Source organism: Pantoea sp. X-Soil-OKNW-713, assembly GCF_059730685.1.
In genome coordinates this window covers 633374-691044 of record NZ_AP035995.1, presented here as the reverse complement: position 1 = coordinate 691044, position 57671 = coordinate 633374, and the positions used below count along the sequence as shown (strand labels likewise).

Here is a 57671-nt window from a genome sequence, read left to right as displayed (position 1 = left end):
TCACATTTCCACTCGTAGCGGCGGTAGCCAAGTTGTTCGAAGGCATAGCGCATCAGGAGATAATGGGCCTCGGTTGCCATACGCGTTTGCTTTAAAAGCGGAGAAAACGCCACATGCCCAATCTCCATCACGCCATGCGTAGGTTCGATGCGCATCAACGCCAGCGTTCCGACAGCACGCCGACTTTCTTTATCAATCACCGCGAAATGCATGGGATCTGGCCCATTCTCAATCTGACGCGCATACGCCAGATAGGCCGCTTCATCCTTGAAGGGTTGCGCAAACATATAGGTCCAGTCCCGGCCATCTTCCGCCAGCGCATAGGCAGCATAGAGTTCGCGACCATGACGTTCCGCACTGAGCGGTTCGAGGAAGCAATAGTCGCCGGTAAAGGGGATAAATTCCGGTCGTGGACGCGGTTGCCAGTCAGGTAATGCAAACCCCACGGGTTGCCCCCAGGCATTGGTGTTCTGAGACATCGTGTTTCCCTGTCGTTGGATTGGGTAGAGGTAATTTGCCACTTTGCTGGCTCTGTAAAAAGCGCCACAATCATGCTTATTGTTAGATCCACGCGAGCACGGCATGAACGACTTCGACCTCAGCACCCTGCTAACGGCACCGCTGGCAAGCCATCACCCTTTGACGCTACAGCAGCAGCTGTTCCAGCGTATCCGGCAGGCGATTCTGGCTGGCAAACTCCCCGCAGGCACCCGACTGCCCGCCACGCGCCAGTTGGCACTTGAACTTCAGGTTTCACGTAATACGGTGATCGCCGTCTGGACACAGCTACAGGCTGAAGGTTTTCTGGTGAGCGATCGCCAGGGTAGCCGCGTCACGCCGGTTGCACAGCTCCCCGCCCCTGCTGCTATGGCAGGACATGACAGCGAGCCACGGCTGGCAACTCGCGTGGCCCAGTTAAATTCATCACACCGTCCGTTCAGTCAGGAAATGGCGCTGAGGCCAGGCGTGCCGGCGCTGTCGCATTTCCCACTCGCCCAGTGGCGACGCGTATTTAATCGCGTGATGCAACATCAGCCTCACCAGTTGCTGGGCTATGGCGATCCGCTTGGGGAAAGTGCATTACGTGAAGCGTTGGCCCAACATCTTGCTCTGGCACGCGGAGTACGCTGCACCCCGGAGCAAATTGTCATCACCGAAGGCGCACAACAGGCGCTGTCATTATGTGTGTTGCTCCTCAGCAATCCGGGTGACATCGGTTGGGTGGAAGAACCGGGCTATCGCGGGGCGAAAGCCGCGATGCGCACGGGAGATCTGCACATCGAGCCTGTCGCTGTAGACACTCACGGGCTGGCACCGCAGCCGCAAGACTGGCAACAACGTCCACCAAGGTTGATTTACACCACACCGACCCATCAGTATCCCACTGGCGTGGTGATGAGTGCGCCACGCCGTCTGGCGTTACTGGCGGCGGCGCGGGAGCATCAGGCGTGGATTATTGAAGATGACTACGACAGTGATTTTCGTTACAGCGGCGAACCCATCGCGGCAATGCAGGGGATGGCGCAGCACGCCCCGGTGATTTACGTGGGTTCATTCAGCAAAACCCTGTTTCCTGCATTGCGTCTGGGTTTTATGGTGCTGCCGCCCCAGTTGTTACCGCGTCTGCGCCCGGCGCTGCATGAAGTGCTGCGCGGCGGTAATCGCCTGGAGCAGCAGGCGCTGGCGGCTTTTCTCCGCAATGGCGATTTCAGTCGTCATCTGAGCAAAATGCGTCGCCTGTACCGACAACGTCAGACCGCATTGCGCAACGCACTCATCCAACAATTGGGTGAAAAGGTTTCATTGCTCGGTGGGGAATGTGGCATGCATTTGGTATTACAGCTCCCACCCGCAATACAGGATATCGCGTTGGCAGACCAACTGATCCAGTCCGGTTGCGCGCCCGGCGCACTGTCAGGGTTTTATCTGGGAGAGCACAAACAGCAAGGACTGGTGCTGGGATACGGTAATACCAGCACCAGTCAAATCAGCAATGCGGTGGCGCAGTTGGCGCGCCTGATTAATCGCTAGCCTTTAAAGAAGATGTCACCGGATTTCGCCATCACGATTTTACCGGTGTCATTGGTGATCAGGATGTAGTTAGCGTTGATATATGCCCAATGGGTATCTTCCTGCGGTGCTGGCAGGTGACGCGGCTGCCATTCGCTAATGATGTAGGATTTACCGCGATACTCATCCGGCACCACATCGCCGACTTTATATTCTTTGTAATCAATCACGATAGTGGTGAGATCGTAGTTATTCGGTGCGACAGGCTGTGCGGCGTTATCCTGCGGTTGCGCCGGGGTTGCCACTACCGGTGCCTGGGCCTGTGCGTCTGGCGCGGTTTGCTCAACCTGCGGCGGCGGTGGCACGTTATCAGTTTGCTCGCCTTCGGCCAGCGCGGCGGGCGTCAGGGTTAACGAGCCCAGAAAAAGTCCTGCAGAAAGAAGTACGGCGTGAGTCCTGCGCATGGTGATGTCCACTCTGGTTAATTATTCAATGTTCAATTTACTGACAATTGCGGCACGCAGAAGGTTCCCCGGTGCGCTTTGCACCGTGTCCTGCGCGTCAAATTTCGCCGGACAGCATACAACAGCCGCCACGCAATTCTGCAAGGCTTAATTGCAAGCAACCGTGTTACTGCCGCACCAAATCCCTCAATAACGCAATGCCAAGGTAATTACTCCAGTTAAACGCGTTTTGCAGCACCACGATGGCATTGCCGTTGGCCTGATCAAACCCGATAAAGCTGGAGTAACCGCCAATATAGCCTACCTGCCAGGTAATGCGCTGATCGCCGTAGCTGTCGGTAACCCAGGCAATATTTTGTGACTGATTACCGTGCTGCTGATAGCCCTGCCCGACCTGGGCAAAAGCCTGATTAATGGCCTCATCAGGCGTGGCGCTGAGATGCGCACCGAGATAGCGGATGAGATCCCGCGCGTTGCTGTACAGGCTCGCCGCGGCCACCATATTGTGACGAAATTGCCAGTCAGGTGTCAGTTGACCTCGCGGAATCAACTTTGGCTGATCGCCAGCATGGCCCAACGCACGGTAAGGGAAATTGTGTAGATGAGAGGCAGCAAAGCTGGTGCTGGTCATGCCCAGCGGAATAAATACATTATGTTGGGCCAGGACTTCGATGCTCTGATGAAAGTGATATTGCAGGATATAGCCAAGCAGGGCGTAACCCAGGTTGGAATATTGTGCCTGTGGATTGCCTGGTGCACGGAAATCCGCCAGATAGTCCAGCACCTCATCGCTATCTAAATTGCCGTAAAAATTCTCGCCGCTGGAGAGGTAGCGCATGAATTTGATAAACATCGACAAATCCATGTCCTGACGTGGCAGGCCCGAGGTGTGCGTCACCAGTTGTAGCAAGGTTATGCGCCTGGCATCAGCGCTGAGTGGCACAGCCGTGGGCAGCAACGTCGCCAGGGTATCCGTCCAGTGCAGCTCGCCACGATTGACTAACTGGATAATCACCTCTGCGGTGATCCCTTTGCTCAGCGATCCCAGCGCAAACAAGGTATCCGGTGTGATGGGATAACGATGCACAGCATCAGTGACGCCATAGCTGTAAAACTGGGGTTCACCACGCTGATGGATAATGGCGATGCTGATGCCGGAGACCTGCTTTTGCTGCATGTAATGCCGCACCATGTCATCGACATTATCCTCGAATGACGCATGCGAAAGGTAAATATTGTCACTGACCGGGGCCGATGTCTGCGAGAGCGTGCCACAGCTACTGAGCAAAAAAACCGCCGTTGCCACCGTTAACAGACGCAAGCAACAGGTGACGATGCCATGTTGCATCACAAAACCCCGGATGTCAGAAAGGAACCACAGTTGATTTAAGTTAAATCAATAAATTAGAACAAAACAGACCGTGAAATATCCGGCGAAATATAACACAGATGGAGGGGAACACCACCCGCCAGATACGGGTGGTGGCAGGAATTATTGGTGCACCGGGATCACCGAACCTTTGTACTGCTGGTTAATAAATTCAGCAGTTTGCTTTGACTCAAGATCTTTCGCCAGTTCCAGAATACGTGGGTCGTGTGCCAGCTTCGGTGTTGTAACCAACACATTGGCATACGGGTTGTCTTTCGCCTGCTCCAGTCCCAGCGCATCCTTTGACGGTACCAGACCTGCCTGCAACGCATAGTTACCGTTAATAATCGCCAGCGTGGCATCATCCAGCGCGCGAGGCAGTTGCGGTGCTTCGATTTCAATAATTTTCAACTGATGCGGGTTATCGCTGATATCCGCGGTGGTGACCAACGAACCGGCACTGCCACTTTTTAGTTTGATTAACCCGTTAGCCTGCAACAGATACAACGCACGACTCAAATTGGTCACGTTGTTGGGTACCGCTACCTGCGCCCCCTGAGGCACATCTTTCAAGGATTTGATTTTGTGCGAATAAATCCCCAATGGCTCGATATGGACCGTTGCCACCACGGCGAACTTCTCGCCCAGCGCCTTTTCCTGGTCACGCAGGTACGGCACATGTTGGAAATAGTTAGCATCAACATCCCCCCGCGCCAGCAGCTCGTTGGCATTCAGGTTGCCGTTCAGTTCAATTACCTGCAAATCGAGCTTTTTATCGGTTTGCTTGATTTGATTGAGAATTTCGCTGTGCGGTACCGGATCGGCAGCCACACGCAGTGCGGCCGCGGAAGCGTAACTGCTCGCCAGAGAAAATAAAGCCAGTGCTGCTATCACTTTTTTGTCCATGAGTTTCCCTTTTCTTATGATTTAACGGTATTGAGTGCATCGGTGTAGTAACGCAGAGCCACGTCACGATGGGATCGCAAACGTCCTTTCAGGTAATTCCAGCCAACGTCACGAATCAGTGGATTTGCCGGATCGCTGGTTGGCCCCGTCGCCTCGGCCGCCAGCGATGCCGGCAATTGATAGAGCGGCACCTGTGCGTCCAGTTGCGCGCCAAGAAAAAAAGCGATGGAAATGCGTTCTTTACGTGCCGGAGGCGAAACCACACGATGCACGGTGGCACGCAAATAGCCATTGGTCGCCAGCTCCAACAGTTCGCCAATATTCACCACGAAAGCGCCAGGTTTCGGTAACGCATCAACCCAATTGCCCGGCGTGACCTCTACCTGCAATCCCCGCTGTTCGTCCTGCAACAAAAAGGTGAGAAAGCCGGAATCCTTATGCGCCCCGACACCCTGCTGGCTCTCATGTGCCGCCTGCCCAGGGTAGCGAATCAGCTTCACATGTTCGTTTGGATGGGTGCCGTAGAGGGCATCAAAGGCATTAGCAGGCAGAGACAGCGAGCGGGCAAATGCACGCAGCAGGCGCAGCGCCACACCGGTCATCTCCTGCTGCCATGCATGGATCACCGGACGCAACTGCGGCAATGCCTCCGGCCACAGATTGGGTCCCTGCAATCGCTTCCATGCCGGATCGCCAGGTTGTAGCGTTAACGCGACACGCTCAGCACCGATATCAAACTGTTCACGCTGATCACGTTGCTCGCGGGTATATTCCACCCCGGCACGGTTGTAACCGCGAAAATGGGGTGAATGGATCATCGACACCCGCTGTTTTTCCGCCTCTGGCAGGGCGAAGAAAGCGCGGGTGATACTCTGAACATTTTGCAGCAGCTGCGCATTGACGCCGTGATTCACCAGGTAAAAGAAACCGACATCGCGTGCCGTTTCGCGTAACTCAGTGAGATGTTCTGCCTGCGCAGCGCCGGGTAACTCCAGCAGCCCTAAGTCCAGTACCGGCAAAGTGCCAACACTCATGATATTTGCGTCCTTAATGCAGCAAGTTCAGTGTTTACGCTGACATTGGTCGCGAATCAGAGCCAATAATGTTGCGAAATATGTTATGGGAAATGATTTTTAGGAAAGGTTCAGCAATGGATAGCTGAAAAGTGGCAATTGATGGCTGAATCCCTCCGCTTCCCGCTATAATCGCGCGTTATCGACGTCGGGCAACGTGCCCGTCAATGAGCACCGATCGCAGGAGATACCGTATGAACCACGGCCCGTTAACCGAAAAAGAGCTGAACTGGCTTGAAGAGATGCTGGAGAAATACGGCACTGAGCACTCCGTGGTGGATGTTGCTGAACTGGATGGCATGCTGACTGCGCTGCTTTCCGGCCCCAATGATATCGAACCAAGCGAGTGGCTGGTGGCGATGTGGGGCGGCCAGAAATACATCCCGAAATGGTCGAGCGAACGTGAAATGGATCGCTTTATGACCCTGACCTTCCAGCATATGAACGATATCGCCGAGCGCCTGAGCGAGTTCCCGGACCAGTTTGATCCGCTGTTCGGCACTCGTGAGATGGAAGGTCAGGAGTTTACCGTGGTGGAAGAGTGGTGTTTTGGCTATATGCGCGGCGTGGCACAGGATGACTGGTCAGCCCTGCCGGAAGCCCAGCAACCGGCACTCGACGCCATTGCCTTACACGGCAGCGAAGAAAATTTTGCCCAACTGGACGGCTTCACCCCGGAAGAGTTTGAAGCCAGTATCGCAGCGATTCGCCCGGCGGCCTTGCAGCTACATGATTACTGGCAGGAGCAGCGCCTGTCACAGCCTGAGCCAGCCCCCCAGGTGCCCTATTTTGCCGGTGAGAAGATTGGACGTAACGATCCCTGTCCGTGCGGCAGCGGCAAAAAATATAAGCAGTGCTGCATGAAATAATACCTGGCGTAGCTACCGTCTTGAACGTCAAGCGGTAGCTGCGTAATTTTCATCCCACTTCATCCGCGTTTTCAGCACCCCGAAGCACTGATGAACCAGCTTGCGCATCACCGCTCCAAGCGCAGCCTTGCTGGCTTTGCCCTTCGCGATTAGCCTCTGGTACAGCGCCTTCGCCGGGGCATTCCACCTGATCGCTACAATCGCCGCCATATACAGTTTCGCCCTTACGTCTGCCGGGCCTGTTTTTGACATCCGTGCACGCCCCCTGACTGAGCTACCGGACGTTTTTTCCACCGGTACCACACCCAGCCACGCAGCGACCTGTGAAGCACTCCGGAACGGACACGAGCGCAGCACCGACAGCATTGTCGTGCCCACCACGCTGCCTATTCCTTTTATCGATTCCAGCAGCTCACGGTCTTCCTTCAGACCCGGATGATTATCTGTGTGGTCTGAGATGAGCGCTTCAATACGCTTCAGCTCGTCCCTGTGGGCTTTCAGGGTTCTCTCCAGCGAGTCAATGATTTCAGGCGCTGTGCGGGTTGAATGGGCCTTTTCCAGTCGGTTCTCCGCCCGCTGGACATCAGCCTGAAGTGAGTCCCGCAGACGCACCAGCTCCCGAAGTTTACGGACCTCCGGGGAGGGGGGCACCCAGGCATCAGGCTGTTTCAGCTCGCCATAACGGGCCAGGATGTAAGCATCAACGGAGTCGTTTTTAGTCAGGATAGCCATTCCACGGGCGAACTCCCTGACCCGCTGAGGATTGCTGATGCAGACTGTGACGGGGGTATTTTCATGAAGACCAAAGGCGACGTTTTCGTGATAAATGCCGGTCGCTTCGAGCACCACCATCACCTGTTCAGGATGGCATTTTTGCCTGATTAACCAGTCATTTATCTCCCGGTCGGCGTCGGGATGATTTTTGAGGGTTTTGGTTTTCTTTTTCCCGTTGCCGGGCAACAGGCAGAGGTCGAGTTTGTTTTTACTGACATCAATACCGAGATAAATCATAAGACAGCTCCCTTTCACATGAACCATCACGCCATCTTGCCTTGTACATACGAAGTCAGAGCTTCTGGTTACCGTTCAGAGTAGATGCTGGCGTGAAAGGAGAAACGGAGGGCTTTAAGCTACGACACAAGATCGAGTCTTAAGCGGCGCGACAAGCTGCCTCCGTTTCGTGTAACGGGTAGCTAACCAGTTACAACTTCAAGATACAAGCGGCGCGATTTATCGCGCATCAGGCAAAACCATCTCATTGCGCTGGCTTCACATTGGTCACCAGCGTGGGCAATTGCCAAGGGCCACCCGCCCGGATAGCACGACACATGCCCGTGGTGGCCTCGCTGGTTTGCTGGAAGTCTTTGCCATCCCACACCCAGGCGGCAGTACTCCAGCAATCACCGATGCCCCGCCCCTTCTGCGCCAGCGAAATCACGCCGTCGTGGTAGTCAGAGGCGGAATCGGTAATCAGTTCGGGTTTTTGCTGTAATCGCTTGTCCATCAACCAAAAGCCATAGCCTTCGTTGTAGGCACCGCGCCAGCACAGTGCGGAGATCAGCACATGCGTTTTATCCACGGGCGTCAGGGTGATTGGCTCAGCCCCCTCTTCTGGCTGGTCATCGGACGGTTGCAAATTATCGCAGCTGTCATCATCGGTCAGCGAGTCAATCAATTGCGGTTTAACCGATGACAACTCCTGGGCAGTGAGCGCGCGCGGCTGGGCTTGCATCACTTTAACCTGCTGAATCACCGGCGCAGCAACCGCGACCAACACGCTACTTTCCGGCTTATCGCCTTTTCTGACCAGCGCTCCTGGCGTGCCGGGACGTCCCTGCGCATCATCCATTTTTAGCAAGGTCGCAAAGGCGCCATTATCCGACAGTTCAAACGGTTCTTCTCCACCACGAAACTCGACCGTGCCGTTGCCTTTCACTGCGCGGATCACCGCCTGTGTCTGGGCCTCCGTTAAACGCCATTCGTCGTTATCGGCTTTCTGCAACTCACCCAGTGAGTTGTCATCGATCCATAACGACAGCATCGCCACGGGTTTCGGCTCATCCTCCATTGCATCTGCCAGCACTACCTCGCCACTTACCGGGGTATTTGCCCCGGCCTGGCGTGTCAGCAGTACCGAACCGCCCGCCCCCTCTTCGGTGCTGTAGCCTGCCGCCCGACAGGTCAGGGTGTTATCACACGCCAGCTCCCAGTCTTTATGGCTGAAGGAAATACCGCTGTCATCAGCCCACAGCGGCGCGGCCATGCTGGCAAACAGCGCGATCGCCAGCAGGTTTCGGGATGTCATACCATCTCTCCATAATGATAAAGGTGGATAGTGTGCGCAGTTTTTCAGGCCGGGAGAAGTGAATTTTTAGCAATATAAGATGGGTCCAATCATAGCCATGAGAACGTCTTCGAATTTCCGACTAAATCCGCAGAAAATTAAGCAACGTTGCTAATCATTGAACAAGTATCATTCAACGCAGTAGTATGTCCAAAACTGCGTACTTTTCCATAAGGACTGCAACTTAACATGGACAGCCATAACTCAAATTCCGCAACGCACCAGGCCATTCATATTCTCGAGTATTGGCACAAAATTGAATTCTTCGAATCGACAGATATTAAAGATCTTGAAGATAATGCCGATGGCGTGTTGCAAATTGAGATGGAAGCCCTGCAATCGCTGACTATCCTCCCGTGGATCAATCCTGAGCAAGTGAGGCGGGCTGGCCACCGCTACTCTCCCACTAAAAAATATCGCTATGAGCTTTTTTTCGGTATTTTTGATCGTCAGGAAATATTCCAACAAGCACAGCAATCCTTTCCGACAATCAGCGATATTGATGTTGAAAAGATTGGCGATGACGGGCGTACTTGCTCGATAAAATGTGTGGTTGATCCGCATGGCGTTATAGACAGCGATAGCTTTGAATTTTCCACCGTGACCTGGGCATTAGGACAATTAAAAAAAGGCAGACTGGATAATCTGCGGTTTGAAAACTATGAACTGAGCACGAAAAAACTTCACGACCGCTTTAAAAGTATTATTACCGTTGCGAATAATATTAAGCAGCAACACAACTTACCTAAAGTTCTGACGACCTTTGAGATTATCGAGTTTTTGCAGGCAATGGCCGAGTGGACATCTTTCCAGCCGCAGATCCAGGTTCCTGCATTATTTATTAAATTAAGAGAAGTGAGGAATCAGCAACAACCTGGGGAAACAATCGATCCCCAACGCCTGCCGGAACTGAGCCAAATAACGCAACAAGCCCTGATAACCGGCAGTCATCATGCCTTATCCGCAGAGGATCGCTCAGGTGACATCAGCATTCTGAACAGTTTTTATCTGCGTGATATTGAGCAGGCGATGACATATATCCGCCAGCATGGGCTGAATGCGGCCTCACCTTTGGGTCGCTATCTGACGGGTGATCGCCAGCGAAAAGCGGATTTGCTGTTACCGGAAGGGCGAGCGCTGCTGGTTGATCATCTGCGGTTAAATAAACTGCCTCCCGGACGCTGGCTGTCCGATGCTCAGCACAATATGAGTCTGATGCAGCAATTTGCCATTAATACGCTTGCAGATGAACTGACGGAAACCGGGCTTTTTTCCGTTAATGGGCCGCCGGGCACCGGGAAAACCACTTTATTACGTGATGTGATTGCCAATAATCTGGTGAAACGCGCTGGCATGCTGGTGAATCTCCACCAGGTTGAAGATGCCTTTTCCTCTAGCATCCCGTTAAGGGTAAATAATGAAACCCGCATGATTCCCTGCCTGCGTGATGAACTTACCGGCTTCGAGATGGTAGTGGTTTCAAGTAACAATACCGCGGTAGAAAATATCTCACGCGAGCTGCCACAAATTAAAAGTCTCGGCGATGACTGGAAAGAGGTTGATTATTTAAAACCCTCAGCACGTAAAGTTGCAGCAACCTCGCGCCATCTCACCCCAGGCGAAAAGCAACAAGGCAAAACATTTGCCATTGATCCGCTGTCAGCGGAAGAAGATTGCTGGGGACTTATCGCGGTCGCGTTGGGGAAACAGAAAAATCGCGAACAATTTAAGGAGCGGGCTTTTACGCAGAGCCATAAATCCGCCATTGCCCCGGCGCCAGCAGATGAATATCGCAATCTTTTCTCTGCCATCAATGGTGCCAATATAACAACCTTCGCAGAAGCGAAGCTCGCCTTTAAGCATGCCGAAAAGCACTATCAGGATATTTTGCGCGATCTTCAGTTGCTTGAAACACAAAATGATCGGCGCAACGCCCACCAGCAACAGCTGCGCAAGCGGGAAAAATTAAACCTGCGTCTTTACCAACTTCAGGCCGTCATCGCTAAACGCGCTTTACGTATTCCTGGCTGGTGGACATTACGTATTGAAAAAATTTGTCGGGAAAAAGCCATTTGTGCGGGATTACATCGTCGCCTGGTCGCCACGCAGGCAACGCTAAATCTTGAAGAACAACGGGCAAAACAGCTGCTTGCAGAACTGGAAGCCGCGCAGCAGCATTGCGACGAGCTACAGCGGCAGTACCCGGATGTGATGTTTGCTGGCGCGGATACCGATATCGAAGCGGAACAGGTGCAGCGCAGCGCGTTTGGTCAGGGTGCAGCGTTAAATGCCGCGCGCAGTCAGTTGATGGCATGCGCACTGGACCTGCATCAGGCCTGGCTGAAAGCGTCTTACCGTAAGTGCAATTTAAAAGAGGTTTTGTTCTCGTTAAGTGATGCAATCAATGGCAGCATCACCGATCGACGAGCAAGCCTGGCGCTCTGGCAGCTGTTATTTATGATTGTGCCGGTGGTGTCATCCACCTTTGCTTCGGTCCATCGACAGTTTAAACATTTCAGCTTCGCAGAGATTGGCTGGCTATTTATTGATGAAGCAGGACAGGCAACGCCACAACAGGCCGCTGGTGCGCTGTGGCGAGCCAGACGGGCCGTGGTGGTTGGCGATCCACTGCAAATCGAGCCCGTGTTTACTATCCCGCCGGCATTTGTCGAAACCCTCGCCGAACGCGCCTTTGGCGCTGAGTGGCTTGAATGGTCGCCAACCACCCAATCGGTGCAAAATCTGGCTGACCGCGTCAACCCTTATGGTACTGCGCAAATCGCGAAGAATAACTGGCTTGGCAGCCCGTTACGTGTCCATCGACGTTGCGATGAACCGATGTTTAGCATTGCGAATGCCATTGCGTATAACAACAAAATGCTGCATGGCCGCGATCAACGCTGGCCCAGGGACAGTAGCGTTTGGGGAGCCAGTCGCTGGCTGGACATTGGCGGCGAGGTTCAGGGAAAACACTATGTGCCTGCCCAGGGACAGCGGGTGCTGCAAATGGTGACATCATGGTTAGACGCTCATGACAATCTGCCGGATGTGTATGTCATTTCGCCCTTCCGCCAGGTTAAAAACCAATTGAAATCGTTGCTCCGTGCCGAACTTGGTCACGTAGAAGGGATTAAACGCTGGTTAGATGACCGGGTGGGAACGGTACATACCTTCCAGGGGAAAGAAGAGAAAAATGTGATTATCGTGCTCGGACTGGATGCCCGTACCCGGGGAGCCGCTAAATGGGCTTCCGCCAAACCTAACCTGCTTAATGTCGCGGTGACCCGCGCACAAAAACGCGTCTATATCATTGGCAGCAAAAACATTTGGGCGAGCTGTCCCGGATTTCAGGTTGCCGACGAGAAATTAGGCGCAATGGCAGCCAAAAATCCGCCAGAGTACGAGGTTACACTGCGGCCATAATCTGTTGCCTTAACCACTGATGGGCCGGATCGCGCTGCATACGTTCGTGCCACATCATTAAAATATCAAAGCCCGGCACATCAAGCGGCGGCTCGATAACCTGCAATTGCGTTGAGCGGCGTACCAGCCGCTCCGGCAGCACCGCGACCATGTCGCTGCTCGCCAACACTTCCAGCATAAAAAGAAAATGTGGCACCGATAACACCACGCGCCGCGCGCGTCCGATCCTGGCCAGCGCGCTGTCGGTGGCGGCGCTGAATCCGCCACCGTCCGGCGAGACGATGAGATGTTCCAGCTGACAGAACGTATCCAGCGTCAGGCCCGGATGTAAATGCGGATGACCAATACGTCCGGCCAGCATGTAACGCTCACTGAACAATTTGCGCTGATGCAACGTATCAGGGGCGCGATCGCCAGTATGGAAAATCAAATCCAGTTCGGCTTTCTCCAGTTGCTGCGCCACCAGCGGCGGATTAAGACCAAACACCGCCACACGGCAATCCGGTGCTGCGACCCGCAACGTCCCGATCACCGGCAGCATGATCGCCGAGGACATGTAATCGGTGGCGGCGATACGCCAGGTCAGGTTTGCCTTATCAGGTTCAAAAGCCTGCGGAGGGGCAATCGCCCGTTGCAGCGACTCCAATGCCAGCCGTAGCGGCTCGCGCAGCGCTTCCGCCCGTGACGTCGGCAACATACCACGCGGTCCAGGCAGCAACAGCGGATCGTTAAAGATGCTGCGCAGCCGCGCCAGTTGCGCACTCACCGAGGGTTGCGACAGATTGAGGCGCTGTGCCGCTCGCGTCACATTCAGTTCGGCCAGCAGCACATCGAGTGTGAGGAGTAGATTTAAATCCAGCGCTCCGATATTCACCGTGTCTATACCTTAGATATCAGCAATTGATTTCTACTATATCCAGCCATGACGTAGCCTGCATCCACTTTGTTCTCACAGGATTACACCATGAATGTATTGATTGTCTTCGCTCACCCGGAAGCCCATTCACTGAACGGATCGTTAAAAGATTTCAGTGTACAGCAGCTAAAAAACGCCGGGCATCAGGTGCAGGTGTCAGATCTCTATGCCATGAACTGGAAAGCGCAACTGGATGCTGCGGATACGCAGGCTCCGCTGGTGGGGGAGTATTTTCATGCTTCGCTGGATTCCCGGTTCGCCTATGAACATCAGCAACAGGCGGCGGATATCACCGCAGAACAGGAAAAATTGCGCTGGGCCGATGCGGTGATTTTCCAGTTCCCACTGTGGTGGTTCTCCATGCCCGCCATCATGAAAGGCTGGTTTGACCGCGTCTATGCCTGTGGCTTCGCTTATGGCGTGGGTGAACATAACGAAAGCCGCTGGGGAGAACGCTACGGTGAAGGTAACCTGGCGGGTAAACGGGCGATGCTGGTGGTCACCACTGGCGGCTGGGAATCACATTACAGCCCGCGTGGCATCAATGGTCCCATCGACGATCTGTTGTTCCCCATCCAGCATGGCATGTTGTTCTATCCGGGCTTTAGCGTGCTGCCACCGGTGGTGTTGTATCAGGTGCAGAAAGCGGCGGATGCGCGTTTCGCCAGCTGGTGCGATACGCTGGCTACCCGACTGGATACCTTAGCGACCTGCGAACCGATTGCGTTTCGGCGGCAAAATGGTGGCGATTATGTCATCCCGGCGCTGACGCTCAGGGAGGACATTGCGCCAGGGGAAAGCGGGTTTGGCGTGCATCAGAAACGCTAATTATTCATACAACCAGCGCCTGGCCTTAGCCGATTCAATCAACATACCCAACGTGAAATCCGGCACCACCGGCACCTGGCGTTTATTAAAAGGATTAAGGATTTCGCCCAGCGATGGTTCAGGTGGGTAGTAGGTTTCGATAGTAAAGGTGCCACGCGCCACATTGAACTCGGAGAAAAACTCCTCCATCAGCGCGGCCGCCTCATCGGCGTCAAAATTGAGATCGCTATCGATATCAATCTGCGGCGACAGCGTTTTTTGCTTAAACAGATAAACGCCATCATAACGACGGACAAGTTCATAGATGCGCTGCTCGATATCATCTGACATATCGTCTCTCTCTTGCACGATTCTGATGGGTCGGGCGGCTATTCTGCCACGATATGGGCGCGCTGTGTCGAGAAACTCCCGCCAGCAAACGCTGTCGGGAGTTTCTGCTATTTCAATGGCAGATAGATGTCAGTGATCAGTTGGTGTTCCGGCACATCGTGAATAAAGTTCTGATAATGAAAGAACAGTGGAAAATCTCGCAGCTCCTCACCGTTGGCTGGCAGCCAGTCGCTATAAAGCCTGCGCGCGCTTGCGGCAATGGCATCATGCGAACCATGATGACGCAGCAGCGCACAGCGACCGGCGGGGATAAGCGCATTGACCACACCAAACGCATTGTCTTCCGGGATCGGGGCTGTTATCGAGCCGCAGATATCAAAGCGGAATATCTCTGCGGGGGTGCTGGCCGGGTCATGGTGGGCAATGCCAAATGTCTGACTGCTGACAATCGGTGATAACCCGGTAGTTTTGCGCCAGCTGATAAAACGCGCCGCCGTCTCCATAATGCGTTCGGGCTGGCCATAATGTGACAACATCGCCACCTGGGTGGCGGGAAAATTGATGATAGTGACCGGCATCGTTTCTCTCCGTTTGGTCTGTAACTGCGGCATACGCTGGTGCCAACTGACCCAGGCGGGCTGCTGACGAAATTCGCTCGGCGTCATCGCAAACATCTGCTTGAACGCACGACTGAACGACTCCGCATGCTGAAAGCCTGCATCCAGCGCAATATCGATAATCTTCTCGGACGGATTGAATGCCAGCCGGTATGACGCACGTTTCAGACGCATCAACTGAATGTAGCGCCCCGGCGCGACACCGCAGTAACCGGTAAATTGCCGGTGGAAATGGTAGGGCGAAAAATGGGCGACTTCGCTCAGTTGTTCCAGCAACAGCGGATCATCAAGGTGTTGATCGATATAATCAAACACCTTGTTAAAGCGCTGGTGGTAAACCTCAGTTTTGTTGACGGGCATGGCATTCTCCTTGCCATTAACTATGCCTGAGCGGTGGCGCGTTTGGCCTGACGGATCTTGCTGAGTTTGGTTAGCACCCGGCGGCGATATAATCCCCGTTGGCGCTGACCGGGATAACGGTGAGGAACAGCACGGTGGCAAAAAGGATGATAATCACACCGCCCGCGATCCGTACCGCCGGAATCAACCAGCGATAGTTTTCGTTGTCACGACTGAAGAAGGTCACGGTACGATGGCGCGCATAACGCACCGCCAGCGACAACCCCAGGATGGACAGTGCCGTCCCCAATGACATCGTCATCACAGCGGCGATCCCCCAACTGACAATCCCCAGCGTATTGGAAAACAGCAGAATCATAATCGCACCGCTGCATGGCCGCGCGCCAATTGCCAGTACCACGCCGAGGCGGGTTTTCCAGTCTGCGTGGGTTAAATCCGCGCCAACACCGTGATGCCCACAGCCGCATTGTTCCGGGTGCTGATGCAGCGGTTTGATCGTGCTGATGGCTATTTTTCGTGGTCGCTGCTGGTACAACGTCTGCCAGATAACAAACGCACCCAACGCGCCAATCAGCAGCGCGCTGACTTTTTCCACATACCAACGGCTGGTACTGAGATCGCCAGCCGCCAGGTTAAAACCGACAGCCAGGATATAGACAAACAAAATGGCACAGATGCCCTGCATCAGGCTGCCAAGAAACGGCACCACGCGCGCCGCAAGCTGGCTTTCTTTGTTGGTGCTGAGATAGGTGGTGACGATAAATTTGCCATGCCCCGGCCCGATAGCGTGCAGCACACCGTAAATAAATGCGCCGCCTAACAACCATATCCCACCGGTGTAATCGTGGCTGTTGAGTTGCAGCAGGTACGTCACCAGCCTACGGTGCAACGAGATTTGCGTGGCGAGACTCCATTGCAGGAATGCGGGCCAGTGGGTGTAGAGCGTGGTGGCGACGAGCAGCAAGGACAGGGTGAGGAGTGCTGCGATGGGGATGCGCCAGTCACGGGTGAGGGAGCGAGTTAACATGCGGTGGCCTGGGTGGTGGGTGTAGGGGATATGGTGGGAATGCTAGTGGGTGTTGGGGGGGAATGCTACGACATTCGGTTGAATGGATTTCAGACACAAAAAAAGCCGCCCTTGAGCGACTTAATTTCTTCATCAATCATTGGTACCGAAGGCATGACTCTCAAGATAAATCAGTTATTTCACCCCCGCTTCGAGTTAACACCTCTTATTGTTTTTCATTTAACACTTTCCGAAACGGGGTGTGTTGAAAAAGTCATATAGGATTTTAATCCAGAAAGACGTTTCACGCCGCGCGGATCAGACAGGAAAGGAATGCGCAAATGAGGTGACTTAGAAATTTTTACGGTCCATCTGACATCATCGATAAACTGAAAATGAACACTCTCTTCATCTGTGGAGGCATTTTCAAATGCGCCCGAAGCGTATTCTCCGCCAAGATGGGCAATCTCAATAACGCCCTGCTCACGGCTTATCAGGGTAATTGTCAGCGACTCTTCAAACAGAACGTCATCGGTGGTAAAGATCAAATAGCGATCCTCATCCACCCGAAAAGCCGCTTCCAGTACCTTTCCGGGTACCACTATGCCAGATGGATTACCGTCAAAATAAATCTCTGAACATGCCTGCGAGAACTCGGTTTGCCCGGTATGTTCGACCAGGGATAATGTGCTGAGCTGTTGCATGATTACCTCCAAAAATATCCCATTTCCCATGCGGCAAGCGCACCACCGATAAATCCACCGATGAGAACACAAACAGGTGCTCCCGGACCACACACCGGCCATTCCATCCTGAACTCTCGTTATGCCAATGGAGCTGCTCAGGATCAACCGCAGTTGCATCCATATCAATAAGTTGATGTAGATTGAATCAAGCTAAAAAACGAGGAAATTTTTGCAGATATCGAATTTCAGATACAAAAAAAGCCGCCCTTGAGCGACTTGATTGCATCGTATGGTGCGAAGGCCGGACTCGAAAATAAAAACAAGCACTTGAATTTAAAGAATTAAATAAATCATAAAACATAAGATGCCCCCTTTTGTGCCCCCATATTACTTTGCACCCATCTGTTAAAAACCTCACATAATTGGATAAATTTCAATCTATTCTGTTCCGGTTCCGAATAGCGGATCCTAACTGGGTGTTTGCATTCACTTGACTACCCATTTGCATTTCTCTTGATCATATCCAACTAAAAATGCAGACAAAACCTTACTAAGTTGACAGGTAGGTTTGAGCGAGGAGCGGAAGTTCATAGTTCTTTAGACAATCCTCCAGGGCGGTTATGCTAGAAATAAACAGATGCAAAGGAAGTGGACATGACATTGTTTGAAGAATGTAAGGAGTTGCTCAAGGCAGATTTTGATGTTGTGGAAGGAGATGACTTGAGCATGGTAATGGATATGTTTCATCAATATCCATGGCATAGCGGTAAAATCATGTGGTCCGAAATGGATTTCAGCGATCATGAAATCACTCATGAGGTGTTTAATGGGAGCGGCTTAGGTAATGAATCTGTATTTGTCATAGCAGATGATGCTAATGTGCCCGTGTTCAGAACCCATCTACAACTCATTGTTGATAATATCTACGATGTCATCGCCATATCACCTAACCTATATATATTTAATGATAACTTGATGATACAACCATTATTTCCTCATGATTTTATACGGTTAAGTTTGCGAAAGTGATTAGCAGAAGTTCTGACTTGTTCCCCGTTGACTAAGGCAGGCTGCTGTAGAAACTTCCGCTCTTGGCACACAGCAGACGCTCAGACGAAACCCTTTCACCGTCAAATCTGTACGGCCAGATTTTGTCGTCGGTGATCAAGTAATTTTCAAAGGGTCGTCAAGTCAGGTGCAATTACGCACCTAACCAAAGAAGCATTGGTGTAAAAAAAGATTTTACGAAAAATCCTTCACACTGTTCACCTTTCGATTTTATTAATATTAAACAGTACCTTAGGCGGTGACGAATGGGTGATGAATGACGGATATCCTTCACCGGTGGTGAAGAATGGCCGTAAAAAAACCGGCTTTCGCCGGTTCTGTTTGGTCAGGCTGCTGCCGGTTCGTCACACTTCGGGAGCCAGTCGGCGCTGCTGTCGTCCGTCAGGTCGAGGTTGGTCTGAATGCCTGACTTCGTGCGCCGCTTCAGGTAGTTCAGCCCGTACTCGCGCAGAATGCTCTCCAGCGCCTGGCTGAATGACTTCATGCTGAGCGGATTGCGGTAGCCGTTTGCCTCCATGTAGGCCAGATAGGCGTGATAGAGGTAGCGCCGGGGTTGCAGAGGCCGGATGCTGGCGTTACCCATGTGCAGGCCGTTTGGCTCAGCCGTCGCAAACAGGTAGCCGCAGAAGTCCACCATCGGGTCGGCGTCGCGCTTGATGCGCATAGCCTCCCCGGAGTTCTGCTGCGACTGGAGCAACGTGCGGGCGTCCTGCGGCTGGCTGAAGCGCTGCATCAGCTGGCGCACGATAACGGCCAGCTCTGACTGTATCTTTTCCTTCAGCTGCGGGTCGCGCTCGTTCGCCGGGATGATTTCCGGGAAGTGCAGGATAACCCGGCGACGGGACACGCCGCCGCTGCGGTCGGTGAAGCGCATCGGGTTGTTGTTCACCGCCAGAATCACCGCCGGGATGTGCGTCGAGTAGGCGTCCTTATACTTCGGGTCCACCGACACCGCATCGCCGCCGGTAATCGCCTTGATGCCTGCACCGTCGCCGCTCCACTTCTCCTGGTCAGGCAGGCGGATGAGCGAATAGCCGATAACGGACGCACGTTCGCGTGACGATTCCAGCGTCTCGATGGTGGCCGACACGGCGTTATCCGGCCCGGCCAGCATGGTGGCGATTTCCGCCATGATGCTTTTTCCACTACCACCGGGGCCGGTGACCTCCAGAAACAGCTGCCAGTCGTAGCGGTTCGCCAGCACCATGAACAGCGCGGCCAGAATGATGTCGCGCTTCTCCGCGCTGCGTCCGGCGGCCCGGTCCAGCCACTGCCAGAAGTGTGGCGCGTGGCTCTCCAGCGTTTCGCCGGTCACCGGGCGGGTGTAATCCACGTCGCTAACGGTGCGGAGCCAGTTTTCCCGGCGGTGAGGGCTGAATGCGCCGGTGCGGGTGTCGAGCACGCCGTTACGGAAGCCGATAAGCTGGCGCTGCGGCGCATCCTGCTGTGGCAGCATGAGTTTAAGCGTGTCCACCACGCCCGCCACCTTGCCTGCCGAGAACGGCGCGCGCAGGCGCTGAAACAGTTTCGCCACGTCACGTTCGAAACGGTTGCCGGAAATCACCTTCCACGCCCCGGCCTCATAGCGGCAGAGAATTTCGCCGCTGGCGTCCACGGCCAGATTGCTGCGGTAGTGCTCCGCCACGCGCTCCGCCTTTTCGCTGGCGCTCATGGCCGAAAATTCCGCCTCGCTCATGGTGTCGAACGGGCTGGCAGCAGGCGGTGCGGCGGCCTCCGTCAGCGACTGTTTTACGGTGGCCTCACCGTGCTGAATGAACGCATCATTCCAGTCACCAAACACCGGCGGCAGCGCCACCGTACCGTTGCAGGCAGCCGCGGCCTGCTGCGCCTTGCGCTGGCCGTCGCCGTTCAGGTCTCGGTCAGCGGCAATCACCAGCGGCAGTGACGGGTGTTTTTCACGGACGAGGCCAGCCAGGGAAAGGAGGTTGGCAGACGACAGGGCAATCCACACCTCATCCCCGGTCAGGTTGTGCACCGTCAGGCCGGTGGCGTACCCCTCTGCAAGCCAGATGCGCTTCGGTGTTTTGCCAGTGCCGAGTGCGTGACACGCGCCCTTTACCTGCCCGCCCTTCAGGGTGCGCTTTTCACCGGCGGCGTTAATCAGCTGTACGTTGACCAGCTCGCCGCTCATGTCGTGCAGCGGCACAACCAAATCGCCGGAACAGTAACGGGTTATCGCCACCTTCTGCGGCTGTGTCAGCATCAGGGAAACGTGTCCGGGCCAGCCCTTGCGGGACAGATAGGCGTTACCGGCGGCCTCCTGCGCGCTGCTGACCAGCTGCCGGGCAAGTAAGGCAGCGGCGGTGCGGGCAGCCGCATCGTCTGCGCCTTCTGTGACCGGTATGGCGTCAGGTGTAGGCAGGTTACCTGTCAGGTCATTCACGCGCGCGGCGGCTTCGGTCAGGTCAATACTGAACGCCTTTTTCACCAGGTCCATGCCGTCACCGGCACCGCACTGGTTACAGTACCAGGTGCCGCGCCCTTCCTTATCGTCAAAGCGGAAGCGGTCAGAGCCACCGCACACCGGACAGGGCATATGGCGGTTTTTCACCACCTTCAGGCCCAGAGCGGGCAGGATGCGGGGCCAGTGACCCCGCGCGGCGGCTGCCGCGTCGGATACGGTTCTTTTCATCGTGTCGTCCCTCAGTGCAGCGGGCGGGCGTCGTGAATGCGCCCGCTCAGTTCGTCCATCACCACCTGGCCGAGGAAGCTCAGGCACGGGGCCGACTTCAGCGGCCCGGCGGCCAGCAGGTCATCCAGCAGCGCACAGGCAATCTCCTGACCGCGTGCGCGACCGTGCTGGCGCAGGTAGAAGCCCTCCAGCTCGTTTTCAATTGCGTGCTCAAGGCGTGCGAGCGTCAGGCCGGGCCAGCGCTGCTGTTTCTGGCACAGGGTGAGCCAGGCGCAGGCCACCGCGCGGCGGGCCAGCGCCGCGCGCAGGTCGGGAGAAAGGCGCTGTGGTTTCATGGCGTCACCTCGTCTTTTATCAGGCTGTCATGGCAGCGCGTCACCACGCCGTCGAGCTGTTCAGTAATGAGAAAGACCAGCGAGGCCAGCTGTGCGCGCTGAGCGGGAGACGGTGCTTCGTGGCAGTCCTGGAAAAGCGTCATGTCAGACACGAAGCGCCCGGCGTTACGCAGGTGCTCCAGGCGCATCAGGTCGTCGTCAGAAATCGTGATGCTGTTCATGCGCGCACCTCCGCAACCGGCAGGCGGCAGGCAAAGGACAGGACGTAATCGCGGGCCAGAGTCCGGCGGGCGGCGTGCTCATCGGCGGCAGTGGTGCGCAGCATCTGAATGCGGGAATGGCGCTCACAGCGGCGCACGGCGGCAAACACAAAGACAAACTCAGGGTGCGGGGAATGAAGGACGGTAGCCATAAGGGCAGTCTCCATTGAGTAGCGGTTATCGCCACCACCGGAAACGCCAATTTCACTGGTGGTGACCCGAACGGGGTTGGCGTAACCGGCCTCAATGGATACCGGCGCTTCGTGAGAAGCCCCCGCCCGGGCCACCATTACTCTTAAGGCGCAGCGGATACAGAGCCGCCGCCCGAAAAATGGGTGCATCAGGGCACAGACACAAAAAAAGACGCTCGGCGCGTCTGGTGTCGCCATTGAGTTGCTCAGGACGCCAATCCCGGCTGCCGGTTTTACGGCAGCGGAACTACTGTACCAGGGAAAGCCCCCGGCGCGCAAGCCGGGGAAAGCAGGAAAAAAGCACATGGGGAACGCCTCAGCAGTCGGTGAGGGTGATGCCGTTACCGGAAAACGTCTCAGTGCCTGACGGTGCAGACGGGGTGTCTGCACTCTGCACGCTGAAGGCGATGCCGGTGCCGCGAAAGCGCTGCGGCTGTCCCGGCTTATCCACCTCAGAGGCAATCGCCAGCGCCAGCTGCTTCGCGTCCGCCACGGACAGCTCGTGAGTGTTACCGCCAAGGGTCAGCCTAATCATGCGGCACGCTCCTGACCGCGTGCGGCGATACGTTCGCTCATCCAGGCGTTCACCTCGCTGGCAAGCCACGCGACGTTTTTACCGCCGAGCGAGACCTGCCCCGGGAAGGCGTCACGGCTGATGAGGTCGTAAATGGTTGAACGGGACAGGCCGCTGACGTGAATGACCTCCGGCAGGCGCATAAAGCGCTCCTGGACGGGTGAAGATACCGGCATAACCGGGACCGCCGGGGCGGAAGATGGTGCGGATAAAGCGGTGTGCATGGGCTACCTCTCAGTGTGTCCGTAAAGCACCGGACAGATACGTCCGGCACCGGGTAGCCCTTTATTCTGCGAATATTTCCGCCGGTGACAACAGGATAAAATTGTCTGGTGAGTGTCACAAAGACCATGTAAATCATGGGTGTACGAGAATAGTCTCAAACAGTACCAGATAGTGCTGAGAACGTTTTTTCCAGTAACTGATGGTTACATAAATAATGATTTTTATTCTTATTTATTCTATGCGGAGTTTCGTTCAGAAATTCAGAAGGTGAAGAGTGGTGAACAGCGGGTGAAGGATTATTTCTCAACTTTTCACCCTTTAATTTACTGTATTTACTCTCTTTTTCTTTAAGGTGAAGAATGGTGAAGGATGTATATAAAACTGAAAGCTGATAAAGGGCTTTCGTGAGACCTTTCCCTGGCTCGCCAGAAGAAGGGCTTTTTGTCTGGTCCGTCGTACAACGTCCGCCGCTGGCTGCTTCTGTGCCAGCCCCGGCACAATTGACTTACCGAAACCGACCTGACAGGAACCCGTCATGACCGACACCACCGCAGACAACATCAACGCCTTACCCGCCGCCACGCAGGCCGCGCTGGAAAAGGTGAACATCACGAAAGCCACCTGGCTTGAGGCGCGCCGTAAACAGGAGTCAGCAGAAGCACAGGCCGGAATCATCCGCCAGCGCCGCAGCGAGACTGAAGCCAGCGCAAACGCCCAGAACGACGAATGGCGCAGGCTGTTCCGCGAGAACGGCGGCGTGATGACGCCGGAAATGAAAAAGCTGCGCGCTGAGGTGGCGCTCGAACGCGAGTCGCTGGAGGAATTCGACGCCCTACTGGCCGCGCATGAAAGCGAAAACGAGTTTCTGCCGTGGGAAACCGCAGACCAGGCACACGAATACATTAACGCCCATGACCGTCTGGCAGAACACCGCGCCATGCATATCTGGCAGGACTTCATGCGGGCGCACGGTCAGCAGCTGATAAAGACCCTCAGCCTGCTGAAAATCACGCTCGGACGCAGCGCCGGTAGCAGTTCCGGGGTTGTGTATTCCGTCAACGACCCGGAAACCGTGCTGAAGGACTTCATCAGCAGACACATCACCCAGCCAGCGCTGGCCGGTGATGCACTGCCGGAAGATGACGTGGTGTTTAAGCTGGCGGGGATTTTCCCTGAGCGCGCCGCCAGAGTGGACAACGGTAAGGCACCGAATCCGGCAGCGCGTCACAGAATACTTATGCGCCGACGCGAGACAGCGAAGAAGGAGAATGCACAGTGACCATTGCCACCACACCCACACAGGCGCTGGACCAGTTCCGCGCCGCCCGGAGCCAGTGGCAGACGCACCTGGCGTCCCGCAGTGATGCAGGGCAGGCGCTGAGCGCGCTGCTGGCCGCCGGTGAGAACACATCCGGTTACGGTGAACGGGTGCCGCTGCTGCGTGAGCGCATCGCGGTGCTGGACTGGCAGATTTCCTGCGCCGCCCGCGAGGGCGTGTATGCGCAGAGGCTGGTACTGGAAGCCTGCACGGAGGACGCGCTGAGCGCCTTTATGGCTGAACACGGCACGGCACTGACCTCAGCACTGGCTCCGTTCCTGAACGGTCCCGGCGGGCCGGAGGTGGCCGCCCGGCTGCTGCGCAGCGCTGTACTCCGTGAGGTACAGCGGGCACGCCCGACAGTGGCAGAGGCTTACCAGGACGCGCTGAACGAAACCGGCCTGACACCGGAGACGGCCATGCTGCGCGACGGTCGGAGCAGCTACACACCTGCACAGCACCTGCGCTTCCAGCAGCGGCTCAGCAGACTGGCGGAGGGCGCGTAATGGCCCTGAAATGCCCTGAATGCGGCTCCATCTCACACGCGCGCACCAGTGCCTATGAAGCCCCGTCCGTAAAGCGCACCTGGTATCAGTGCCGGAATCTGGAATGCTCCTGCACGTTCATCGCGCTGGAAAGCGTTGAGAGAATAATGACAAAGCCGCAGAAAGTGACAGACAGGGAGAACGCCGGGGTGCAGGAAATTGCGGAGCGGCAGGCACAGACACTGAACCGCTACGGCTCCGCCAGTAAACTGTCCAGGCGTCAGCAGGCCCCCGTCTGAAAATTGCTTAATCCTTCTCTGAACCGGCCATTGCGCCGGTTTTTTCGTGCCTCTTTTTCCTGGCTGGCCTTCTCATGCGCGAGTGCATGTCTATGCTGCATGAAAACGCATGAATTCCTGCACCCTGATTATCCCCGCGCAGGCCAGATGCGGCGCGGCCCGGCACCATTCATGCAGGTGCATGAAAACCGCTACATAAAGCGGGCAGGCGTGGCGGGGGTACGAGAGCGCGCGAACGGGTAATACTCCGATTGCTGAGAACTGGACGAAAATGAGAAATAATAATCGAATAGCTGAATTGGGAATAATATATTATCTCAACCAGAATAAACGCATTCCCCTTCCAAATGAAAAAAATTCAAAGATAACAGCAACTCTTATTCAGAGCATTGAAATTGAGCCAGACCCCATCAAATCACATATCCCCGATCCCCAATCAGAAAGTAAACACACTCTAACAAACATAAAAACCCACAAATAAAACACCCACTTTTACAGATACCCATTTGGCAGCAGAGGTTAAAAAACAAACCCCCTAGCCTTAAATGCGGACAAACCGGAATAAGTAAATCCAACATTATATAATAACCTACCATCTATCTTAAGATTTTCCCATAAACTTACATCATCAAAATTGCTCTTGTGCAGAAATGCCTCTTCACCTGAAGAAAAATCCCTAACAAAACAATAGGTCTCATCTTTCCTTGTCACCTCACCACCGACCTCCAATAATTCACCACTTGAGTCGAAGATCGGACCTCGTATTTTATTTTTAACCTCAGGAGAGATATTCTTCCTTCTAATTATTGAAAAATAACGACGAGACTCATCATACTTTTTATTCACATAAAGTTGACGGGCATACCAGAACTGACTCTCAATATTTGAATCGCCTTCAGTAAATGACCGACGCCAATAATACTCTGAAAGTTCACTCTCATCCCTATAGCTTTCAGTAATTATCTTCGCGAGGCGTCCATTACAATTTTTATCAGCAGGATAAAACTCTAAAACCTTCTCCATAATAGCTCTCGCCTTTGTCACCTCATCATTTTTTATATAAGCCTTAGAGAGTGCAATAGCTATAAAAGTGCTACTGCTATTTTTACTAAATGCCTTTTCTAAAGATGCAATAGCTCCTTTGCTATCATTTAATAATGAGCTTAATTTTGACTCGGATTCTAAAAGAAACTCTGAGTTTGGATATTGCTGCAAACCTAAATGCAATGTTGAGATAAAATCCTTGATTAACTCCCTTAAGGTTTTCTCATCTATTTCATCTGATCTCAAGATGATTGATATTTTCTCTAAACTCACTTTGCAAAGAGTATGATAACTGTGAGAGTTATTATTCTCAAAGCCACTTCTTATATTATTTAGAGCATATTCTCTGGCGCGAGAGAGATACCTTGATTTTTCTAACTCATTACCGCCTTTAGCTTTCTGCAATTCAAGCTCAGATCTTGTATGGTTTATAGTAGGATTGTAAGGTGCAAGTTCTGCTGCAATATCCAAATGTTGTTCTGCAAGCCTAAAGTTAGGGTTTTTCCTCTTCATTTCGAAGATAGCGATTTGCTGATGATAATAATCATCATACTCACCAATCTGGTTCGCAGCATCATAGATTCTTCTGATGACTACTGGATCATTGAATAGTGAAATAAGACTTCTCGCTTTAATTATCTCTCTATAAGCTTTTTTATCTGATGAATAACCAATATCTAGTGAATCAATCAAATCCAAATATAATTCATACTTATCATCTTCATTAATCATCGTTCGAGCAAAAACAAATTCAGCAATTAAAGGGTGTCTAGCTTGATAAGCGTAATCATCGTTGTTAGATAAACTTATCGATTGAACTATACTATCTAAAGGGCTAAAAAGTTTTTGCTTGAAAGTTTCAAACGGCACGCCAAATATCCGGTGTATAATGCCAGTTCGGACAGGCACTCCTAATCTATTCAGTGCACATATGGTTCTATAGATTAATCTTGCTTGCTCAGGCTCGATGCTATTATATTCATCAAATACAATATCCTCGAATGACTTACCCATTGTAACTTCATAAAGCGCAACTAAAATCTGCCTCCCCGCCTTATTTCTAAATGCCTCTTCTTGCTTTTCCCTAGGTAGATCCTTTAAAAGCCCCAAGCACTGAAATTTATGTAGCTTATCTAAAAGATCCTGTATTTCCTTTTCTTTCAAGTACGGTAAGTTGAACTCTCTAGAAACAAAAGAATGCAAAGGCTCACACTCCACATTCCATTCATTTCCTCTTTCAGAGGCAATTATTGTTAATTTTATACTTGAAGCACCTCCTCTCCTCATTAAGGCGGATACTTCAGATATATGAAAAGAAATCTTATCCAGAAACAAATAAACTCTATCTTTCGCGCGCTCACATATTTCAAATATCGCATTAACATCTAACTTATTGGATGACTCCCAATATAACGCTATCCTAGAATACTCAATTGATGAGTCCCACGCAATACGCTTTAATGCAATAGTTTTTCCAGCACCTGCGTGGCCTTTTATTAAAAACAAATCAACAGTAGAGTTCCTTTCAACCTCTTCTAATAATACAACCTCACTAATAATTACATCAGATAATGTTCTTCGGCAGTCATAGCATTCCTTTATCGACTCCCACCCATAAGAGTTACCCTTATAAAAATCACCAGGGCTATTCTTACTAGTTGGCATGTCAGCTCTCAAGAACAATAACTCACCCGATAATATCTCAAGAGTCTTAGACGAAAGCTCAAGCTCACTATTATTAAAAACCCTTTCAATCTCATGTTTTTTTATGGCGCGAGAAACATTCCTTAAAGCAATAGGGGCTACTTCATCTAAAGAATTAATAAATTCCTCAAAAGTACCTTTCAATGGAGTTATTTTTTTCTTTTCCCACATTCGGACCTCAGCATCCGACAGAGAAGGAGTCACTGTATAAAATCGAGGTCTTTCTTCAATATTATCAGTCAATGACAATAATACTTGCCTCAAGTCAGAGTCATCTAAACTATAACCTACGAAAACAATTGTATATTGATGCCCGTGCTCATCTAAGCGATGGAAAAGCCTGTCTCTGTTCTTCTTATGAGTGACATATTGATCTGGTGTCAAAATGAGAGGGATGGATATATCGTCTACTTTCGAAATACAACCATGCAGTTTCACATAGCAAATTGAATCAGTAGTTCTGATTACCTCATCAACTCTGTCGCTATTTTTATAAACACACTTAATGTCTTGCGTCTTGTTAGCTTGTTTTTCATATGCTCTTTCAATCACCAAATCATAATTAGTCGTATAAATTGCGACCCACCTAAAAGTTGGAATCTTCATGTGAAAGTCGGATGGTTCAAAATCAGAAAAATAATCTTTTAAGAACTGCTGAACTGTATGAATATCCGTTTCTGAAATGGCCAACTCAGAAATCGACGAAAGTGTCTTAGATGTTTTTTCTTCTCCAAAAAACTCCTTTGATAAAATATTGGCCAAATCATTTCCCTTAGGAGCACTTTTCCCACTATTTGTATGCGCCCCTATAGTCGCCCCTGACCCTAGAAACAAAACCACCCTGCCTGAGTTGATGTTTTGGCTTAAGATATGCGGTATATCCATAATATTGGCAACTCCTATGCTTATTATTAGATATAATTGCTACACCATATTGATTAAAATGTCCACAACTCAAATTAACCTTTTGTTTTATTTGACTTTTATCTATCGGTCAATCTCTCGAAATTGTTTTTTGGCATAATCAAAAGCAGATATGCTGCCATTTCTATTTGCATCTAAAAAATTTGCCCACCACTGAATCATTAGTCGTCGTTCATCCAGATGTTCGGATGTATGAATGTAAGCTGCGCGAACGTTATTACGTTCTGAATGACTCATTTGCCGCTCGATGGCATCCTCGCTCCATAGCCCTGACTCACCCAATGCTCCACGAGCCATCGTTCTGAACCCATGTCCGCAAACTTCGGTTTTAGTGTCATAACCCATCGTACGCAACGCATTGTTAACTGTATTCTCACTCATAACCTTTTTAGGATCGTGATCGCCGGGAAATAAGCGTGGATTGTCACCGCTAAGTTGCTTTAGCTGGTCAAACAAAGACAGTGCCTGACGACTTAATGGGACGAAGTGCTCTTCTTTCATCTTCATACCGCGATGTGAATAGCGAACGCCTTCAATCTCTTCGCGCTTTGCAGGAATGCGCCACAGAGATTTATCAAAATCAAACTCTTCCCAACGTGCGAAACGTAACTCACTGGAACGCACGAAAGTTAATAAGGAAATCTCGACAGCGATCCGTGTCATTACGCGACCACTATATGCCGAAAGACGTGCAAGGAACTCAGGGAAACGGCTGGATGGTAAAGCAGGATAGTGTCGAACTTTGGTTGTTGATAAAGCACCTGCCATATCACTGGCTGGATTTGAATCGATGTAATCGTTCTGAACGGCATAACGCATAATGGCCGTGACGCGCTGTTGGAGACGCTGCGCAACGTCATGCTTACCACTGGCATCAACTTTTTTAATCGGAGCTAACAGGTGGCTAGTTTTGAGCTGGCGAATATCGGACAAACCGATATGAGGGAAGATATAAAGCTCAAGATAGCGAAGAACGCGTGAACGATGGTCTTCACTCCAGCGTTTGTTACTGGCATGCCATTCCCGAGCAATGGTTTCGAAAGTATATGCCCCAGTATTCTCGGCATTCGCTTCTTTTTGTTCGGTTTTTGGGTCAATGCCCTGCCCTAGCAGCTTTTTCGCTTCATCGCGTTTGGCCCTTGCCTCAGCAAGAGTTACTGTCGGCCATACACCAAATGCTAGGCGATCTTCTTTTTTGTCAGAAGGGCGCCTGTATTTCATGCGCCAGTATTTAGAACCCTTTGCCGAAACCTCGAGGTACAAACCACCACCGTCGGCCATTTTATAGGTTTTCTCTTTGGGCTTTGCGGTCTCTACCTGTCTGGCGTTGAGTTTCATTTTGGGGGCACATTTATAATCGAAGTGAAGATGCCCCCAATTATGCCCCCAGTGCCCCCCGGATTTCAACGGACGAACTCGGACAACACAGGACGTAAAAATCGCTGGATGTATTGATTTTTAAGGGAAAAATGGACTTTCTCGGAAGGTCTTGGAAGAACTAATGGTGCCGAAGGCCGGACTCGAACCGGCACGTATTTCTACGGTTGATTTTGAATCAACTGCGTCTACCGATTTCGCCACTTCGGCACTGAAGAGGATGCGGAAAACGTTGGGGATTATACCGTTACCGACAAGGCACGCAACCGGAATCGATCCGGATGTGCACTAAGCGCTGAAAAAAGCACCACCACCTCGGCTACCAGCAAATTTCCGCGCAAAATCCCGCCAAAAACCAGAACATTCCCAATCTCCCCTTCCCCCTGGAACTTTCTTAGGTCTACCCTTTCTTAAGCAACACTGACATCAGTCAGCCATAAAGATAAATGAGGTTGAGATGACTAAAGCAACACAACGCGTGATTTGGGGATGGGGCATTGCTGCGGTACTGGTTGCCGGCAGCGCATCAGCGGCGAGCTGGCAGGATCAACTGAGCAGCGCCGCTTCACAGCTGAGCAGCGGAACCACCAGCGGCAGCAGCACGTCGAGCGAAGGGATGTCGCTTTCATCGGTCACTGGCTTGCTGAACGGCGGTGATAAAGCCGTTAGCGCCAACAGCATGACCAATGCGGCAGGTGTGATGCAGTACTGCGTTGAACACAATGTGGTGAAAAACAACGTAGAGTCGGTAAAAGATCAGGTATTGGGCAAACTTGGCCTGAGCAGCACCACCGCCCAGGAACAGAAAACCGATTACCAGCAGGGTCTGCAAGGCTTGCTTAACACCGGCAACGGCCAGCAGTTGAACCTCGAAAGCCTGAGCAACTCCACGATGGGCGAAAAGCTGAAGACCAAAGCCTGTGATGTGGTACTGAAGCAAGGCAAGAAATACATCGGGATGTAATGACATTGGGCAGCGCAGGACCGTGAGGCAGGCTGTCCCCTGGTTCAATGTCCTGCGTTGCCCCTCCCGCCAACTCCCTGCATCGTGCTGCCCGTCACGCCCTTCCCTTGAGGGGTGATTTCCCCGCACCATCATTAACGCTATAGTGGGACTTTAGATCTCACAGGACAGCGCGCATGAAAGGCATCAACATTGCGATTTACTTCGATCCCGACCTGATTCGCATTTGCGTACATCAACAGGACGGCAGCTATCTCAGCCAGAACTTCAATTACGACGACAGCGTGATTGAAGAGATTTACCAATGGCTGGAGCAGTTCCCCCCCAATCGCACGCACATTTGCCTGATTGAGCATGACACCGCCGACCTCCTTGCGGATGAACTGGTGGATAACGGTTATCACGTCCATCAGATAAGCCAACACGATTTGCTGAACTGGTTTGCCAGCGAACCGCCGTCCTCACCCGATGGCTCGCCAGTACGCGCCCTGCTGCGCTACCTGGAAAACGAAATGCCGCCTGAATATCAGTCACGCACCCCGCAGATTGAAGCCTTGATGGATCTGCTGGATGAGCTGGACGCGCTGGAAGCGGTAGAAGAAGCCGAAGATGAAGACAGCCTGCCCGATGACGTACTGCGTCTGATGAAGCAGAAAAAAATCAGCGCCCATGATGCTGCGTTGCGCCTGATCCCTGATGTCAACGAACGCATTCGCGAACATCTGATCAACTATCCTGATTTGATGACACCCGAATTGCTGGAAGACTTTTTCCCTGAGTTGATCGAAGCGCTGGATCGCCCGAAACACTAAACACCTACATCACGTTGTCTCCGTAAACTGAACCGCGCCGAGCTGTCATCGGCGCGCCTGCATCAGAAGGAACCGACATGCTGGATCTTTTCAAAGCCATTGGCCTCGGGCTGGTGGTCATTCTCCCCCTTGCCAATCCACTCACCACCGTCGCGCTGTTTCTTGGTCTTGCCGGTGATATGAATTTTCAGGAACGTAACCGCCAGGCCATGCAGGCCTCCATCTATGTTTTTCTGATTATGATGGTGGCCTGGTATGCGGGCACTGCGGTGCTGCACACCTTTGGGATCTCCATTCCCGGCCTGCGCATGGCGGGCGGGCTGATTGTGGCGTTTATCGGTTTTCGTATGCTGTTTCCTGCCAAACCCGTGGGCCACTCAGTGGAAGCCAAACACAAACAGGATGAGATCGAATCCAGTGATAACAACCGCGAAAGTGTGAATATCGCCTTTGTACCGCTGGCGATGCCCAGTACCGCCGGTCCGGGCACCATTGCGATGATCATCAGCTCAGCCTCGACGATACGCAGCGGCGTTGATTTCCCTGGCTGGGTAATCGCGGTGGCACCGGTGATGATCTTCTTTTTGGTTTCACTGATTTTGTGGATATCACTGCGCAGTTCAGGCGCGATCATGAAACTGGTAGGGAAAGGCGGTATTGAGGCGATTTCACGCCTGATGGGCTTTTTGCTGGTGTGTATGGGCGTGCAGTTTATTATCAACGGCGTGCTGGAAGTGATTCATACCTATCACTAATTCGATGAAAATCAGCGCGATAAATCGCGCCGCTACAACTAAATCCGTGCCCCTGGGCATAAAAATCAGCGCGATAAATCGCGCCGCTACTATGAATAACAGGGGCGGCATGAACGCCGCCCCGATGTTCATTAGTGCTTCAGAGTCTTACGAACGTCAGCAACCTGATCTTTCGTGACTGCCGGAGCGTTGTTGCTCCAGCCCTGGCGAATAAAGGTCGCCAGTTGCGCCACTTCATCATCGCTCAGACGGTTGGCAAAACCAGGCATCAACAAGGTTGAGGCTGTTTTCTCAGTCGATGGCTGCTGCGCACCTTCCAGAATGGTGTGGATCAGTCCGGTTGGATCTTTGGCGTTGACGATCGTGGCCTGATCCAGTTCCGGGAACACGCCCGGCGCGCCTTTACCGGTGACAAAGTGGCACGCACCACAGTTGTCGAGGTACAGACGCTCACCTTCCGACAGATTTTTGCCTGCGGTCAACTTCGCTTCCGTCGCCTGCTGGGCCTGAACGTTGTACGCCTGCAACGGCGGGTTACCGCCCAGGAACTTCAGGTAGGCCGCGATAGCTTTCAGGTCGGCATCGGTCATGTGCGAGCTGCTGTGCTCAATCACCGACTTCATCTCACCGCCAACGGCCGCTTTATCGTTACGACCGGTTTGCAGGTAATCAACGATCTCCTGCTCGCTCCAGCGCGGCAGACCGCGCAGTGACGGCACGTCCCAGTTGTTCAGGCTACCACCAGCGAGGAACTGATCATCGCTGCTGTCGAGCGCTTTCTCGTTCATACCCAGACCGCGCGGCGTATGGCAGCTACCGCAGTGGCCAAGGCTTTCCACGATATAAGCACCACGGTTCACCTCTTCAGAGGCACCACCAATCGGCTGGAACGGCTTGTCAGAGGTGAACGCCCAGTTCCAGAAACGCATACCCCAGCGCTGGCTGAACGGGAAGCTCAGTTTGGTTTCCGGTGGCTGCTCCGCACTCGGTTTTACGCCCTGCATAAAGTAGACATACAACGCGTGCATATCTTCATCGCTGATTTTGGCGTAATCCGGGTAAGGCATCGCCGGGTAAAGGTGGGAGCCATCCGGCAGCACGCCTTTACGCACCGCGTCGGAGAACTGCTGCTCGGTATAGTTACCGATACCGTGTTCTTTATCCGGCGTGATGTTGGTGGAGTAAATGGTGCCCAGATTAGACTCAATCGCCAGGCCACCGGCATAGTCCGGCTTACCCGCTACCGAGTGACAGGCCATACAGTCGCCGAGACGCGACAGGTATTCACCCTTTTTGATCAGTTGTGCGTCATCTGCCGCGTGCGCCTGCGCCGCAATGCTTCCCAGCAACACGGCATTAGCGATTAACAATGATTTTAATTTCATGTGCTTATGCCTGTACCAGTGGACCGGGGTTTTTCAGATAATGTTCTTTGATTGCCTGTGCCGCCATCAGGGTGATCGCGCCGATAGTATCGGTCGGGTTCGCCTGGAAGTTCTGCGGGAAGGCGTTACCGCCCGGTACAAACACGTTATGCACGTCCCAGCTTTGCAGGTATTTGTTGAGCGCTGAGGTTTTCGGGTTATCACCCATCACCGCGCCGCCCACGTTATGGGTGGATACGTATTTGGTCAGGTCAAAGTCTGCGCCCATTGGCAGGAAGCTCATGCTCATGCTATCCGGGTTCAGCTCTTTGGCGATGTTGCCCACAATGCCTTTCAGATGCTGTTGCAGCTTCAACTCGTTCTCTTTCCAGTTGAAGGTCATACGCAGCAGCGGCAGGCCACGGTGGTCGGTGTAGTGCGGGTCGAGATCCAGATAGATATCACGATACGACTGGCAGGTCGTGGTGATGCTGATCTTCATCGAATGGTTGTACCACTGCTCCAGACCTTCTTTGTAGCCCATACCCCAGCTCGGCGTGCCTTTCGGCAGTGCAGCGGCCATTGGCGTACCGGTCGCCTGTGAACTGTGGATCTTGGCACCGCCGAGGAAGCCGAGACCTGGACCATCGAAGTTGCCCGGAGAGATGTCGTTAAACATCTGGCCGGTCGCACCAGCGGTCGCGAACGAGTTGAAGTTCTTGTCTTTGAAGAACAGGGTCGCGCCACCGTTCGACAGGAACGCATAGTTACGACCAACCACACCTTCTTCGGTGATCGGGTTGTACGGCTTACCAATGCCGGACAACAGCATCAGACGCACGTTGTACAACTGGAAGCTGGAGAGAACCACGATCTTCGCTGGCTGGAACACTTCGTTGCCGTCTACGTCGTAGTAAATCACCCCTTTAGCGGTCTTCTGGTCATCGTGCAGAACTACTTTCACCACTTCCGCGTGCACTTCATAGGAGAAGTTCGGCATACGCTTCAGCGCATCCATCACCGCCGTTTGCGGTGAAGCTTTGGAGTAGTTCAGGCACGGATATTTCGAGCAGTAACCACAGTAGTTACAAGGCGCGATGGTGTTGCCATACGGGTTTTTCCACGCGCGTGAAACGCAGGCAGACGGGTTCGGGAACGGATGGTAGCCCAGTTTGGTCGCCGCTTCTTTAAACATCACGTTGTTCAGCGTGTCTTCCAGCGCTGGCAGCGGATAAGGCTCAGAACGTGGACCTTCAAACGGGTCACCGCCTTCGAGGATCTGACCGCGCAGGTTGCCGGTGTTACCGGACTGACCGCAAATTTTTTCAAACTTGGTGTAATACGGCTCGATCTCATCCCAGGTGAACGGGAAGTCCATCACGCGCATATCTTCCTGGAGAATGCCCGGCTTGTACGCCTGATCGACATAGGTTTTCAGTTTGATATCGGTCGGGGTAGGACGAATCAGTACCGCCGTCCAGTGCATGCCCGCGCCACCCACACCGGTACCCGGTGCAAACGCGCCCCACTTACGGGTCGGCAGCGCCGTCTGGTCCATGTTGTAGCGCACGGTCACCGCCACTTCTTTCGGCGTAGCGAACACCTTGTTACGCACGTTATAGGCGTACTCATCCGCCGGTTTCGGGTAAGCGAACTCGGGATAGTCGCGCTCACCACCACGCTCCAGCGCGCGTACTTCTAAGCCAGCCAACGCCAGCTCAATGCTCATCAACGAGCCTGCCCAGCCGAGGCCGCAGACAACGACGTCGACTTCTTTTTTAGTAATCTGTGCCATGATAATCCTGTCTCAAATACCTGATGCGAAACGCAATTACGCGCGCTCACCCATGATGCTAACCGGGCCAAGCGGGTACGGTACGTTGTGCTGTTTAACCCACTCGGTGAAGCTGGCACGCGCGCCAGGGAAGCCGATGGCAATCCAGGCTTTCATGCCTTTGTTGCCGCCGTACATCGGATCAGCGAGGTAGCCATGTTTGGTATCTGCAAGCAGTTGGCTGAAGAACTGGGAGGCTTTCAGGTTCGGCTCGCCCAGTGCGGCGAAGTCGATACCGTCATTTTTATTCACTTTAGTGAGAACCGCGTCTTTCTCTTCCAGCGTCAGCTCGTGGAACGCTTTCTGGTAGCTGCTCTGCGTCCACTGATTCACCAGCTTGATGCCGGTGTGATACATCTGCTGCGGAGTAAACGGAATCTGATAGCCCATCGTGGCAGGCGCATGCACGTCAAACGGACCCTGCATGTAGATTTCGTCACCGAACTCAGGGCTGTGAAGCTGCTGGTCGATAAAGATCGGTACGTTGGTTTCCAGCGCGCCCGGAGCCTTGCCATTACCGCCGGCAGGGATCAGACGATCGGTGGCGGCAAGAATGAATTGCCACTCATCGCTGCTGAAAAAGATCGGTTTATAGTCGGCAAGTTCCGGTGCTGCCATTTCCGCGGCCTGGGCCGCAGTCAATCCCTTAAATACCAGGTCACTTAATGGCAAAGCCAAAAGCGACCCAAGCAGAAATTTACGTCTGGTGGTCGGTTTTTGTAAAAGCATGGCCTGACGACTCTCACTTGCTAAGAAAGATAATTATTTTTGTTAATGACTTAATTCATCGGTAAACAACCTGGCAATCTTAGGGATACAGATGTTTCAAAGTGTAAAAATTAAATTAAAGATGTGTTTTTATGAGAAAGCATCATCATGTTGAATTTTGGTTACGAGCTAGTGAAGGGCTTTCGCGGCGGGAATTTCCGTTTTAACCGTACAAATGTCAGGTTTTTGTACGAATCAACTGTGCAAATGACCAAAACAATTTACGCATCGCAATAATACCGGGAATTAATCGATAAAAATAAATCACACTTCCATACAAGAGAACCATTCTCATTAATAACATCTTATTTACTTACAGGAAACACAATCTCCATATCTATTTCCGAAAAATGACAGGCAGCGCACAAAATAAGCGAAATAATTGAGCGCCGAAATGGATTGTTAATTTCTGGCACAGCTCAGAACAAACCGGCATTTTGCCATTTGCGCCTCAGCGATAGAGTCAGTTAATCAATCACTCGGGATGACAATAATGCGATCATTAGTTTTGTTGCTGGCGCTAATCAGTTGCGCTTTTACGTTACAGGCGGCGACGCCGAAGGACACCTTAGTTGTCGCCGTGCCGCTTGATGGCATCATCAGTTTTGACCCTGCGGAAAGTTTTGAAACCGTCAGCAACAGCGTGCAGCGCAATCTGTATCAAACGTTGGTGGAGGCCGATCGCACGACGCCGCAGAAACTCGCGCCGCTGCTGGCGACCTCCTGGCAAGCGGGCAGCACGCCGCACAGCCTGGTCTTTACCCTGAAATCCGGCGCGCATTTTGCCAGCGGCAATCCGGTAACGCCGCAGGATGTGGTGTTCTCCTTAACCCGCGCGGTACAACTTAACAAGGCACCGTCGTTTATCCTCGCCGAGTTTGGCTGGACGCCAGACAATATCGCCGCTCAGTTTAAGGTGTTAAATGATCACCAACTGGAAATCCAGTGGCCCGCGGCGATTGGGCAGGATCTGGCGCTACGCCTGCTGACGGCGCCGGTGGCCTCGATTGTTGACAGCAAAACCGTGCAACAGCATGAAGCCAACAACGATCTGGGTAACGGCTGGCTGCACACCCATTCCGCAGGCAGCGCGGCCTTTGTCATTCAACAATATGTCCCGCAGCAGGCATTGGTGTTGACCGCTAACGCCCAGGCACAGCCCCAGCCACACCTAAAACGTATTCTGCTAAAAGGCGTGGCCGATGCTGGCGCACGTCGTTTGTTGATTCAGCAGGGTGATGTCGATGTCGCCTACCAGCTTGGTCCGGATCAGATTGACGCGCTGAAAAGCGATAAAAACCTGCGTATCGCTGCTTTCCCGTCCAGCCTGGTGTATTACCTCGGCTTCAATACGCAGAACAAAGCACAACCGGCACTTGGCAATCCTGCATTCTGGCAGGCCGCTCGCTGGTTGGTGGATTATCACGCCATCGCCGATCAACTGTTAAAAGGCCAATACGCTATTCATCAAAGCTTCCTGCCGCAGGGGTTTGACGGCGCGCTGGAAAACCAGCCATTCCACTACGATGTGGCGAAAGCCAAACAAATTCTGCATCAGGGCGGCATTCAGCCCGGCACCCGGTTCTCGCTGACGGTCATCAATCAACCGCCTTATATCGATGTGGCCCAGGCACTGCAAGCCAGCTTTGCCAAAGCGGATATTCAGATTGAGCTGCAACCGGTGGCGGAGTCGGAGCTGTGGAGCAAAATGCGCGGGCGTGATTTCCAGTCAATCTTTATTTACTGGGGAGCGGATTATGTCGATCCCAATACCAACGCCAGCGCCTTTGTGTACAACGTACCCGGTGGCTCGAAAACCCTCGCATGGCGCGTCGGCTGGGACATTCCGGATCTGAGCGCCAAAACCCGCGCCGCAGCAGGCGAAAGCGATGCGGCCAAACGTCGCCAGCTCTACACCGAATTGCAGCAGTCGGTGCAGCAGAATTCGCCGTTCGTTATCACCTTACAGGGCGCGCAGCAGGTGGCGGTGCGTAATAATGTCGATCATGTGCAGCAGGGGATCGGTGTGAGCCTGTTGTATTTCGATACGGTACAGAAAAAGTAACAGGCCATGCTCCCGTAGCGGCGCGATTTATCGCGCATCTTTTCGCAGACGATAAAGAATCGCGCCGCTACGTCAGGTCCACGTTTGCTATTCTTTCAGGCATCACCGCATGCCTGAGAGAGAAAAATCATGACCACCCCGTTGTTGATTGCCCAAACCCCGGAAGTGAAACTGCAACTGCTGCCAAACATGGCGAACCGCCACGGCCTGATTACCGGCGCGACCGGCACCGGTAAAACCGTCACGCTGCAAAAACTGGCAGAATCCTTCTCCTCCATTGGCGTACCGGTGTTTATGGCCGATGTGAAAGGCGATCTGACGGGTATCGCCGCTGAGGGCGAAGGTTCGGAGAAACTGCTGGCTCGGCTGGCGAAGATCGGCGTGACCGACTGGCAACCTCAATCCAATCCGGTGATGTTGTGGGATATCTTTGGCGAGCAAGGCCATCCGGTGCGCGCCACCGTCTCGGATGTTGGCCCGCTGCTGCTGGCGCGTTTGCTCAACCTCAATGACATCCAGAGCGGCGTGCTGCAAATCATCTTCCGCATCGCCGACGATCAGGGCCTGTTGCTGCTGGATTTCAAAGATTTGCGCGCTATGACGCAATACATCGGCGACAACGCTAAAGAATTCCAGACGCAATATGGCAACATCAATAGCGCCTCGGTCGGCGCGATTCAGCGTGGCCTGCTGACGCTGGAGCAGCAGGGTGCTGAGCATTTCTTTGGTGAACCGATGCTGGATATTCGCGACTGGATGCGTTGCGACGATCAGGGCAAAGGCTTTATCAACATCCTCTCCGCCGAAAAACTCTATCAACTGCCAAAACTCTACGCCACCAGCCTGCTGTGGCTACTGGCAGAATTGTATGAACAATTGCCCGAAGCGGGTGATCTTGAGAAGCCGAAAATGGTGTTCTTCTTTGATGAGGCGCATCTGCTGTTTAACGACGCGCCCGCGGTGCTGCTGGAGAAGGTTGAACAGGTGATTCGCCTGATTCGCTCGAAAGGCGTTGGCGTCTATTTTGTCACGCAGAACCCCGCCGATATTCCCGACAGCGTGTTGGGCCAACTCGGCAACCGTGTGCAGCATGCACTGCGCGCCTTTACCCCGAAAGATCAGAAAGCGGTGAAAACGGCGGCCGACACCATGCGCGCCAACCCGGCGTTTAATACCGTCGAGGCCATTCAGGCGCTGGGGACTGGCGAGGCGTTAATCTCCTTCCTCGATGAAAAAGGCAGCCCGTCGATAGTACAACGTGCGATGGTGATTGCGCCCGGTTCCCGTATGGGGCCTGTCAGCAGTGATGAACGTAATGGCCTGATTAACCACTCGCCGTTGTACGGTAAATACGACAACGAAGTCGATCGTGAATCTGCCTTCGAGATGCTACAAAAAGGGGTGCAGGTTGCCACCGATCAGGCCAATGCCCCCGCAGCGAAAGGCAACAATGTGGCGGTGGATGACGGCATTCTCGGCGGCCTGAAAGATATTCTGTTTGGCAGTACCGGCCCGCGCGGCGGCAAGCGTGATGGGGTGGTACAGACGATGGCAAAAAGCGCCGCACGGCAGGTCACTAATCAAATCATTCGCGGCGTGTTGGGTAGCCTGATGGGAGGGCGTCGTCGTTAAGGAGCAGTCAATGGATAAACATCAACAACTGAAACGGAGCAAACGTCTGGCGCTGTCGCTGCTGCTGATTGCCGCCGCGATTTTTGTCATTACGCTGTTTCTGCCGCCCAACTTTTGGGTCAGTGGCGTTAAAGCCATTGCCGAAGCGGCGATGGTCGGTGCGCTGGCCGACTGGTTCGCGGTGGTGGCGCTGTTTCGCCGCGTGCCGGTACCCTTTATTTCACGTCACACCGCGATCATCCCGCGTAATAAGGATCGCATCGGCGAAAACCTTGGCCGCTTTGTGCAGGAAAAATTCCTCGATACCGATTCGCTGCTGGCCCTGATTCGTCGTCACGACCCTTCGCAGATGCTGGCGCAGTGGCTGAATGCGCCCGGTAATGCCGATCGCATTGGCCGCCATCTGTTGCAGGTGATGCGCGGCTTTCTCGACCTTACCGACGATGCGCGTATTCAGCAGTTTCTGCGTCGGGCGGTACATCGCGCGCTCGACAAGGTTGACCTCACCCAATCCAGCGCGCTGCTGCTGGAAAGCCTGACCAAAAACAACCGTCATCAGGAGCTGCTGGATGCGGCGGTGCAGCAACTGCTGCGTATCCTGCACAAGCCCGGCACGCGGGAGTTTATCGCCATGCAGATTGTGCGCTGGCTGAAACGCGAGCATCCAATCAAGGCCAAAGTGTTACCTACCGAGTGGTTGGGCGAGCACAGCGCCGAGCTGGTGGCTAACGCCGTCGATTCGATTTTGGATGAGGTGGCGCTGGATCAGGGCCACGAATTTCGCCTCGGTTTTAACCGCGCGGTGGAGCGGCTGATTGTGAAGCTGAAAAACGATCCTGAGATGGCCGAACGCGCTGAGGTGATCAAAAGCTGGCTGAAGGAAGATGAGTCGCTGAATCGCTACATTGGTGAACTGTGGCAGGATTTACGCGGCTGGCTGAAGGAGGATTTGCGCAGCGACAACTCGCGTGTGCAGGAACGCGTTCGACTGGCTGCGTTGTGGTTGGGTGAAACGCTTGCCGCTGACCAGGCGCTGCGCACCTCAATGAATCAGCATCTGGAAGATGCCGCACGTAGCGTCGCACCGGAGTTTGCCCAGTTTCTGACACGCCACATCAGTGACACGGTGAAAAGCTGGGATGCGCGCGAAATGTCGCAGCAGATTGAGCTGAATATTGGCCGTGATTTACAGTTTATTCGTATCAACGGCACGCTGGTGGGCGGTTCGATTGGTCTGGTGCTGTATTTGTTGTCGCAGTTGCCGATGTTGATGAGATATTTGACGCTCCCGTAGCGGCGCGATTTATCGCGCAGATTTTTCCGGCATCACGCACGGAATTGCGCGATAAATCGCGCCGCTACGGGGATGGTACTTAACGACGTTTCAACATCAAAAACAGGCTGATGGCGAAGAACGCCGCGCTCGGCAGAATCGCACCGAGAATCGGTGGAATGCCATACACCAGACTCAACGGACCGAAAATCTGATCCAGCACGTAGAACAGGAAACCAAAGCTGATGCCGGTTACGACACGTACCCCCATCGACACGCTACGCAACGGTCCAAAGATAAACGACAACGCCATCAGCATCATCACCGCCACCGAGAGCGGCTGGAAGATTTTGCTCCACATGTTGAGCTGATAACGTCCCGCCTCTTGTCCACTTTGTTTGAGGTACTTGCTGTAGTTGTAAAGCCCGCGAATCGACAGCGCATCCGGATCCAGCGCTACCACACCCAGCTTGTCTGGCGTCAGGTTGGTTTTCCATTCGCCGCTCAGGCTTTGTGAACCGGTAATCTGCTTCGCATCTTTCAGGTCCGACTCATCCACCTGGGACAACACCCAAAGTTTCTTGGTTTTATCCCAGGTGGCAGTCGCTGCATAACGAACGCTCAACAGGCGACGTTGATCGTTAAAGTTGTAGATACTGACGCCATCAATCTGGTTATCGCCCTTGATACGTTCGATATAGATGAAGCTGTTACCGTCTTTCGCCCACAAACCATTCTGCGTTGACACCAGTGCACCGCCGTACAACTGCTGTGCACGGTAGTTACGTGCCATCTGCTCACCCTGCGGCGCAACAAACTCACCAATCGCCATGGTCAACAACACCAGCGGAATTGCGGTTTTCATCACCGCCAGTGCTACCTGCATCCGGGTGAAACCCGATGCCTGCATCACCACCAGTTCGCTGCGTTGCGCCAGATTGCCAAGACCTAACAACGCCCCGAGCAACGCCGCCATCGGAAAGAAGATCTCAATATCTTTCGGCACACTGAGCAGGGTGTAGTACCCAGCATCCAGCGCGGTATACATGCCCTGCCCGGTTTTACGTAGCTGATCGACAAACTTGATGATGCCCGACAGCGACACCAGCATGAACAGCGTCATCATGATGGTGTTAAAAATGGTTTTGCCGATATACCGGTCAAGTACCTTAAACATCACACTGACCCTCCACGGCTAAAACGGGCGCGGATGCGGCGCATCGGCACCGTATCCCACAGGTTCAGGCCGACGGCCAGTGCCAGGTAGGCGAAGTTCACCACCCACATCCAGAGGGTTGGATCGAATTTCCCTTTCGCCGAGTTTGATTTCAGCGAGCTTTGCAGCAGGAAGAAGATCAGATACAGCAACATCGCCGGTAACATCGACAGGACACGGCCCTGACGTGGGTTCACCACGCTAAGCGGCACCACCATCAACGCCATCACCAATACTGAGAACACCAGCGTCAGACGCCAGTTCAGCTCGGCAGTGAAGGTAGGATCTTTGCTTTGCCACAGCGAGCGCATATCCGCCTGCTCAGCATCGTTGGGATCCAGCACCGCCTGTTTGTAGCCAATCAGCGCCTGGTAATTCACAAAGTCGGTGATACGGAAATCACGCAACATTGCGGTCCCTTCAAAACGCGTGCCTTTATCCAGCGTCACAATTTGTGACCCGTCCGGGCGTTGCTCCATATGCCCGCTATCTGCCAGCACCACTGAAGGTCGCGCATTCCCCTTTGGACGCAACTGGGCGAGGAAGACGTTGCCGAAGGTGTTACCCCGCACGTTTTCAACGAACAACACCGCGTTACCGTCGCTGGAGGTCTGGAATTGCCCTGCCGCCAACGCGGCCGCGCCGGGGTTGGCTTTGGCATTCTGCGTCACTTCATCCTGATAACGTGAAGACCAGGGGCCCAGCCATATCACGTTAATCGCCGCCACCATCGAGGTGAGCAGCATCAGGATCATCGCTGATTTAACCAGCACGCTTTTCCCCAGGCCACAGGCATGCATCACCGTGATTTCACTTTCGGTGTACAGCCGCCCAAGGGTCATTAAAATCGCCAGAAACAGGCTTAGGGGCAGGATAAGTTGTGCCATTTCAGGCACGCCAAGTCCTAACAATGTCAGAACCAGGTTTGTTGGGATCTCGCCATCCACCGCGGCACCCAGGATCCTCACTAACTTCTGACAAAAGAAGATCAGTAGCAGGATGAACAGGATAGCCAGCTGGCTTTTGAGTGTTTCCCGAACCAGATATCTAATGATGATCACGCTTAGTACGCCTGTGATAACTTGTCTTTTTGCAGGAAAATCGCTAGTTTCAACGCTTATCAGCCATTTTTCTTCATCAATGGCCGTCATCGCAGCTAAAATAGTATGACAAACGCGTCCGGGTGGTGAAAAAACAACACATTGCCACCCTAACTCATTATGACCGCCGGCGTTTAAATGTCATGGCGTCGCAACAAATTTAATGCGTTACGAGCGCGCTACATTCTAACGACAGCTTAGGCCGTTGTCTTTAAGATTCAGGAGAGTGCATGGAGTTCAGTGTAAAAAGCGGTAGCCCGGAAAAACAACGCAGCGCCTGCATTGTGGTTGGCGTTTTCGAACCGCGTCGTCTTTCACCGATTGCCGAACAGCTCGATAAGATCAGCGACGGTTACATCAGCGCCCTGCTGCGCCGCGGTGAGCTTGAGGGTAAAGTGGGCCAGACACTGCTGCTGCACCATGTGCCGAATATCCTTTCCGAGCGCATCCTGCTGATCGGCTGCGGCAAAGAACGCGAACTGGATGAGCGCCAGTACAAGCAGGTAATTCAAAAGACCATCAACACGCTGAATGATACCGGCTCAATGGAAGCGGTATGCTTCCTGACTGAACTGCACGTCAAAGGCCGCAATACCTACTGGAAAGTTCGCCAGGCGGTGGAGACCTCCAAAGAGGCGCTCTACAACTTTGATCAACTGAAAAGTAACAAAGTCGAGCCACGCCGCCCACTGCGTAAGCTGGTGTTCAACGTGCCGACACGTCGTGAACTGACCAGCGGCGAACGCGCAATTCAGCATGGTCTGGCAGTAGCCTCTGGCGTTAAAGCGGCGAAAGACCTCAGCAACATGCCGCCAAATATTTGTAACGCCGCGTATCTGGCGTCGCAGGCACGCCAACTGGCGGATGCGTTCAGCAAAAATGTCACCACCCGCGTCATCGGCGAACAGCAGATGAAAGAGCTGGGGATGAATGCCTATCTCGCCGTCGGTGCGGGTTCGCAGAATGAGTCACTGATGTCGGTGATTGAATACAAAGGCAGCAGCAACGCAGACGAACGCCCGATCGTGCTGGTCGGTAAAGGCCTGACCTTCGATTCCGGCGGTATCTCGATCAAACCGGCGGAAGCGATGGACGAGATGAAGTACGACATGTGCGGCGCTGCATCGGTCTATGGCGTGATGCGCATGGTGGCGGAACTGAATCTGCCGCTGAACGTGGTCGGGGTGCTGGCAGGCTGTGAAAACATGCCTGATGGCCGTTCGATGCGTCCGGGTGACGTGCTGACCACCATGTCAGGCCAGACGGTAGAAGTGCTGAACACCGATGCCGAAGGTCGTCTGGTGCTGTGCGATGCCCTGACTTATGTTGAGCGCTTCGATCCTGAAGTGGTGATTGATGTCGCCACCCTGACCGGTGCCTGCGTGATTGCGCTGGGTCATCATGTCAGCGGTCTGCTGTCGAACCACAATCCGTTGGCGCATGAGTTGATCAGCGCCTCTGAGCAGTCTGGCGACCGTGCCTGGCGCTTGCCGATGGCGGATGAATATCAGGAGCAGCTGGAATCCAATTTTGCCGACATGGCAAACATTGGCGGCCGTCCGGGTGGTGCTATCACCGCAGCGTGCTTCCTGGCTCGCTTCGCGCGCAAATTTAACTGGGCGCACCTGGATATCGCCGGTACTGCCTGGCGCTCCGGGAAAGCCAAAGGCGCAACCGGTCGCCCGGTGCCGCTGCTGTCGCAGTTCCTGCTGAACCGTGCAGGTCTGAACGGCGACGATTAACGCATCCGACGTGCAGCAATTAAAACCGGGGCGCATAATGCGCCCCAATGTCATTAATGGAATCTAGCCCGCCATGAAAAACGCCACCTTTTATGTGATGGAGTCCGATACCGCCAGCGACGGCCTGAGCGCCATTGAAGCGCTGGTGTGCGATTTGGCCGAAGCACACTGGCGTGACGGCAAACGCATCCTGATTGCCTGCACCGATGAACAGCAGGCCAATCGTCTGGATGAAGCCTTATGGCAGCGACCGGCAAACGCCTTTGTGCCGCATAACCTTGCAGGCGAAGGCCCGCGTTATGGCGCACCGGTCGAGTTAGCCTGGCCGCAACGACGCGGCAGTTCGCCACGCGACTTGCTAATCAGCCTGCTGCCGCAGTTCGCAGATTTTGCTACTGCTTTCCATGAAGTGATAGACTTCGTTCCTTACGAAGAATCCCAGAAACAGCTGGCGCGTGACCGCTATAAAGCGTATCGCAGCGTTGGCTTCCAATTGAATACGGCGACGCCACCACAGCCGCAAACGACATAGCAGAAATGGAAAAGACATATAACCCGCAAGATATCGAGCAGCCGCTCTACGAGCACTGGGAACAGCAGGGCTACTTTAAACCGAATGGCGACACCAGCCAGGAAAGCTTTTGCATCATGATCCCGCCGCCGAACGTCACCGGCAGCTTGCATATGGGTCACGCCTTCCAGCAAACCATCATGGACACCATGATTCGTTACCAGCGCATGCAGGGCAAAAACACCCTGTGGCAGGCGGGTACTGACCACGCGGGTATCGCTACCCAGATGGTGGTTGAGCGCAAAATTGCGGCTGAAGAGGGCAAAACGCGCCAGGATTACGGTCGCGAAGCCTTTATCGACAAAATCTGGCAGTGGAAAGCGGAATCAGGCGGCAATATCTCCCGTCAGATGCGTCGCCTCGGCAACTCCGTGGACTGGGAACGCGAGCGCTTCACTATGGATGAAGGGCTTTCCAATGCCGTGAAAGAAGTGTTTGTACGCCTGTATAAAGAGAACCTGATTTACCGTGGTAAGCGCCTGGTAAACTGGGACCCGAAACTGCGTACCGCGATTTCTGACCTCGAAGTTGAAAACCGCGAAACCAAAGGTTCGATGTGGCACATCCGCTACCCGCTGGCCGATGGCGCAAAAACTGCGGAAGGTAAAGATTACCTGGTGGTCGCGACCACCCGCCCGGAAACCCTGCTGGGCGATACCGGTGTGGCCGTCAACCCGGAAGATCCACGTTATAAAGATCTAATCGGCAAAGAGCTGATCCTGCCGCTGGTAGACCGTCGTATTCCGATCGTTGGCGATGAACACGCCGACATGGAAAAAGGCACCGGCTGCGTGAAGATCACCCCGGCCCACGACTTCAACGACTACGAAGTTGGCCGTCGCCATGCGCTGCCGATGATCAACATCCTGACCTTCGACGGCGACATCCGCACCACTGCGGAAGTGCTCGACACTAACGGTGAAGAGACTGACGTTTACAGCAACGCCATCCCGGCTGAGTTCCAGAACATGGAACGTTTTGCTGCGCGTAAAGCGATCGTCGCGGCGATTGACGCCCTCGGCCTGCTGGATGAGATCAAGCCTCACGATCTGACCGTACCTTATGGCGACCGTGGCGGCGTGGTGATTGAGCCGATGCTGACCGACCAGTGGTATGTGCGCACTGCCCCGCTGGCGAAAGTCGCGGTTGAAGCGGTGGAAAACGGCGACATCCAGTTCGTGCCGAAGCAGTACGAAAACATGTATTTCTCCTGGATGCGCGACATTCAGGACTGGTGTATTTCCCGTCAACTGTGGTGGGGCCACCGTATTCCGGCGTGGTACGACAATCACGGCAACGTGTATGTCGGCCGCACTGAAGAAGAAGTACGTCAGGAAAACAACCTTGGCGCTGACGTGGCGTTGCGCCAGGACGAAGACGTGCTGGATACCTGGTTCTCTTCTGGCCTGTGGACCTTCTCAACCCTCGGCTGGCCGGAGAACACCGAAGCGCTGCGTACCTTCCACCCGACCAGCGTGCTGGTGAGCGGCTTCGACATCATCTTCTTCTGGATTGCCCGCATGATCATGCTGACCATGCATTTCATGAAAGATGAAAACGGCAAGCCGCAGGTGCCGTTCAAGACCGTGTATATCACCGGTCTGATCCGCGACGAAGAAGGACAGAAAATGTCCAAGTCGAAGGGTAACGTCATCGATCCGCTGGATATGGTGGACGGCATTTCGCTGGAAGAGCTGCTGGAAAAACGTACCGGTAACATGATGCAGCCACAGCTGGCTGACAAGATCCGCAAACGCACCGAGAAGCAATTCCCGGACGGCATCGTACCATCAGGTACCGATGCGCTGCGCTTTACCCTGGCGGCACTGGCCTCGACCGGCCGTGACATCAACTGGGATATGAAGCGCCTCGAAGGTTATCGCAACTTCTGTAACAAGCTGTGGAACGCCAGCCGCTTTGTGCTGATGAACACCGAAGATCAGGATTGTGGCCAGAATGGCGGCGAAATGAAGCTGTCGCTGGCGGATCGTTGGATCCTCACCGAGTTTAACAGCACCGTAAAAGCCTACCGTGAAGCACTGGATAGCTATCGTTTCGATATCGCTGCCAACCTGCTGTACGACTTCACCTGGAACCAGTTCTGTGACTGGTATCTGGAGCTGACCAAGCCAGTGATGAACAGCGGTAGCGAAGCGGAACTGCGCGGCACGCGTAACACGCTGGTGACGGTGCTGGAAGCGTTGCTGCGCCTGGCACATCCGGTCATTCCGTTTATCACTGAAACCATCTGGCAGCGTGTCAAAGTGCTGAAAAATATCAGCGACGACACCATCATGCTGCAACCGTTCCCGCAGTACGAAGCGGCGAAAGAAGATGCGGAAGCGAAAGCGGATATCGAGTGGATGAAGCAGGCGATCGTCGCGGTGCGTAATATCCGCGCCGAGATGAACATCGCCCTGAGCAAACCGCTGGATGTGTTGCTGCGTGATTGCTCACCGGCGGCGCTGCGTCGCGTGGAAGAGAACCGTAACTTCCTGTCGCGTCTGGCACGCCTGGAAAGCCTGACCATCCTGCCTGCGGGCGAGAAAGGCCCGGTATCGGTGACCAAGATCGTTGAAGGCGCTGAACTGCTGATTCCGATGGCGGATCTGGTTAACAAAGAAGCGGAGCTGGATCGTCTGGCGAAAGAGCTGACCAAGCTGGATGTTGAGATCGAGAAGATCCAGACCAAGCTGGCGAACGAAGGCTTTGTTGCCCGTGCACCGGAAGCGGTGGTGGCGAAAGAGCGCGAACGTGCAGCTGAGCTGGAACAATCAAAAGCAAAACTGATTGAACAGCAGGGCGTGATTGCGGCATTGTAATCGCTTCAGGCCAACTGCTTAACCGAAGCCGGGCACTGCCCGGCTTTTTTCTATCGGATGAGATGCTAATGACCACTGTCACCCCGCTGGATCTTCAGGTACGTCCCATTACCGCAGCCGATAATCCGCTGATTGCTCGGGTCATTCGCGACGTCTCTGCCGAGTTCGGCCTGACTGCTGACAAAGGCTATACCGTGTCTGATCCCAATCTGGACCGGCTGTTTGAATTGTACAGCGAGGCGAACAGCGCTTACTGGATTGTCGAGCATCAGGGCAAAGTGCTGGGTGGCGGCGGTGTGGCACCCCTGGCGTGTAGCGCGCCGGATATTTGTGAATTACAGAAGATGTACTTTCTGCCGGAAGCGCGCGGTTTTGGCCTGGCCCGCGATCTGGCACTACGCGCGATGGATTATGCACGCCAGCAAGGTTTCCGTCGTTGCTATCTGGAAACCACCGCCAGCCTGACGCGCGCCATTAAGTTGTATGAATCGCTGGGTTTTACCCTGATTGATACCGCGATGGGCTGCACCGGGCATGTGGATTGTGAAGTGCGTATGCTGCGTACCCTGTAATTATTCCGTCCCGTAGCGGCGCGATTTATCGCGCGGATTTTATAAGGTTGGCACACCGCTGTGAAAACGCAGCTCGGTATCCGGTTCGCTGATTAAGCGCCCTTCCGTCTCACCAATCGCGCGCACGCGTGGCGCAATATCTTTCGGCGAAATCTGCGCCGCCAGCGTCAGGTAATCCTGGTAATGACGCGCTTCGGAACGCAGCAGCGAGATATAAAACTTCTCCAGTTGCTCATCCAGATACGGTGCCAGGCTGGCGAAACGTTCACAAGAACGCGCCTCGATATAAGCACCGCAAATCAGCTTATCTACCAGGGTATCCGGCTCATGAGTCGTGACCTCACGCAGCAACCCTTTGGCGTAACGACTGGCGGTAATCTTGCGATACGGCAGACCGCGCGCCTGCATAATTTCCCAGACCTGATAAAAATGGTGCAGCTCTTCTTTAATCAGCAGCACCATCTTTTCCACCAGATCATCCGCCCACGGCAACTCATTACGCACAATGATGCTTTTGGTCAGATTTTTGTGGGCGTTGATAAAGTTGCTGTCGTGATCTTCGCCAAAAATAAAATCTTCGTAGGGCTTCAGCCACGCCAGAATAGCGTCACCACTCGGCTTGTCAGCCACATATTTACGAATCAACCAGACGGCGGTTTGCGCGGCTTTTAACTCACAAACCATATGATCGGTGAGTAGCAACGTCAGGTTTTCCGGCTTGCGTGCTTCATCAATCCACGCCTGTGGTGTGCGGCAATGCAGAAACTGATGGATAGGTTCTAATAGCGGGGCGTTTTTCATGAATGTCTTTATCTGCGGGGAAAAAATACGGGCAGCAACGCGGCTGCCCGTTCATTTTTAGTGACGTACACCGTCGTCTTCATCATCAATGAAGTCGCCGTCATCATCTTCGTCTTCCGCGTCCGGGTCTTCGAAGTAGGTGCCCCAACCGTCGTAATCTACGTTGTATTTGCCCGCCAGATTCACCAGTTGCTCAACCTGCGCATCAATCAGCTCGGGTTTCAGCGCGGCTTCGCTCAGGATGTCGACACACATCACCGTGCTGCCATCTTCCAGCTCCAGCTCTTCCGGTTCAGTCACCTCATAACCCAGCTTGAAGGCATCTACCGCCGCTTTTTCCAGCGAGTCAAAATTGTTGCAGGAAAGATGGTGCTCGATGGTGTAGAGGGCATCAGGATCGCTGCCATCTTCCAGTAATTCATCAATGATCAACCGCGTCTCTTCGCGTTGTTCTTCCAGCAATGCTTCGTATGCCATGGGGATATCCTCAAAATGTTCGGCAATGAATGCAATTATTTTCCCACACTGCCTCGCGCGCCACTACTCAAAACAGAAAGTTTCTTAACGCCGGGGTTGAAAATGCATATTCATACGGTTAGATTGAATTTTAATTCATTTATGATCCCCACACGGAGCGCTGTATGAGTCAGCTGAACCAACGTCATTTCCTGAGATTGCTGGACTTCACCCCAGCAGAAATTGATTACCTGTTAAGACTGGCCGGTGAATTAAAACACGCAAAGAAAAACGCCAGCGAAACGCAGTACCTGAAAGGCAAAAACATCGCGCTCATCTTCGAAAAAGACTCGACTCGTACCCGTTGCTCTTTCGAAGTTGCCGCTTACGATCAGGGTGCTAACGTGACTTACCTCGGCCCAAGCGGCAGCCAGATCGGCCATAAAGAGTCGATGAAAGACACTGCGCGCGTGCTCGGACGTATGTATGACGGTATTCAATATCGTGGTTATGGTCAGGCGTTGGTGGAAACCCTGGCGGAACATGCCGGGGTGCCGGTCTGGAACGGTCTGACCACCGAATTCCATCCAACTCAGTTGCTGGCGGATCTGCTGACGATGCAGGAACATCTGCCACAAAAATCGCTGAACCAGATGACGCTGGTGTACGTTGGCGATGCGCGCAATAACATGGGCAACAGCATGCTGGAAGCAGCTGCGATGGTCGGGCTGGACCTGCGTCTGGTGGCACCGAAAGGCTGCTGGCCGGAAGAACAACTGGTGGAACAATGCCGCATCGCAGCGCAAAAAACCGGTGGCAAAATCACGCTGACCGAAGATATCGCCACCGGCGTGCAGGGTGCCGATTTCATCTACACTGACGTGTGGGTCTCGATGGGGGAAGACAAATCCGTGTGGTCTGATCGTATCGCGCTGTTGCGCCCGTATCAGGTAAACAGCGCGATGCTGGCGTTGACCGGCAATCCGCAGGTGAAGTTCCTGCACTGCCTGCCAGCGTTCCATGATGACCAAACCACGCTGGGACGTCAGATGGCTGAGCAGTATGGCCTGAACGACGGTATGGAAGTCAGCAACGAGGTGTTTGAATCGGCACACAGCATTGTGTTTGACCAGGCAGAAAACCGCATGCACACCATTAAAGCCGTGATGGTGGCAACGCTCGGCCAGCCCTGACTCAGGCGGGAGCAAACGATTACCTCGCGTGCGATTTTTGCTTGATGCAAAGCAGTGAATGCGTATAATGCGCCACAATTTGCCGGGAGGAAGCATGCAACAGCGCAGCGCACAATTTGACGCTCAATTACGCCAGAAAGCTGGCGGCGCACCTGTTTCTTTCCGTCATCAATCGATCGCAAATCAAGCCCCTTAAGCAGGGGCTTTTTTTTGTCCGTCATCCGGCAGCGCAGAGGAGAGAGCTATGGCCAACCCGCTATATCGTAAGCACATTATTTCAATTAACGATCTCAGCCGCGCTGAGCTGGAGCTGGTACTGCATACCGCCGCGCAGCTCAAGGCACACCCGCAGCCGGAGTTGCTGAAACACAACGTCATCGCCAGTTGCTTCTTTGAAGCCTCAACGCGCACTCGTCTGTCGTTTGAAACCGCCATGCATCGCCTTGGTGCCTCGGTCGTCGGTTTTGCCGACGGCAGCAACACCTCGCTCGGTAAGAAAGGGGAAACCCTCGCCGATACCATTTCGGTGATTGGTACCTATGTCGATGCCATTGTGATGCGCCATCCGCAGGAAGGCGCGGCCCGTCTCGCTACCGAGTTTTCCGGCGGCGTGCCGATTCTCAACGCCGGAGACGGGGCTAACCAGCATCCGACGCAAACCCTGCTCGATTTGTTCACCATTCGTGAAACCCAGAGCCGTCTGGATAACCTGAATGTGGCAATGGTGGGTGACCTGAAATATGGCCGTACCGTGCACTCCCTGACTCAGGCGCTGGCGAAGTTCGATGGCAACCGGTTCTTCTTTATCGCCCCTGATGCACTGGCGATGCCGTCTTACATCACCGATATGCTGGATGAGCAAAACATTCGCTGGTCGCGCCATGACAGCATTGAAGAGGTGATGCCGGAACTGGATATCCTGTACATGACGCGCGTGCAGAAAGAGCGTCTCGACCCGTCAGAATACGCCAACGTCAAAGCGCAATTTATTCTGCGCGCCAGCGACCTGGTGGGCGCACGCGACAATATGAAGGTGCTGCACCCGCTGCCACGAATCGATGAGATCACCACGGATGTCGACAGCACACCGCACGCCTGGTATTTCCAGCAGGCCGGGAATGGCATCTTTGCCCGCCAGGCGTTGCTGGCTCTGGTACTGAATCGCGATCTGGCCCTGTAAGGAGGAAAACAGCATGACACACGATAACAAATTGCAGGTTGAAGCCATCAAACGCGGCACGGTGATTGACCATATCCCGGCGCAGGTTGGCTTTAAATTACTGTCGCTGTTTCGCCTGACCGAAACCGATCAGCGCATCACCATTGGTCTGAATCTGCCTTCTGGCGAAATGGGGCGTAAAGATCTGATCAAGATCGAGAACACCTTTCTCACCGATGATCAGATCAACCAACTGGCGGTGTATGCCCCTCATGCCACGGTCAACCGTATCGACGAATATGAAGTGGTGGCGAAGATCGCCCCGACACTGCCGGATCGCATCGAACGGGTGCTGACCTGCCCGAACGGCAACTGTATCAGCCGCAGCGAGCCAGTGTTCTCCAGTTTTGCCGTGAAAAAACGCGACGATGAAGTGCAGCTGAAGTGCAAATATTGCGAGAAAGAGTTCGCGCACCATGTAGTGCTCGGTCACTGGTAATCGTCGGCATCGCCCCTATAATGGGGCGATCTTTTCATGCCGTCGGGAGCACTGGCGGCGCATTTTCTTAAGGAGAAACAATGTCTCGCGAAATCAGTACCGAAAAAGCACCGGCAGCGATTGGTCCGTACGTACAGGGCGTGGATCTCGGTAGCATGATCATTACCTCCGGCCAGATCCCGGTTGATCCGCAAACCGGCGCAGTGGCTGACGATGTGTCTGCTCAGGCGCGTCAGTCGCTGGAAAACGTGAAGGCGATTGTTGAAGCTGCCGGTCTGAAAGTGGGCGACATTGTGAAAACCACGGTGTTTGTCAAAGACCTGAATGACTTCGCCACCGTGAACGCAACCTATGAAGCGTTTTTCACCGAGCATAACGCCAGCTTCCCGGCTCGCTCCTGCGTGGAAGTGGCGCGTCTGCCGAAAGATGTGAAAATCGAAATCGAAGCCATCGCGATTCGTCGTTGATGCCCCCCGTAGCGGCGCGATTTATCGCGCGGATTTTTCCCGCATAGCGCACGAAATCGCGCGATAAATCGCGCCGCTACATCCTGGGTTATTTGACAGAACGCAGCAGTTTCTCCAGCGGGCGTACTAACGCCAGTACCGTCTCATCCTGCACCAGGGCAGCGTCATCCAGTTTCTCTTGCATCTGCGCTACTTCTCCCGCGCCATACGCCTGATTACGCTCCAGCGTCGCGACCAAATCCAGCCCCATGCGGCAGAGAATTGCCACCTGCTGTACCTGCGGTTGCAGCGCATGCAGTTGATAGTTATGCAGCGTCAGCGGCAGCACCCGGTCGCTGTTACTTAGCCAGCGTTGCAATTGCTGGCGAATCACATTAGCGGCCTGCCGGTTGCCCCGATTAGCGATCAAGGCATCCACCTGCTTGTCCAGCAAACGCACCGCTTCGCTCTCGGCGGGCAGAATATCGGCCAGACGGTTAAGCGGCTCGAAATAGTTATAGTGGCCTGCCTGGAATTTCAGATGCTGCCGCGTGTAATATTGTGCCGGTTCCAGCACCTCACTCAGCACGCGCAGTGGGGTAATATCGGTGCTGTTCGCCAGTCGCATCATCTGTACCTCCGCCTGCTGATGTTGTTGCAGACCAACGGATATGGCACCCCAGCGATCGATGGCGCTCAACCGCTGATACATATTATCGCTGTCATTCACATCGGCAGCAGACCACAGGCGTTCCGCCACCACAAAGGTTCGTGGCCACAATTTGGTGTCAATAATCTGGCTATTGACGTTTTCCGCCCACAGCGCCGCTTCACCCCCTTTCAGGTTTTCGCTTAACTGCTGCGGGCTGGGCAACGAAGGAGCAATCCCGCTGGGTACTTGCGCCAGACGCCCCCCCTCGGTGGGATAACGGACATTGCCCACCAGCATATATCCGGTCAGTTTGTTGTCCGTCAACGTCACCACCGGCTGCACTTCCCCCATCCAGGTATCCACCCGGAACGTGACCTGGCTGGATGACAACCAGTCAACCTGCTGCACCAGGCGCCGCGCTTTGCCGTTAAAGTCAATAAAACCACGCCACCCCTCTTTTCCCTCAATCAGGGTGAAACTGCCCTGCACCGCGCTGCCTTTCAGACGTGGCAGGGTGAATGCCCAACTCTGTGCCTGCTCATCCGCCTGCACCTGATCCTCGCCGTTCAGCCCCTGCGGGAAAGGCTCATTACGATAGTGGTAAGCCGCAGGTTGTGGTTGATCAAGGTAGAAGCCGGTTGAAAGGATGCCGCGATAGTCGTTTTTCACCACCTCACCTAAGGCATCCTGCCCCTGCCATGACTGGATCAGAATGCTGCGCGGCAGATCGGGATGATAGATTTCGTCCCAGCCCACCATGCGACGTTGATGCGCTTCAAGAATCTTTTCCACCCGCTGATTAAACCAGGCCTGCAACGCATGGGCATCCTTTAACCCGTGATCGCGCATAAACTGTTGAATTTTAGGCGAGTCATTCCACTGCGCAGGATCAACCTCATCACCGCCAATATGCAGGTACGGATCCGGGAAGATCGCTGCCACTTCCCCCACCAGCGTATCGATAAAGGCAAAAACCTGTTCATTGCTCGGATCGAGCAGCGGCTTAAATACCCCCCAGCCGCGCTCCATTGAGTACGGTCCCGGTGCGCTGATCAGCTCTGGCATCGCCACGGCGATGGCCGAAGCATGGCCGGGTAGATCGATTTCCGGGACAACGCGGATGCCACGCTGCGTGGCATATTGCACCACATCGCGCATCTGCTGCTGGGTGTAGTAGCGACCATCACTGGCTTTATCCTGCAACTGCGGATAATGACTGGAGGCAAAACGCCAGCCCTGATCGTCGGTCAGGTGCCAGTGAAAAACATTCATACGGGCTGCCGCGATGCCATCAATCTGACGTTTGATGGTCTCCACCGGCATAAAATGACGTGCGGAGTCGATCAGCAAACCGCGCCAGGCAAAGCGCGGTTGGTCATTGATGGTGACATACGGGATGACCGTGCCGCTTTCGCTGTTCTCAATCAGTTGCAGCAGAGTCTCCATACCACGCATGGCACCGAAGCGTGTCTGCGCCTCGAGCAAGACACCATCGCTGTTCACCTCCAGCTGATAGCTTTCATCGCTGTCCAGTTGCGGTAAGGGGTCAACCGCCTCTTTGATTTGCACCCGGATAGTCGCCTTTTCATCCGATGCGTCCGTTGGCAACAACGGCCAGCCAGTTTGTCGCGCAATACGTCTGAGCCAGCGCGTCTCCGCCCCCTCCAGATGGTCCCCCGATATGTGTAGCGTCAGCTGTGGCGTCAGTTGATAGGCACCACCGCTCCGAGGCAGCTCAACCTGTTGCGGCCAGGGCATCAGCGGCAGATCACCCGCCGGGGTGGCGAAAGCGGAAAAACTCACGGATAAACAACAGGCAAGCAGCGTGCGTTGCAGAGGCATGAAGGGCATCCTTGTTAACGATTGTCGGACCAAAGCGGGCAAAAGGCTCATTAAACCTGTTTCGCGTCGCACATCAAGTTGCAGAAAGCGGAACTATGGGCGGGTTAAAACTTTTTCAGTTTAGTCAGCGTTGCTGATTGCGCGCCTTTCAAACTTCCTTATTGCTTCTTTGCGCCATATCAAAAACCCTGCAATTAATTCTCAGGCAAACACCATATATAGCGATTACACTTCGTAAAAATCACAACATGTAGTTTCACGGAGAGTAAATGGCAACGGTAGTGATTAAGCGTGACGGCTGCAAAGTGCCGTTCGATGCCCAACGCATCGCCTGCGCCGTACAGGCTGCGGCCAGTGCGGTACAGGTGAACGATGCGGCCTGGTGCGCCCAGGTTGCGGCAGAAGTGGAACAGCAACTGGCTGCGCGTCACGAGGTGGATATCCGCGATATTCAATGCGCGGTCGAAGAGACGCTGATGAGCGGTCCGTGGCCGCAGCTGGCACGCGCCTATATTGAATATCGTCACGACCGTGACCTGGCGCGTGAACAGCGCGGGAAACTACATCACGCTATTCGTGGCCTGGTTGAACAAACCAACGCCGCGCTGTTGAACGAGAACGCCAACAAAGATAGCAAGGTGATCCCCACCCAGCGTGATTTGCTGGCAGGGATCGTCGCCAAACATTATGCGCAACAACAGATCCTGCCACGCGACGTGGTGCTGGCGCACGAACGCGGTGAGATCCACTACCACGATCTCGATTATTCGCCCTTCTTCCCGATGTTTAACTGCATGTTGATTGATCTGCACGGCATGCTAACCAACGGCTTCAAAATGGGTAACGCTGAGATCGAGCCACCCAAATCGATCGCCACCGCCACCGCCGTCACCGCGCAGATCATCGCCCAGGTCGCCAGCCACATTTACGGCGGCACCACCATTAACCGTATCGATGAAGTGCTGGCCCCCTTTGTCACCCTGAGCCTGGAAAAACATCGTGCTGTCGCCCTTGAATGGCAGATTGCCGATGCCGAGGCGTATGCCCGCGCGCGTACCGAAAAAGAGTGTTACGACGCCTTCCAGTCGCTGGAGTATGAGGTCAATACGCTGCATACCGCCAACGGCCAAACCCCCTTTGTCACCTTTGGTTTTGGCCTCGGCACTGACTGGGCGGCACGTTTGATCCAACAATCGATCCTGCGCAACCGTATTGCCGGGCTGGGCAAAAACCACAAAACCGCGGTATTTCCGAAGCTGGTATTTGCCATCCGTGAAGGGGTTAACCGCCGTGCGGGTGACGTCAATTACGACATCAAACAACTGGCGCTGGAGTGTGCCAGCAAGCGGATGTATCCCGATATCCTCAATTATGACCAGGTGGTGAAAGTCACGGGTTCGTTCAAGACGCCGATGGGTTGTCGCAGCTTCCTCGGCGTGTATGAAGAGCATGGTGAGCAGATCCACGAAGGACGC

51 protein-coding genes and 1 tRNA gene (2 of these 52 running past the window's edge) are annotated in these 57671 nt (G+C 53.7%); 23 read left to right on the top strand and 29 right to left on the bottom strand.

Going from position 1 to position 57671, the window contains the following annotated elements; genetic code table 11:
* Positions 1–479, bottom strand: partial view of a GNAT family N-acetyltransferase gene (locus AC6I8R_RS03100; RefSeq protein ID WP_497831903.1) — the 5' portion only. The gene continues 232 nt to the left of window position 1, outside the view; the window shows 479 of its 711 coding nt (coding positions 1–479); the start codon lies at positions 477–479; its stop codon lies beyond the left edge, outside the window.
* A 103-nt stretch (positions 480–582) separates the two neighbouring features.
* On the opposite strand from AC6I8R_RS03100, the gene pdxR reads away from it, so the two are divergent.
* On the top strand, positions 583–2031 hold the full coding sequence (gene pdxR / locus AC6I8R_RS03095) for a MocR-like pyridoxine biosynthesis transcription factor PdxR (RefSeq protein ID WP_021185793.1): 1449 nt from the start codon (positions 583–585) through the stop codon (positions 2029–2031).
* Here the strand turns inward: pdxR and AC6I8R_RS03090 are convergent.
* From AC6I8R_RS03090 to AC6I8R_RS03075, 4 genes are all read right to left on the bottom strand, one after another.
* The gene (locus AC6I8R_RS03090; RefSeq protein ID WP_036627485.1) at positions 2028–2474 is read right to left on the bottom strand and encodes an RcnB family protein; all 447 of its coding nucleotides are present in this window, start codon (positions 2472–2474) and stop codon (positions 2028–2030) included. The genes pdxR and AC6I8R_RS03090 overlap by 4 nt on opposite strands.
* A gap of 166 nt (positions 2475–2640) precedes the next feature.
* Positions 2641–3822, bottom strand: a complete 1182-nt coding sequence (locus tag AC6I8R_RS03085; protein ID WP_497831902.1) for a serine hydrolase domain-containing protein — start codon at positions 3820–3822, stop codon at positions 2641–2643.
* Between the two features lie 144 nt (positions 3823–3966).
* Positions 3967–4749, bottom strand: coding sequence for a MetQ/NlpA family ABC transporter substrate-binding protein (locus tag AC6I8R_RS03080; protein WP_021185790.1), 783 nt, complete (start codon positions 4747–4749; stop codon positions 3967–3969).
* Between the two features lie 14 nt (positions 4750–4763).
* The gene (locus AC6I8R_RS03075; protein WP_415173076.1) at positions 4764–5783 is read right to left on the bottom strand and encodes an isopenicillin N synthase family dioxygenase; all 1020 of its coding nucleotides are present in this window, start codon (positions 5781–5783) and stop codon (positions 4764–4766) included.
* A 233-nt stretch (positions 5784–6016) separates the two neighbouring features.
* Here AC6I8R_RS03075 and AC6I8R_RS03070 point away from each other — a divergent pair, with 233 nt between their 5' ends.
* Positions 6017–6691 (top strand): YecA/YgfB family protein, encoded by a 675-nt coding sequence (locus AC6I8R_RS03070; protein ID WP_415173075.1) that lies wholly within the window; start codon positions 6017–6019, stop codon positions 6689–6691.
* 27 nt (positions 6692–6718) lie between these two features.
* On the opposite strand, the gene AC6I8R_RS03065 is transcribed toward AC6I8R_RS03070, so the two are convergent.
* Positions 6719–7702 (bottom strand): IS110 family RNA-guided transposase, encoded by a 984-nt coding sequence (locus tag AC6I8R_RS03065; protein WP_497831835.1) that lies wholly within the window; start codon positions 7700–7702, stop codon positions 6719–6721.
* Between the two features lie 244 nt (positions 7703–7946).
* On the bottom strand, positions 7947–8996 hold the full coding sequence (locus AC6I8R_RS03060) for a DUF1176 domain-containing protein (RefSeq protein WP_415173074.1): 1050 nt from the start codon (positions 8994–8996) through the stop codon (positions 7947–7949).
* 228 nt (positions 8997–9224) lie between these two features.
* Here AC6I8R_RS03060 and AC6I8R_RS03055 point away from each other — a divergent pair, with 228 nt between their 5' ends.
* Entirely contained in the window at positions 9225–12458 is a 3234-nt protein-coding gene (locus AC6I8R_RS03055) for a DEAD/DEAH box helicase (RefSeq protein WP_497831901.1), read from the top strand.
* Here the strand turns inward: AC6I8R_RS03055 and AC6I8R_RS03050 are convergent.
* Positions 12442–13332, bottom strand: coding sequence for a LysR family transcriptional regulator (locus tag AC6I8R_RS03050; RefSeq protein ID WP_497831900.1), 891 nt, complete (start codon positions 13330–13332; stop codon positions 12442–12444). The two genes, AC6I8R_RS03055 and AC6I8R_RS03050, sit on opposite strands and share 17 nt — an antisense overlap.
* A 90-nt stretch (positions 13333–13422) precedes the next feature.
* Between AC6I8R_RS03050 and AC6I8R_RS03045 the strand changes: the two genes are divergently transcribed.
* Positions 13423–14202, top strand: a complete 780-nt coding sequence (locus AC6I8R_RS03045; RefSeq protein WP_497831899.1) for an NAD(P)H-dependent oxidoreductase — start codon at positions 13423–13425, stop codon at positions 14200–14202.
* On the opposite strand, the gene AC6I8R_RS03040 is transcribed toward AC6I8R_RS03045, so the two are convergent.
* The 4 genes from AC6I8R_RS03040 to AC6I8R_RS03025 form a co-directional block, all read right to left on the bottom strand.
* Positions 14203–14532 (bottom strand): DUF1493 family protein, encoded by a 330-nt coding sequence (locus tag AC6I8R_RS03040; RefSeq protein ID WP_415173070.1) that lies wholly within the window; start codon positions 14530–14532, stop codon positions 14203–14205.
* A 107-nt stretch (positions 14533–14639) separates the two neighbouring features.
* Positions 14640–15509: an AraC family transcriptional regulator gene (locus tag AC6I8R_RS03035; RefSeq protein ID WP_021185782.1), complete on the bottom strand. Its 870-nt coding sequence runs from the start codon at positions 15507–15509 to the stop codon at positions 14640–14642.
* Between the two features lie 70 nt (positions 15510–15579).
* Positions 15580–16536, bottom strand: coding sequence for a nickel/cobalt transporter (locus AC6I8R_RS03030; protein WP_497831898.1), 957 nt, complete (start codon positions 16534–16536; stop codon positions 15580–15582).
* Positions 16537–16751: 215 nt separating this feature from the next.
* Positions 16752–17219, bottom strand: coding sequence for a hypothetical protein (locus AC6I8R_RS03025; RefSeq protein ID WP_497831897.1), 468 nt, complete (start codon positions 17217–17219; stop codon positions 16752–16754).
* Between the two features lie 636 nt (positions 17220–17855).
* On the opposite strand from AC6I8R_RS03025, the gene AC6I8R_RS03020 reads away from it, so the two are divergent.
* A complete protein-coding gene (locus tag AC6I8R_RS03020) occupies positions 17856–18230 on the top strand; it encodes a CDI toxin immunity protein (RefSeq protein WP_497831896.1) in 375 nt (124 codons plus the stop codon).
* A gap of 364 nt (positions 18231–18594) precedes the next feature.
* On the opposite strand, the gene AC6I8R_RS03015 is transcribed toward AC6I8R_RS03020, so the two are convergent.
* Genes AC6I8R_RS03015 through AC6I8R_RS02990 form a run of 6 tightly spaced genes read right to left on the bottom strand, consistent with a single transcriptional unit; the run spans position 18595 to position 22506 of the window.
* Complete coding sequence (locus AC6I8R_RS03015) at positions 18595–20922, bottom strand: phage/plasmid primase, P4 family (RefSeq protein ID WP_497831895.1); 2328 nt, start codon at positions 20920–20922, stop codon at positions 18595–18597.
* Between the two features lie 11 nt (positions 20923–20933).
* On the bottom strand, positions 20934–21257 hold the full coding sequence (locus AC6I8R_RS03010) for a DUF5375 family protein (RefSeq protein WP_497831894.1): 324 nt from the start codon (positions 21255–21257) through the stop codon (positions 20934–20936).
* Positions 21254–21478 carry a hypothetical protein gene (locus AC6I8R_RS03005; RefSeq protein WP_497831893.1) on the bottom strand — a complete coding sequence of 75 codons (225 nt, stop codon included), beginning with the start codon at positions 21476–21478 and terminating at the stop codon, positions 21254–21256. Before AC6I8R_RS03005 ends, AC6I8R_RS03010 begins: the two co-directional genes overlap by 4 nt.
* Positions 21475–22014: a host cell division inhibitor Icd-like protein gene (locus AC6I8R_RS03000; RefSeq protein WP_497831892.1), complete on the bottom strand. Its 540-nt coding sequence runs from the start codon at positions 22012–22014 to the stop codon at positions 21475–21477. Before AC6I8R_RS03000 ends, AC6I8R_RS03005 begins: the two co-directional genes overlap by 4 nt.
* A 10-nt stretch (positions 22015–22024) precedes the next feature.
* Positions 22025–22243 (bottom strand): hypothetical protein, encoded by a 219-nt coding sequence (locus tag AC6I8R_RS02995; RefSeq protein ID WP_497831891.1) that lies wholly within the window; start codon positions 22241–22243, stop codon positions 22025–22027.
* Positions 22240–22506, bottom strand: coding sequence for a helix-turn-helix transcriptional regulator (locus tag AC6I8R_RS02990; RefSeq protein WP_497831890.1), 267 nt, complete (start codon positions 22504–22506; stop codon positions 22240–22242). The genes AC6I8R_RS02995 and AC6I8R_RS02990 overlap by 4 nt, the downstream gene beginning before the upstream one ends.
* Before the next feature lie 536 nt (positions 22507–23042).
* Between AC6I8R_RS02990 and AC6I8R_RS02985 the strand changes: the two genes are divergently transcribed.
* Genes AC6I8R_RS02985 through AC6I8R_RS02975 form a run of 3 tightly spaced genes read left to right on the top strand, consistent with a single transcriptional unit; the run spans position 23043 to position 24609 of the window.
* On the top strand, positions 23043–23786 hold the full coding sequence (locus AC6I8R_RS02985) for a phage polarity suppression protein (RefSeq protein WP_497831889.1): 744 nt from the start codon (positions 23043–23045) through the stop codon (positions 23784–23786).
* On the top strand, positions 23783–24331 hold the full coding sequence (locus AC6I8R_RS02980; RefSeq protein WP_497831888.1) for a phage polarity suppression protein: 549 nt from the start codon (positions 23783–23785) through the stop codon (positions 24329–24331). The genes AC6I8R_RS02985 and AC6I8R_RS02980 overlap by 4 nt, the downstream gene beginning before the upstream one ends.
* Entirely contained in the window at positions 24331–24609 is a 279-nt protein-coding gene (locus AC6I8R_RS02975) for an ogr/Delta-like zinc finger family protein (protein ID WP_497831887.1), read from the top strand. The genes AC6I8R_RS02980 and AC6I8R_RS02975 overlap by 1 nt, the downstream gene beginning before the upstream one ends.
* 519 nt (positions 24610–25128) lie before the next feature.
* Here the strand turns inward: AC6I8R_RS02975 and AC6I8R_RS02970 are convergent.
* From AC6I8R_RS02970 to AC6I8R_RS02960, 3 genes are all read right to left on the bottom strand, one after another.
* Entirely contained in the window at positions 25129–28242 is a 3114-nt protein-coding gene (locus AC6I8R_RS02970) for an SIR2 family NAD-dependent protein deacylase (RefSeq protein WP_497831886.1), read from the bottom strand.
* Positions 28243–28344: 102 nt separating this feature from the next.
* The gene (locus AC6I8R_RS02965) at positions 28345–29619 is read right to left on the bottom strand and encodes a tyrosine-type recombinase/integrase (protein WP_497831885.1); all 1275 of its coding nucleotides are present in this window, start codon (positions 29617–29619) and stop codon (positions 28345–28347) included.
* A 164-nt stretch (positions 29620–29783) separates the two neighbouring features.
* Positions 29784–29868, bottom strand: a tRNA-Leu gene (locus AC6I8R_RS02960).
* Between the two features lie 247 nt (positions 29869–30115).
* On the opposite strand from AC6I8R_RS02960, the gene AC6I8R_RS02955 reads away from it, so the two are divergent.
* The 3 genes from AC6I8R_RS02955 to AC6I8R_RS02945 all read left to right on the top strand — a co-directional run bounded on the left by AC6I8R_RS02955 (position 30116) and on the right by AC6I8R_RS02945 (position 32189).
* The gene (locus AC6I8R_RS02955; protein ID WP_021185779.1) at positions 30116–30622 is read left to right on the top strand and encodes a YjjA family protein; all 507 of its coding nucleotides are present in this window, start codon (positions 30116–30118) and stop codon (positions 30620–30622) included.
* 176 nt (positions 30623–30798) lie between these two features.
* Entirely contained in the window at positions 30799–31434 is a 636-nt protein-coding gene (locus AC6I8R_RS02950) for a hypothetical protein (protein ID WP_497831884.1), read from the top strand.
* Between the two features lie 77 nt (positions 31435–31511).
* Positions 31512–32189, top strand: coding sequence for a MarC family NAAT transporter (locus AC6I8R_RS02945; RefSeq protein ID WP_415173053.1), 678 nt, complete (start codon positions 31512–31514; stop codon positions 32187–32189).
* Positions 32190–32320: 131 nt separating this feature from the next.
* Here AC6I8R_RS02945 and AC6I8R_RS02940 read toward each other — a convergent pair whose 3' ends face one another.
* From AC6I8R_RS02940 to AC6I8R_RS02930, 3 genes are read right to left on the bottom strand one after another with little or no spacing between them, the layout of a single operon-like run.
* Entirely contained in the window at positions 32321–33574 is a 1254-nt protein-coding gene (locus AC6I8R_RS02940; RefSeq protein WP_021185776.1) for a c-type cytochrome, read from the bottom strand.
* A 4-nt stretch (positions 33575–33578) separates the two neighbouring features.
* Positions 33579–35348: a GMC family oxidoreductase gene (locus AC6I8R_RS02935; RefSeq protein ID WP_208724718.1), complete on the bottom strand. Its 1770-nt coding sequence runs from the start codon at positions 35346–35348 to the stop codon at positions 33579–33581.
* A gap of 36 nt (positions 35349–35384) precedes the next feature.
* Entirely contained in the window at positions 35385–36116 is a 732-nt protein-coding gene (locus tag AC6I8R_RS02930; RefSeq protein ID WP_021185774.1) for a gluconate 2-dehydrogenase subunit 3 family protein, read from the bottom strand.
* 532 nt (positions 36117–36648) lie between these two features.
* Here AC6I8R_RS02930 and AC6I8R_RS02925 point away from each other — a divergent pair.
* From AC6I8R_RS02925 to AC6I8R_RS02915, 3 genes are all read left to right on the top strand, one after another.
* Positions 36649–38220, top strand: coding sequence for an ABC transporter substrate-binding protein (locus AC6I8R_RS02925; RefSeq protein ID WP_497831883.1), 1572 nt, complete (start codon positions 36649–36651; stop codon positions 38218–38220).
* 129 nt (positions 38221–38349) lie between these two features.
* On the top strand, positions 38350–39852 hold the full coding sequence (locus AC6I8R_RS02920) for a helicase HerA-like C-terminal domain-containing protein (protein ID WP_497831882.1): 1503 nt from the start codon (positions 38350–38352) through the stop codon (positions 39850–39852).
* A gap of 10 nt (positions 39853–39862) precedes the next feature.
* Positions 39863–41146 carry a DUF445 domain-containing protein gene (locus AC6I8R_RS02915; RefSeq protein ID WP_208724715.1) on the top strand — a complete coding sequence of 428 codons (1284 nt, stop codon included), beginning with the start codon at positions 39863–39865 and terminating at the stop codon, positions 41144–41146.
* Between the two features lie 79 nt (positions 41147–41225).
* On the opposite strand, the gene lptG is transcribed toward AC6I8R_RS02915, so the two are convergent.
* The gene (gene lptG, locus AC6I8R_RS02910; protein WP_021185769.1) at positions 41226–42302 is read right to left on the bottom strand and encodes an LPS export ABC transporter permease LptG; all 1077 of its coding nucleotides are present in this window, start codon (positions 42300–42302) and stop codon (positions 41226–41228) included.
* Entirely contained in the window at positions 42302–43402 is a 1101-nt protein-coding gene (gene lptF, locus AC6I8R_RS02905; RefSeq protein ID WP_497831881.1) for an LPS export ABC transporter permease LptF, read from the bottom strand. The genes lptG and lptF overlap by 1 nt, the downstream gene beginning before the upstream one ends.
* 269 nt (positions 43403–43671) lie before the next feature.
* On the opposite strand from lptF, the gene pepA reads away from it, so the two are divergent.
* The 4 genes from pepA (at position 43672) to AC6I8R_RS02885 (ending at position 49148) form a co-directional block, all read left to right on the top strand.
* Entirely contained in the window at positions 43672–45183 is a 1512-nt protein-coding gene (gene pepA, locus AC6I8R_RS02900) for a leucyl aminopeptidase (RefSeq protein ID WP_021185767.1), read from the top strand.
* Positions 45184–45256: 73 nt separating this feature from the next.
* On the top strand, positions 45257–45715 hold the full coding sequence (locus AC6I8R_RS02895) for a DNA polymerase III subunit chi (RefSeq protein ID WP_497831880.1): 459 nt from the start codon (positions 45257–45259) through the stop codon (positions 45713–45715).
* A gap of 5 nt (positions 45716–45720) precedes the next feature.
* Entirely contained in the window at positions 45721–48576 is a 2856-nt protein-coding gene (locus AC6I8R_RS02890) for a valine--tRNA ligase (RefSeq protein ID WP_021185765.1), read from the top strand.
* Between the two features lie 68 nt (positions 48577–48644).
* The gene (locus AC6I8R_RS02885; RefSeq protein WP_021185764.1) at positions 48645–49148 is read left to right on the top strand and encodes a GNAT family N-acetyltransferase; all 504 of its coding nucleotides are present in this window, start codon (positions 48645–48647) and stop codon (positions 49146–49148) included.
* A 39-nt stretch (positions 49149–49187) separates the two neighbouring features.
* Here the strand turns inward: AC6I8R_RS02885 and miaE are convergent, their stop codons facing one another.
* Both miaE and rraB read right to left on the bottom strand, forming a co-directional pair.
* The gene (gene miaE / locus AC6I8R_RS02880; RefSeq protein WP_497831879.1) at positions 49188–49949 is read right to left on the bottom strand and encodes a tRNA isopentenyl-2-thiomethyl-A-37 hydroxylase MiaE; all 762 of its coding nucleotides are present in this window, start codon (positions 49947–49949) and stop codon (positions 49188–49190) included.
* A gap of 57 nt (positions 49950–50006) precedes the next feature.
* The gene (gene rraB, locus AC6I8R_RS02875; protein WP_013507725.1) at positions 50007–50426 is read right to left on the bottom strand and encodes a ribonuclease E inhibitor RraB; all 420 of its coding nucleotides are present in this window, start codon (positions 50424–50426) and stop codon (positions 50007–50009) included.
* Between the two features lie 164 nt (positions 50427–50590).
* On the opposite strand from rraB, the gene argF reads away from it, so the two are divergent.
* The 4 genes from argF (at position 50591) to ridA (ending at position 53723) form a co-directional block, all read left to right on the top strand.
* A complete protein-coding gene (gene argF / locus AC6I8R_RS02870; RefSeq protein WP_021185762.1) occupies positions 50591–51598 on the top strand; it encodes an ornithine carbamoyltransferase in 1008 nt (335 codons plus the stop codon).
* A 244-nt stretch (positions 51599–51842) separates the two neighbouring features.
* Positions 51843–52778, top strand: a complete 936-nt coding sequence (gene pyrB, locus AC6I8R_RS02865) for an aspartate carbamoyltransferase (RefSeq protein ID WP_208724712.1) — start codon at positions 51843–51845, stop codon at positions 52776–52778.
* A 13-nt stretch (positions 52779–52791) separates the two neighbouring features.
* The gene (pyrI, locus tag AC6I8R_RS02860; protein WP_497831878.1) at positions 52792–53256 is read left to right on the top strand and encodes an aspartate carbamoyltransferase regulatory subunit; all 465 of its coding nucleotides are present in this window, start codon (positions 52792–52794) and stop codon (positions 53254–53256) included.
* Between the two features lie 80 nt (positions 53257–53336).
* Entirely contained in the window at positions 53337–53723 is a 387-nt protein-coding gene (ridA, locus tag AC6I8R_RS02855) for a 2-iminobutanoate/2-iminopropanoate deaminase (RefSeq protein ID WP_021185758.1), read from the top strand.
* A gap of 88 nt (positions 53724–53811) precedes the next feature.
* Here the strand turns inward: ridA and AC6I8R_RS02850 are convergent, their stop codons facing one another.
* Positions 53812–56196 carry a beta-N-acetylhexosaminidase gene (locus tag AC6I8R_RS02850; protein WP_497831877.1) on the bottom strand — a complete coding sequence of 795 codons (2385 nt, stop codon included), beginning with the start codon at positions 56194–56196 and terminating at the stop codon, positions 53812–53814.
* Between the two features lie 269 nt (positions 56197–56465).
* Between AC6I8R_RS02850 and nrdD the strand changes: the two genes are divergently transcribed.
* A protein-coding gene (nrdD, locus tag AC6I8R_RS02845; protein WP_021185756.1) for an anaerobic ribonucleoside-triphosphate reductase crosses the window boundary here: on the top strand, positions 56466–57671 show its 5' portion. It continues 933 nt past the right edge of the window; the window shows 1206 of its 2139 coding nt (coding positions 1–1206); its start codon is at positions 56466–56468; its stop codon lies off the right edge, out of view.

Coding starts and splice junctions, on each gene's coding strand:
- pdxR (WP_021185793.1), top strand. CDS start 583: ATGAACGACTTCGACCTCAGCACCCTGCTAACGGCACCGCTGGCAAGC.
- AC6I8R_RS03090 (WP_036627485.1), bottom strand. CDS start 2,474: ATGCGCAGGACTCACGCCGTACTTCTTTCTGCAGGACTTTTTCTGGGC.
- AC6I8R_RS03085 (WP_497831902.1), bottom strand. CDS start 3,822: ATGCAACATGGCATCGTCACCTGTTGCTTGCGTCTGTTAACGGTGGCA.
- AC6I8R_RS03080 (WP_021185790.1), bottom strand. CDS start 4,749: ATGGACAAAAAAGTGATAGCAGCACTGGCTTTATTTTCTCTGGCGAGC.
- AC6I8R_RS03075 (WP_415173076.1), bottom strand. CDS start 5,783: ATGAGTGTTGGCACTTTGCCGGTACTGGACTTAGGGCTGCTGGAGTTA.
- AC6I8R_RS03070 (WP_415173075.1), top strand. CDS start 6,017: ATGAACCACGGCCCGTTAACCGAAAAAGAGCTGAACTGGCTTGAAGAG.
- AC6I8R_RS03065 (WP_497831835.1), bottom strand. CDS start 7,702: ATGATTTATCTCGGTATTGATGTCAGTAAAAACAAACTCGACCTCTGC.
- AC6I8R_RS03060 (WP_415173074.1), bottom strand. CDS start 8,996: ATGACATCCCGAAACCTGCTGGCGATCGCGCTGTTTGCCAGCATGGCC.
- AC6I8R_RS03055 (WP_497831901.1), top strand. CDS start 9,225: ATGGACAGCCATAACTCAAATTCCGCAACGCACCAGGCCATTCATATT.
- AC6I8R_RS03045 (WP_497831899.1), top strand. CDS start 13,423: ATGAATGTATTGATTGTCTTCGCTCACCCGGAAGCCCATTCACTGAAC.
- AC6I8R_RS03040 (WP_415173070.1), bottom strand. CDS start 14,532: ATGTCAGATGATATCGAGCAGCGCATCTATGAACTTGTCCGTCGTTAT.
- AC6I8R_RS03035 (WP_021185782.1), bottom strand. CDS start 15,509: ATGCCCGTCAACAAAACTGAGGTTTACCACCAGCGCTTTAACAAGGTG.
- AC6I8R_RS03030 (WP_497831898.1), bottom strand. CDS start 16,536: ATGTTAACTCGCTCCCTCACCCGTGACTGGCGCATCCCCATCGCAGCA.
- AC6I8R_RS03025 (WP_497831897.1), bottom strand. CDS start 17,219: ATGCAACAGCTCAGCACATTATCCCTGGTCGAACATACCGGGCAAACC.
- AC6I8R_RS03020 (WP_497831896.1), top strand. CDS start 17,856: ATGACATTGTTTGAAGAATGTAAGGAGTTGCTCAAGGCAGATTTTGAT.
- AC6I8R_RS03015 (WP_497831895.1), bottom strand. CDS start 20,922: ATGAAAAGAACCGTATCCGACGCGGCAGCCGCCGCGCGGGGTCACTGG.
- AC6I8R_RS03010 (WP_497831894.1), bottom strand. CDS start 21,257: ATGAAACCACAGCGCCTTTCTCCCGACCTGCGCGCGGCGCTGGCCCGC.
- AC6I8R_RS03005 (WP_497831893.1), bottom strand. CDS start 21,478: ATGAACAGCATCACGATTTCTGACGACGACCTGATGCGCCTGGAGCAC.
- AC6I8R_RS03000 (WP_497831892.1), bottom strand. CDS start 22,014: ATGTGCTTTTTTCCTGCTTTCCCCGGCTTGCGCGCCGGGGGCTTTCCC.
- AC6I8R_RS02995 (WP_497831891.1), bottom strand. CDS start 22,243: ATGATTAGGCTGACCCTTGGCGGTAACACTCACGAGCTGTCCGTGGCG.
- AC6I8R_RS02990 (WP_497831890.1), bottom strand. CDS start 22,506: ATGCACACCGCTTTATCCGCACCATCTTCCGCCCCGGCGGTCCCGGTT.
- AC6I8R_RS02985 (WP_497831889.1), top strand. CDS start 23,043: ATGACCGACACCACCGCAGACAACATCAACGCCTTACCCGCCGCCACG.
- AC6I8R_RS02975 (WP_497831887.1), top strand. CDS start 24,331: ATGGCCCTGAAATGCCCTGAATGCGGCTCCATCTCACACGCGCGCACC.
- AC6I8R_RS02970 (WP_497831886.1), bottom strand. CDS start 28,242: ATGGATATACCGCATATCTTAAGCCAAAACATCAACTCAGGCAGGGTG.
- AC6I8R_RS02965 (WP_497831885.1), bottom strand. CDS start 29,619: ATGAAACTCAACGCCAGACAGGTAGAGACCGCAAAGCCCAAAGAGAAA.
- AC6I8R_RS02955 (WP_021185779.1), top strand. CDS start 30,116: ATGACTAAAGCAACACAACGCGTGATTTGGGGATGGGGCATTGCTGCG.
- AC6I8R_RS02950 (WP_497831884.1), top strand. CDS start 30,799: ATGAAAGGCATCAACATTGCGATTTACTTCGATCCCGACCTGATTCGC.
- AC6I8R_RS02945 (WP_415173053.1), top strand. CDS start 31,512: ATGCTGGATCTTTTCAAAGCCATTGGCCTCGGGCTGGTGGTCATTCTC.
- AC6I8R_RS02940 (WP_021185776.1), bottom strand. CDS start 33,574: ATGAAATTAAAATCATTGTTAATCGCTAATGCCGTGTTGCTGGGAAGC.
- AC6I8R_RS02935 (WP_208724718.1), bottom strand. CDS start 35,348: ATGGCACAGATTACTAAAAAAGAAGTCGACGTCGTTGTCTGCGGCCTC.
- AC6I8R_RS02930 (WP_021185774.1), bottom strand. CDS start 36,116: ATGCTTTTACAAAAACCGACCACCAGACGTAAATTTCTGCTTGGGTCG.
- AC6I8R_RS02925 (WP_497831883.1), top strand. CDS start 36,649: ATGCGATCATTAGTTTTGTTGCTGGCGCTAATCAGTTGCGCTTTTACG.
- AC6I8R_RS02920 (WP_497831882.1), top strand. CDS start 38,350: ATGACCACCCCGTTGTTGATTGCCCAAACCCCGGAAGTGAAACTGCAA.
- AC6I8R_RS02915 (WP_208724715.1), top strand. CDS start 39,863: ATGGATAAACATCAACAACTGAAACGGAGCAAACGTCTGGCGCTGTCG.
- lptG (WP_021185769.1), bottom strand. CDS start 42,302: ATGTTTAAGGTACTTGACCGGTATATCGGCAAAACCATTTTTAACACC.
- pepA (WP_021185767.1), top strand. CDS start 43,672: ATGGAGTTCAGTGTAAAAAGCGGTAGCCCGGAAAAACAACGCAGCGCC.
- AC6I8R_RS02895 (WP_497831880.1), top strand. CDS start 45,257: ATGAAAAACGCCACCTTTTATGTGATGGAGTCCGATACCGCCAGCGAC.
- AC6I8R_RS02890 (WP_021185765.1), top strand. CDS start 45,721: ATGGAAAAGACATATAACCCGCAAGATATCGAGCAGCCGCTCTACGAG.
- AC6I8R_RS02885 (WP_021185764.1), top strand. CDS start 48,645: ATGACCACTGTCACCCCGCTGGATCTTCAGGTACGTCCCATTACCGCA.
- miaE (WP_497831879.1), bottom strand. CDS start 49,949: ATGAAAAACGCCCCGCTATTAGAACCTATCCATCAGTTTCTGCATTGC.
- rraB (WP_013507725.1), bottom strand. CDS start 50,426: ATGGCATACGAAGCATTGCTGGAAGAACAACGCGAAGAGACGCGGTTG.
- argF (WP_021185762.1), top strand. CDS start 50,591: ATGAGTCAGCTGAACCAACGTCATTTCCTGAGATTGCTGGACTTCACC.
- pyrB (WP_208724712.1), top strand. CDS start 51,843: ATGGCCAACCCGCTATATCGTAAGCACATTATTTCAATTAACGATCTC.
- pyrI (WP_497831878.1), top strand. CDS start 52,792: ATGACACACGATAACAAATTGCAGGTTGAAGCCATCAAACGCGGCACG.
- ridA (WP_021185758.1), top strand. CDS start 53,337: ATGTCTCGCGAAATCAGTACCGAAAAAGCACCGGCAGCGATTGGTCCG.
- AC6I8R_RS02850 (WP_497831877.1), bottom strand. CDS start 56,196: ATGCCTCTGCAACGCACGCTGCTTGCCTGTTGTTTATCCGTGAGTTTT.